The 57,235-nt window shown below is 69.7% G+C and carries 50 protein-coding genes and 1 pseudogene; 28 read left to right on the plus strand and 23 right to left on the minus strand.

Translation table 11 applies throughout. The features are described 5' to 3' along the window. Window positions 1-124: 124 nt before the first annotated feature. Entirely contained in the window at window positions 125-733 is a 609-nt protein-coding gene (locus ACWENQ_RS41705; RefSeq protein ID WP_449923156.1) for a helix-turn-helix domain-containing protein, read from the minus strand. Window positions 734-845: 112 nt separating this feature from the next. On the opposite strand from ACWENQ_RS41705, the gene ACWENQ_RS41710 reads away from it, so the two are divergent. From ACWENQ_RS41710 to ACWENQ_RS41725, 4 genes are all read left to right on the plus strand, one after another. Continuing rightward, the gene (locus tag ACWENQ_RS41710; protein ID WP_452419260.1) at window positions 846-1,664 is read left to right on the plus strand and encodes an MBL fold metallo-hydrolase; all 819 of its coding nucleotides are present in this window, start codon (window positions 846-848) and stop codon (window positions 1,662-1,664) included. A gap of 302 nt (window positions 1,665-1,966) precedes the next feature. Then, window positions 1,967-2,953: a tyrosine-type recombinase/integrase gene (locus ACWENQ_RS41715; RefSeq protein ID WP_452419261.1), complete on the plus strand. Its 987-nt coding sequence runs from the start codon at window positions 1,967-1,969 to the stop codon at window positions 2,951-2,953. A gap of 68 nt (window positions 2,954-3,021) precedes the next feature. Then, window positions 3,022-3,576, plus strand: a complete 555-nt coding sequence (locus ACWENQ_RS41720; protein ID WP_449923148.1) for a DinB family protein — start codon at window positions 3,022-3,024, stop codon at window positions 3,574-3,576. An 8-nt stretch (window positions 3,577-3,584) separates the two neighbouring features. Next, window positions 3,585-3,746: a hypothetical protein gene (locus tag ACWENQ_RS41725; RefSeq protein WP_449923146.1), complete on the plus strand. Its 162-nt coding sequence runs from the start codon at window positions 3,585-3,587 to the stop codon at window positions 3,744-3,746. A gap of 206 nt (window positions 3,747-3,952) precedes the next feature. On the opposite strand, the gene ACWENQ_RS41730 is transcribed toward ACWENQ_RS41725, so the two are convergent. Next, window positions 3,953-4,627 (minus strand): alpha/beta fold hydrolase, encoded by a 675-nt coding sequence (locus ACWENQ_RS41730; RefSeq protein WP_449923143.1) that lies wholly within the window; start codon window positions 4,625-4,627, stop codon window positions 3,953-3,955. Window positions 4,628-4,676: 49 nt separating this feature from the next. Further along, complete coding sequence (locus ACWENQ_RS41735; protein WP_449923140.1) at window positions 4,677-5,855, minus strand: YbfB/YjiJ family MFS transporter; 1,179 nt, start codon at window positions 5,853-5,855, stop codon at window positions 4,677-4,679. Between the two features lie 177 nt (window positions 5,856-6,032). Here ACWENQ_RS41735 and ACWENQ_RS41740 point away from each other — a divergent pair, with 177 nt between their 5' ends. Beyond that, window positions 6,033-6,632, plus strand: a complete 600-nt coding sequence (locus ACWENQ_RS41740; RefSeq protein ID WP_449923138.1) for a TetR/AcrR family transcriptional regulator — start codon at window positions 6,033-6,035, stop codon at window positions 6,630-6,632. Window positions 6,633-6,688: 56 nt separating this feature from the next. On the opposite strand, the gene ACWENQ_RS41745 is transcribed toward ACWENQ_RS41740, so the two are convergent. After that, window positions 6,689-7,168 carry a site-specific integrase gene (locus tag ACWENQ_RS41745; RefSeq protein WP_452419262.1) on the minus strand — a complete coding sequence of 160 codons (480 nt, stop codon included), beginning with the start codon at window positions 7,166-7,168 and terminating at the stop codon, window positions 6,689-6,691. Window positions 7,169-7,491: 323 nt separating this feature from the next. After that, complete coding sequence (locus ACWENQ_RS41750; RefSeq protein WP_452419263.1) at window positions 7,492-8,976, minus strand: UDP-N-acetylmuramoyl-L-alanyl-D-glutamate--2,6-diaminopimelate ligase; 1,485 nt, start codon at window positions 8,974-8,976, stop codon at window positions 7,492-7,494. Between the two features lie 758 nt (window positions 8,977-9,734). Between ACWENQ_RS41750 and ACWENQ_RS41755 the strand changes: the two genes are divergently transcribed. Beyond that, the gene (locus ACWENQ_RS41755) at window positions 9,735-10,778 is read left to right on the plus strand and encodes a PKD domain-containing protein (protein ID WP_452419264.1); all 1,044 of its coding nucleotides are present in this window, start codon (window positions 9,735-9,737) and stop codon (window positions 10,776-10,778) included. 519 nt (window positions 10,779-11,297) lie between these two features. Continuing rightward, entirely contained in the window at window positions 11,298-11,837 is a 540-nt protein-coding gene (locus ACWENQ_RS41760) for a hypothetical protein (protein ID WP_452419265.1), read from the plus strand. A 542-nt stretch (window positions 11,838-12,379) separates the two neighbouring features. Here the strand turns inward: ACWENQ_RS41760 and ACWENQ_RS41765 are convergent. After that, window positions 12,380-13,117: a VOC family protein gene (locus tag ACWENQ_RS41765; protein WP_449923907.1), complete on the minus strand. Its 738-nt coding sequence runs from the start codon at window positions 13,115-13,117 to the stop codon at window positions 12,380-12,382. A gap of 521 nt (window positions 13,118-13,638) precedes the next feature. Here ACWENQ_RS41765 and ACWENQ_RS41770 point away from each other — a divergent pair. Next, a complete protein-coding gene (locus ACWENQ_RS41770) occupies window positions 13,639-14,250 on the plus strand; it encodes a class I SAM-dependent methyltransferase (RefSeq protein WP_452419266.1) in 612 nt (203 codons plus the stop codon). Between the two features lie 812 nt (window positions 14,251-15,062). Beyond that, on the plus strand, window positions 15,063-16,025 hold the full coding sequence (locus tag ACWENQ_RS41775; protein WP_452419267.1) for a helix-turn-helix domain-containing protein: 963 nt from the start codon (window positions 15,063-15,065) through the stop codon (window positions 16,023-16,025). Between the two features lie 3 nt (window positions 16,026-16,028). Here the strand turns inward: ACWENQ_RS41775 and ACWENQ_RS41780 are convergent, their stop codons facing one another. Next, entirely contained in the window at window positions 16,029-19,535 is a 3,507-nt protein-coding gene (locus ACWENQ_RS41780) for a S8 family peptidase (RefSeq protein ID WP_452419268.1), read from the minus strand. A 690-nt stretch (window positions 19,536-20,225) separates the two neighbouring features. Between ACWENQ_RS41780 and ACWENQ_RS41785 the strand changes: the two genes are divergently transcribed. Further along, the gene (locus tag ACWENQ_RS41785) at window positions 20,226-20,678 is read left to right on the plus strand and encodes a VOC family protein (protein ID WP_449923116.1); all 453 of its coding nucleotides are present in this window, start codon (window positions 20,226-20,228) and stop codon (window positions 20,676-20,678) included. A gap of 101 nt (window positions 20,679-20,779) precedes the next feature. On the opposite strand, the gene ACWENQ_RS41790 is transcribed toward ACWENQ_RS41785, so the two are convergent. Continuing rightward, on the minus strand, window positions 20,780-20,926 hold the full coding sequence (locus tag ACWENQ_RS41790) for a hypothetical protein (RefSeq protein WP_449923113.1): 147 nt from the start codon (window positions 20,924-20,926) through the stop codon (window positions 20,780-20,782). A 428-nt stretch (window positions 20,927-21,354) separates the two neighbouring features. On the opposite strand from ACWENQ_RS41790, the gene ACWENQ_RS41795 reads away from it, so the two are divergent. Next, entirely contained in the window at window positions 21,355-22,920 is a 1,566-nt protein-coding gene (locus tag ACWENQ_RS41795; RefSeq protein WP_452419269.1) for an alpha/beta hydrolase, read from the plus strand. A gap of 470 nt (window positions 22,921-23,390) precedes the next feature. Here the strand turns inward: ACWENQ_RS41795 and ACWENQ_RS41800 are convergent. The 4 genes and pseudogenes from ACWENQ_RS41800 to ACWENQ_RS41815 form a co-directional block, all read right to left on the minus strand. Continuing rightward, window positions 23,391-23,584, minus strand: a pseudogene (locus tag ACWENQ_RS41800) (ISAzo13-like element transposase-related protein); the annotation flags it as partial. Window positions 23,585-23,616: 32 nt separating this feature from the next. Continuing rightward, window positions 23,617-24,432 (minus strand): CPBP family glutamic-type intramembrane protease, encoded by an 816-nt coding sequence (locus tag ACWENQ_RS41805; RefSeq protein ID WP_452419270.1) that lies wholly within the window; start codon window positions 24,430-24,432, stop codon window positions 23,617-23,619. 358 nt (window positions 24,433-24,790) lie between these two features. Beyond that, a complete protein-coding gene (locus tag ACWENQ_RS41810; protein ID WP_452419271.1) occupies window positions 24,791-26,353 on the minus strand; it encodes an FAD-dependent oxidoreductase in 1,563 nt (520 codons plus the stop codon). A 110-nt stretch (window positions 26,354-26,463) separates the two neighbouring features. Continuing rightward, window positions 26,464-27,480 carry a hypothetical protein gene (locus tag ACWENQ_RS41815; RefSeq protein ID WP_452419272.1) on the minus strand — a complete coding sequence of 339 codons (1,017 nt, stop codon included), beginning with the start codon at window positions 27,478-27,480 and terminating at the stop codon, window positions 26,464-26,466. A 119-nt stretch (window positions 27,481-27,599) separates the two neighbouring features. Here ACWENQ_RS41815 and ACWENQ_RS41820 point away from each other — a divergent pair, with 119 nt between their 5' ends. From ACWENQ_RS41820 to ACWENQ_RS41835, 4 genes are all read left to right on the plus strand, one after another. Then, window positions 27,600-28,232 (plus strand): TetR/AcrR family transcriptional regulator, encoded by a 633-nt coding sequence (locus ACWENQ_RS41820; protein ID WP_452419273.1) that lies wholly within the window; start codon window positions 27,600-27,602, stop codon window positions 28,230-28,232. Window positions 28,233-28,910: 678 nt separating this feature from the next. After that, on the plus strand, window positions 28,911-30,335 hold the full coding sequence (rox, locus tag ACWENQ_RS41825; RefSeq protein WP_452419311.1) for a rifampin monooxygenase: 1,425 nt from the start codon (window positions 28,911-28,913) through the stop codon (window positions 30,333-30,335). Between the two features lie 458 nt (window positions 30,336-30,793). Beyond that, a complete protein-coding gene (locus ACWENQ_RS41830) occupies window positions 30,794-32,878 on the plus strand; it encodes a prolyl oligopeptidase family serine peptidase (protein ID WP_452419274.1) in 2,085 nt (694 codons plus the stop codon). A gap of 174 nt (window positions 32,879-33,052) precedes the next feature. Then, complete coding sequence (locus ACWENQ_RS41835) at window positions 33,053-33,142, plus strand: hypothetical protein (RefSeq protein WP_452419312.1); 90 nt, start codon at window positions 33,053-33,055, stop codon at window positions 33,140-33,142. Window positions 33,143-33,321: 179 nt separating this feature from the next. Here ACWENQ_RS41835 and ACWENQ_RS41840 read toward each other — a convergent pair whose 3' ends face one another. Beyond that, a complete protein-coding gene (locus ACWENQ_RS41840; RefSeq protein WP_452419275.1) occupies window positions 33,322-33,513 on the minus strand; it encodes a Tn3 family transposase in 192 nt (63 codons plus the stop codon). A 566-nt stretch (window positions 33,514-34,079) separates the two neighbouring features. Here ACWENQ_RS41840 and ACWENQ_RS41845 point away from each other — a divergent pair. Further along, window positions 34,080-34,664 carry a dihydrofolate reductase family protein gene (locus ACWENQ_RS41845; protein WP_449923090.1) on the plus strand — a complete coding sequence of 195 codons (585 nt, stop codon included), beginning with the start codon at window positions 34,080-34,082 and terminating at the stop codon, window positions 34,662-34,664. A gap of 249 nt (window positions 34,665-34,913) precedes the next feature. On the opposite strand, the gene ACWENQ_RS41850 is transcribed toward ACWENQ_RS41845, so the two are convergent. After that, window positions 34,914-35,921 carry an RNA polymerase subunit sigma-70 gene (locus tag ACWENQ_RS41850; protein WP_452419276.1) on the minus strand — a complete coding sequence of 336 codons (1,008 nt, stop codon included), beginning with the start codon at window positions 35,919-35,921 and terminating at the stop codon, window positions 34,914-34,916. A gap of 20 nt (window positions 35,922-35,941) precedes the next feature. Between ACWENQ_RS41850 and ACWENQ_RS41855 the strand changes: the two genes are divergently transcribed. After that, window positions 35,942-36,937: a recombinase family protein gene (locus ACWENQ_RS41855; protein ID WP_452419277.1), complete on the plus strand. Its 996-nt coding sequence runs from the start codon at window positions 35,942-35,944 to the stop codon at window positions 36,935-36,937. Window positions 36,938-37,011: 74 nt separating this feature from the next. On the opposite strand, the gene ACWENQ_RS41860 is transcribed toward ACWENQ_RS41855, so the two are convergent. The 5 genes from ACWENQ_RS41860 to ACWENQ_RS41880 form a co-directional block, all read right to left on the minus strand. Further along, entirely contained in the window at window positions 37,012-37,803 is a 792-nt protein-coding gene (locus tag ACWENQ_RS41860; protein WP_452419278.1) for an MBL fold metallo-hydrolase, read from the minus strand. Between the two features lie 130 nt (window positions 37,804-37,933). Continuing rightward, window positions 37,934-38,227: a WhiB family transcriptional regulator gene (locus ACWENQ_RS41865; protein ID WP_449923081.1), complete on the minus strand. Its 294-nt coding sequence runs from the start codon at window positions 38,225-38,227 to the stop codon at window positions 37,934-37,936. Between the two features lie 76 nt (window positions 38,228-38,303). Continuing rightward, window positions 38,304-39,101, minus strand: coding sequence for an alpha/beta hydrolase (locus ACWENQ_RS41870; RefSeq protein WP_452419279.1), 798 nt, complete (start codon window positions 39,099-39,101; stop codon window positions 38,304-38,306). A 9-nt stretch (window positions 39,102-39,110) separates the two neighbouring features. Next, window positions 39,111-39,929, minus strand: a complete 819-nt coding sequence (locus tag ACWENQ_RS41875; RefSeq protein WP_452419280.1) for an alpha/beta fold hydrolase — start codon at window positions 39,927-39,929, stop codon at window positions 39,111-39,113. A gap of 10 nt (window positions 39,930-39,939) precedes the next feature. After that, window positions 39,940-40,764 (minus strand): alpha/beta fold hydrolase, encoded by an 825-nt coding sequence (locus ACWENQ_RS41880; protein WP_452419281.1) that lies wholly within the window; start codon window positions 40,762-40,764, stop codon window positions 39,940-39,942. A 163-nt stretch (window positions 40,765-40,927) separates the two neighbouring features. Between ACWENQ_RS41880 and ACWENQ_RS41885 the strand changes: the two genes are divergently transcribed. Further along, the gene (locus ACWENQ_RS41885) at window positions 40,928-43,183 is read left to right on the plus strand and encodes a helix-turn-helix domain-containing protein (RefSeq protein ID WP_452419282.1); all 2,256 of its coding nucleotides are present in this window, start codon (window positions 40,928-40,930) and stop codon (window positions 43,181-43,183) included. 65 nt (window positions 43,184-43,248) lie between these two features. Here the strand turns inward: ACWENQ_RS41885 and ACWENQ_RS41890 are convergent, their stop codons facing one another. Both ACWENQ_RS41890 and ACWENQ_RS41895 read right to left on the minus strand, forming a co-directional pair. After that, window positions 43,249-43,482 (minus strand): hypothetical protein, encoded by a 234-nt coding sequence (locus ACWENQ_RS41890; RefSeq protein ID WP_452419283.1) that lies wholly within the window; start codon window positions 43,480-43,482, stop codon window positions 43,249-43,251. After that, complete coding sequence (locus ACWENQ_RS41895) at window positions 43,479-43,982, minus strand: Tn3 family transposase (protein ID WP_452419284.1); 504 nt, start codon at window positions 43,980-43,982, stop codon at window positions 43,479-43,481. Before ACWENQ_RS41895 ends, ACWENQ_RS41890 begins: the two co-directional genes overlap by 4 nt. A 406-nt stretch (window positions 43,983-44,388) precedes the next feature. Here ACWENQ_RS41895 and ACWENQ_RS41900 point away from each other — a divergent pair, with 406 nt between their 5' ends. Together ACWENQ_RS41900 and ACWENQ_RS41905 are read left to right on the plus strand one after the other, a co-directional pair. Continuing rightward, a complete protein-coding gene (locus ACWENQ_RS41900; protein ID WP_452419285.1) occupies window positions 44,389-45,744 on the plus strand; it encodes a hypothetical protein in 1,356 nt (451 codons plus the stop codon). 198 nt (window positions 45,745-45,942) lie between these two features. Further along, window positions 45,943-46,143, plus strand: coding sequence for a hypothetical protein (locus ACWENQ_RS41905; protein WP_452419286.1), 201 nt, complete (start codon window positions 45,943-45,945; stop codon window positions 46,141-46,143). 67 nt (window positions 46,144-46,210) lie between these two features. Here the strand turns inward: ACWENQ_RS41905 and ACWENQ_RS41910 are convergent, their stop codons facing one another. After that, entirely contained in the window at window positions 46,211-46,333 is a 123-nt protein-coding gene (locus tag ACWENQ_RS41910; RefSeq protein ID WP_452419287.1) for a hypothetical protein, read from the minus strand. A gap of 535 nt (window positions 46,334-46,868) precedes the next feature. On the opposite strand from ACWENQ_RS41910, the gene lanL reads away from it, so the two are divergent. From lanL to ACWENQ_RS41935, 5 genes are all read left to right on the plus strand, one after another. After that, window positions 46,869-49,490 carry a class IV lanthionine synthetase LanL gene (gene lanL, locus ACWENQ_RS41915; RefSeq protein ID WP_452419288.1) on the plus strand — a complete coding sequence of 874 codons (2,622 nt, stop codon included), beginning with the start codon at window positions 46,869-46,871 and terminating at the stop codon, window positions 49,488-49,490. A 54-nt stretch (window positions 49,491-49,544) separates the two neighbouring features. Next, window positions 49,545-49,673 carry a hypothetical protein gene (locus ACWENQ_RS41920; protein WP_354908484.1) on the plus strand — a complete coding sequence of 43 codons (129 nt, stop codon included), beginning with the start codon at window positions 49,545-49,547 and terminating at the stop codon, window positions 49,671-49,673. Between the two features lie 22 nt (window positions 49,674-49,695). After that, window positions 49,696-49,821 carry a hypothetical protein gene (locus ACWENQ_RS41925; protein ID WP_354908481.1) on the plus strand — a complete coding sequence of 42 codons (126 nt, stop codon included), beginning with the start codon at window positions 49,696-49,698 and terminating at the stop codon, window positions 49,819-49,821. Window positions 49,822-49,897: 76 nt separating this feature from the next. Continuing rightward, complete coding sequence (locus ACWENQ_RS41930) at window positions 49,898-51,574, plus strand: ABC transporter ATP-binding protein (RefSeq protein ID WP_452419289.1); 1,677 nt, start codon at window positions 49,898-49,900, stop codon at window positions 51,572-51,574. Then, entirely contained in the window at window positions 51,571-53,256 is a 1,686-nt protein-coding gene (locus ACWENQ_RS41935; protein WP_452419290.1) for an ATP-binding cassette domain-containing protein, read from the plus strand. Before ACWENQ_RS41930 ends, ACWENQ_RS41935 begins: the two co-directional genes overlap by 4 nt. A 205-nt stretch (window positions 53,257-53,461) precedes the next feature. On the opposite strand, the gene ACWENQ_RS41940 is transcribed toward ACWENQ_RS41935, so the two are convergent. Further along, window positions 53,462-54,415: a LysR family transcriptional regulator gene (locus ACWENQ_RS41940; protein WP_449923016.1), complete on the minus strand. Its 954-nt coding sequence runs from the start codon at window positions 54,413-54,415 to the stop codon at window positions 53,462-53,464. 115 nt (window positions 54,416-54,530) lie between these two features. Here ACWENQ_RS41940 and ACWENQ_RS41945 point away from each other — a divergent pair, with 115 nt between their 5' ends. The 3 genes from ACWENQ_RS41945 to ACWENQ_RS41955 all read left to right on the plus strand — a co-directional run bounded on the left by ACWENQ_RS41945 (window position 54,531) and on the right by ACWENQ_RS41955 (window position 57,195). Further along, window positions 54,531-55,448 carry an NAD(P)H-binding protein gene (locus ACWENQ_RS41945; RefSeq protein WP_452419291.1) on the plus strand — a complete coding sequence of 306 codons (918 nt, stop codon included), beginning with the start codon at window positions 54,531-54,533 and terminating at the stop codon, window positions 55,446-55,448. Next, entirely contained in the window at window positions 55,438-55,803 is a 366-nt protein-coding gene (locus ACWENQ_RS41950) for a darcynin family protein (RefSeq protein WP_452419292.1), read from the plus strand. The genes ACWENQ_RS41945 and ACWENQ_RS41950 overlap by 11 nt, the downstream gene beginning before the upstream one ends. A gap of 255 nt (window positions 55,804-56,058) precedes the next feature. Then, complete coding sequence (locus ACWENQ_RS41955; RefSeq protein WP_452419293.1) at window positions 56,059-57,195, plus strand: MFS transporter; 1,137 nt, start codon at window positions 56,059-56,061, stop codon at window positions 57,193-57,195. Window positions 57,196-57,235: the final 40 nt, after the last annotated feature.

A 57,235-nucleotide genomic window follows, 5' to 3' on the forward strand; every position in this document is an offset into this window, starting at 1 on the left:
CCACTCGGCGTTCGTCAGATCACCACGACCCATATGCCAAGAGTGACAAGACCAGCGCTCACCGTCAGGAGATCTAAGAAACAGCTCCTAGCCGGCTTTGTCCAGCCCCGCAAGCTGCGGCCGATCAGGTTCTGCGCGAGATGACCATGATGTATTCGCAGGGAGCGTTCGTTCGGTTGGCGAAGCCGTGGTCCGCGTCGGCCTGGAAGAACAGGGAGTCGCCTGTGTTCAGGGTCTCGCTGATCCCGCCGATCGCGACGGTGAGGGTGCCTTCGAGCACCACGAGTTGCTTCTCCGTACCCGGCGGATACGCGGGCAGCAGTCCGGTAGAGACCTGCGCGGGGAGGTAGTGGACGACCATCTCGGCTCCTCCCGCGCCCGGGGCCGCTGACACCATGTGCCGCTCGAAGCCGGTTTCCGGGTCACGGAAAACGGGGCGATCGTTCTTGCGCATGACAATGGCCACACCAGATGCGGCAGCAGCCGGCGCACCGATCAGGTCCGAGAGCGACGCGTCGAGCGCGTGGGCGATCCTGGACGCGACGCCGATCGTCGGGCTCTTCTCACCGCGTTCGACCTTGGACAGCATCGCCCGGCTGACCGACGACTGTGTGGACAGCTGCTCCAGCGTCAGGCCCGCCTCCTCGCGGCGTCGCCGCACGTTACCGCCGAACGCGCCGGCCAGGTCGTCACCGTGCTGTGGTCCGGCCGCGTTTCCGTCTTGCTCGAGCACCGTGCTCCTCGATCGATGGGTACTTCGCTGCCCACAGTGTAGGGTTTCTTCTAAAGAAGATATGCTCTTCTATCGAAGACACAAGATGTGTGCCCAACACGACGGAGGTTCCATGCGTTTGATCTCGAGTGGCCAGCACCATGCCACGTTCGAATTCGGCGATCTGCAGGTGATCTCGTTGCGAGACGGGTACATCGACATGCCGCCGACACGGCTCCGCGACGAGGATGGGCGCACGCTCGACGAGCTGCCGGCCGCCGTCCCGCTGGCCGGCGACAACTTGCGGCTGTCGGTCAACGCCTTCTTCGTCACCGACGGCACGCGGTCGGTTCTCATCGACACCGGCGCGTCCAACGCCTGGCACGACCCCACCATGGGATTGATCTACGACGCGCTCGACGAAGCGGGAATCGACCGCGCGCATGTCACCGATGTGGCCATCACCCACAAGCACGAAGACCACGTGAGCGGCCTGATCGCGCCGGACGGTTCAGAGGCGTTCGCCAAACTCGAGCGCGTGTGGATCGGCGCGGGCGACACCTCGGTGTTCACGGGGCGGCTCGAGCCGATCCGCGACCGGGTCGTACCCGTGTCGGAGAAGGTCGCGATCAACGACTGGATCACCGCGATCCCGACACCGGGCCACACACCTGGTCACACCGTCTACGACGTCAGGAGCGGCACCGGCCACCTTCTCGCCTGGGGCGACACCGTTCACGTTCCCACGCTCCAATTCGATCAGCCGAAGGTGTCCTGGGAGCTTGACGGCAACCAGTCCCAGGCCCGCGCCGCGCGAGCGGCCCTCCTCGAACAACTGACCCGACCACACCACTTCGTAGCCGGCGCCCACCTCGACTCACCCGGCATCGCCCGCGTAACCGCCTCCGGCGACGGTTATGCGCTGGAGTACCTCGCACCACCGATCGGCTGATCGAGCCTGTCGGCTCCGGGCCGCGCTCGCGATGGCGGCCAAGGAGGGCAAGCTCGTCCGGCCCGGCTGACCGCCCACGAACTCGACTACCTGGACGGGGGTTGAGGAACATCGGAACGAAAACCGGCGCCAAGCCTTGATCGGCCCTGGTGGGCGGTCGGTGACGCCGGCGGCGTCGGGGGATGCTGAAGCCTTGCCGCAGATAACGCCCTATCATCTGGGGCATCGTTGATCGCGACCTGCGGCGACGGTTCCGGGCCGCTACGCGAAGCGGCCCTGTTATCTGTGGCGAGGGGGAAGCGGTGGCCACCGTGGCGCAGCTGCCCGCCGGGAAGACGCTCACCGTCCGCGGCGCCGCGGACGCCTTCCTCGACCCGCTCGGCAACCCGAACACGGTGCGGAACTACGCGATCGGGGTCGGCAAGACCGCCGAACGGGTCGGTGAGGGCCGGCCGCTCGGGCAGGTCGCGGACGACGAGATCGGCGAGGCCCTCGAAGCGCTGTGGGGCTCGACGGCGGTGAACACCTGGAACGCCCGCCGGGCGGCGGTGCTGTCCTGGCTCGCCTGGTGCGCCGAGCGCGGCTTCGACGGCCCGGAGGTGCCGGCCTGGGCCAAGCGCTTGACCCCGCCGGACTCCGAGACGCCGGCGCGCTCGAAGATGGCGATCGACCGACTGATCGCCCGCCGCGAGGTGCACCTGCGGGAGAAGTGCTTCTACCGGATGCTGTACGAGACCGTGGCGCGGGCGGAGGAGATCCTGCCGCTGAACATCGAGGACCTGGACTTCGCCGGCCGCCGCGCGCTGGTGAAGGCCAAAGGCGCGCAGTCCAAAACCCGCCGCCGCTGCCAGGCCCGCGAGGATTTCGTGCTGGAGCCCGTGTACTGGGAAGCCGGCACCGCCCGGCTGCTGCCGCGGCTGCTGAAGAACCGCACCCGCGGCCCGGTGTTCGTCACTCACCGCCGCCCTGGGCCGGGCAAGGTGGTCTCGTCGCGGGACGTGTGCCCGGATTCCGGGCCGGCCCGGCTGTCGTACGGCCAGGCCCGCGCCCTGCTGGACGAGCACACCGCGCTGCACGGGGCGGGCACAGGCTGGGATCTGCACGAGTTCCGGCACTCCGGGCTGACCCACCTCGGAGAGCAGGGGGCGAGCCTGCTGATGTTGATGGCCAAGTCGCGGCACAAGAAGGCGGAGAACGTCCGCCGCTACTTCAAGCCGTCGCCGGACGCCATCGCCGAACTCACCAGCCTGCTCGCACCCGGCGACACACGCCGAGGCGGCGGCACGTGACCGAGTCGGCCAACCCGTCGACCCTGATCATCCCGACCGACCCGAAACCACCGAGCCCTGGAGTTGACATGGCTGACATGATCGTGCCCGACCCCGTCACGCGGGACATTCTCGCGACCTTCGAAAACGTGCGCTACCAGCTGTTCGGCCGCCTGGAGGGCCTGACCGACGCCGAGTACCACTGGGAGCCGGTCGGCGACTGCATCGGCATCCGCCCCGGCGACGACGGCGTCTTCCGCGTCGCCACGCTCTTTCCGGAATCGAGTCCGGAGGCGCCGGACCCCGTCACGACGATCGCCTGGCGCATCTGGCACATCGGCAACCTCTGCCTGCGAGGCTACGTGATCTACCTCTTCGACGACGTTCCCGACTACGGCGACCGCGATGTGTGGCCGGGCACCGCCAAAGAGGGCATCCAGGCGCTCGCCGAGGACTGGGAGCACTTCATCTCCCGGATCGCAGCCCTCGGCGACAAGCGCCTGTTGGCGCCGATAGGCATGGGCCCCGGCGGTTGGGCCGATGAGACCTATCTGAAGCTCGCGCTGCACGCTCTGAAAGAGGTCACACATCACGGCGGCGAGATCGGCCTGCTGCGCGACCTGTACCTGCGCGAAGGCGTCTGATTTCGGCGGTGGGCGACCTTGTCGATCTCTCCGATCAGAAGGGCTGGCGCATCCAGGACGCCGCCTACGGGAGCCTGTCCCGGTTCGCCCGCGGGAAGATCGGCCTGGAAAAGATCAAGCGGCACTGGAGCGACATCCCTGCGTGTCGTGGTGTCGATCTACACCGGTGAGATCCGCGCCTACGGCGTGATGCGCATGATCCAGCGGGACGGCAACCCGACCCCGCGTGGGGAGGCCATCGCCCACTATGAGCGAACTCGGCCAGGTAGCCGAGGTACGAGACGTCGTCAGATGGTGGCGGGTGCCCCGCTCGGGGTTGACGAGGATGATGTAGAGGACTGGCCTGTAGTCCGGTCGGGTAGCCGAGATCGGTGGGTCAGCTGGTTTCGCCGGCTTCGAGCAGGATCTTCAGCAGGTCCTGTGGGGCGTCGCGCATGAGGTTGTGCCCGCTGTCGAGCGCGTGGGTGGTCCACGCGGGGTCCTGGCGTAGCCGCTGGTAGGTGGTGGTGAACGGTGATGGGGTCGGCCATCCTGCCGCATACACGTAGACGTCGCGGCGGCTGTGGGTGGGGCTGCTGGTGACGCGCAGTGGCTGGAGCAGGGAGGCAAGGGGGTGGGGTGTGGCTCGCGGGTCGAAGAACGGCATCGGACGGACCGCGTTGCCGGTCTCGGTGACCTCCAGGTACCACTGCCGTTCGTTGTCGGAGACCAGGTTCCACATGGATTCGCCGTCGCCTGGTACGACGGCGTCCAGGTAGACCAGTGATCTGACGCGCTCGGGCATGCGGTCGGCGACTCCGGTGATCACCATTCCGCCGTAGCTGTGGCCGACCAGCACCGCGTCCAGGAGTTGCTCGGCCGCCAGCACGCCGGTCACGTCCTGGATGTGGGTGTCCAGGTTCACGCCGCCGTGAAGGAGATGGCTGCGCTCGGACAGCCCGCTCAAGGTCAGGGGGTATGCGCGGTGCCCGCGGGAGCGCAACTGTTCGGTGAGCTCGTGGAAGCACCAGCCGCCGTGGCACATGCCGGGAATCAGCACGAAGGTGGTCACTGTCGTTCTCCTTGTCTGGTGGCCGGCGAAGGCCGGCGTGCGGGTGATCTCAGGTGCCGGTTTGGTGCGTTGCGGTGGTGGCCGTGGCGGGCGGCGCGGGCGACCGGTGGTGGCCTACGGTGGCGGCGATCGCTGCCGCGGCGGCGCACAGGATCGCGGTCCAGGCCAGCGTGGCGTTGGTCGAGGTGTGATCGGCCAGGATGCCGGCGATCCACGGACCGGCGGTCTGGCCCACCGCGAACACGGTGGTGAAGGCCGCCAGCGTGGCCGTCCAGTCGGCGGGTGGGGTTTCCGCCTTGACCAGCGCGGTGACGGCGGCGGGCACACTCATGAACGTCGCGCCATAGACGAGCGCGGACGGGAGAACGAGGGGCGGGGCAGGGGATGCCAGGGCGAGTGCCGCTCCGCCGGCGAGCAGGACCAACAGCGCGGCGAGCGCGCTGCCGCCGCGCCAGTGGGTGATGGGACGGCTCCACAGCGCCGGTGCCGCCACGACCGCCGTCCCCAGGGCCGTCCAGATGAGTGTCACCTGTGTGAGGGGGGCCTGGCGCTCGGCGAGGTAGGCGGACAGGAAAGTGATGTAGGTGATGTATCCGGTTGCGAACAGTAGGTAGGCCAGGAGCATGCGCCGCAGAGGGCGCAGTCGCGCTCGTCCGGCGGTGACGGCCCTCTCCTCCCCCCCAGGGCTCGCGGCCGTCCAGCTCACCAGGGTCGCCAGGCCGGCGGCGAGCCCCATGCCGACCCAGGCGATGCGCCAGTGGGTGCCCAGTGCCGGAATGGTCGCGCCGCTGAGGATGATGCCCAGCCCGGTGCCGGCGAAGTAGACGACGATGGGGGCACCGGAGGAGGCGCGAGTGGCGATCCGCGATGCGATCACACCGCCGGTGATGAACACCACCGCCCCCGTCACGCCCGCCGCGGCCCTGGCGGCCAGCAGCGCCGGATAGTGGCCGCTGACCGCGGTGACCACCAGCGCCACCGCGGTCAGCACCATGCTCCAGCGGAAAGCGGCCGCGCTGCCCATCCGCCGGACCAGGGCGGCGGTCACCAGCGCGCCGAACAGGTAGCCGAGCCCGTTGGCGGCGCTCATCACGCCGGCCTGGGTCAGACTCCAGCGAAGATCATCGCGCATGGCCGGCAGGAGCAAACCATAGGCGAAGCGGGCCAGGCCGAGAGCCGAGGCGGTACCCGCGGCCAGCCGCACCGCCTGCCACACCGGCGGCCTCACCGTCCCCACACCGACCCGGCCGCCAGGACCCGGCGATCGGGGGCCCTGCGCGGGGCGGCCCCACTGCGACGATCGCGCCGACGAACAATGATCATGTTGACACCACCCAAGAGATCGAACCGATCGGTTCGGCCTGTGGAGCCTAGCAGTAATCGAACCGAGCGGTACCATCTGTGTGTGCCAGTGACCAAGGGAACGACGATCGACCCGGTGCGCACCCGCGCCGCCATCCTCCAGGCGGCCACCCCGCTGCTGTACCAGCGCGGACTCGACGGCATCGGCGTCGCCGAGCTGTGCGCGCGCATCGGGGTGTCCAAGGAAACGCTCTACCGGCACTTCGGCACCAAGGACGGCCTCGTCGCGGCCATGCTGGAGAAACGCAGCCAGCGCGTGTCCGACTGGCTCGCCGCGGCCGTCGCGGCGGCCGGAGACAACCCCGCCGACCAGCTGGCTGCGATCTTCGACGCCCTGCAACAGTGGCATGACGAACCGACTTTCCGCGGCTGCGCCGTGGTGAACGCGGCCACCCAACACCACGACCAAACCGTGCGCGCCATCACCGCACGGCACCTGGACCGCTACCTCGACCTTCTCTCCGACATCGCCACCCGCGCCGGAGCCGCCGCCCCCGCCTCCCTCGCCCGCCAACTGCTCATCCTGGTCGAGGGCGCCACCGTCGTCGCCGCACACCACCGCACGGCCGGAACCGCCGACCAGGCCCGCGACGCCGCCCTCACCCTGCTCGCGACCGCCACCGCCGCCCCGCACGACTCCTGACGCCGCAAGGCCGCTCCACCGCCACGACCAGATCCTGACCCGCCTGATCGCCATCGTCACCGGTCGCTCCGGCGCGTACGGCGCACGCGGACCAGCCTGGCCGCGACCACGGGACGTCTGCTGGCCAGGTGCGCCAGCAGACCCCGCGCAGGAGCGCGGCGGGAGACGCCCTTGAGCAGGCGGTGCGTGACGGTCACCTGATGCACCGCCTCCTGCCAGCGGTAGAACGAGGTCACCGCGGCCAGCCGGGCCTCCAACGTGCTGACCGACAGCCCACCACCCGCCCCGGCTGCGACCATGGGCACGGCGGGCACAGTCTCACGGTGCCGGCCGTCGTGAAGCCAGCGCACGAAGGCTGCCATCGCCGGAACGCCAAGCCGATCCCAGCCCTCGGCTTCGTCGCGGTGCTGCAGGAACGTCCACCACTGCGACAGCGCGGTCGCGAAGCTGCGCACCGTGTTGGGCGACCAGCTCAGGCGATGGGCCTCCAGCCATTCCTCGACTGGCCCCACCGTGGCGAAGGTGGAATCGATCACCGTCCACGTTCGCGCGCCGCCAGGTGGTCGTACGGCGATGCAGTAGGCCATAGCCGTTGTTCCTCACGGTGCTGAAGAACCGACGACAAGCCTGATGCAACAGTCAGTAGTCGACGAGGAGGGCCGCTGCGGCTTCGCCACTGACGCCCAGCCCAATAACCAGGACGCGGGCATGGTCGAGGAGCATGACGACTCCAGGGGGAAGTGGGGGGGCGGCTGCACCGAGGGCAGCCGATGAAGACGACACGCGGCAGGATGAGGTGGCGGCGCGTGTTCGTCGCAGGGGCGCCCGCGGAGCGCAGGTCCGCGGGCGCCCTCGCGGGTCATCGGGCCGGCGAGGAGTCGCCGGTCAGCTCGCGGACGATGCTCATGTCGTCGAACGGCGCCTTGCGCTCGCCGATGATCTGGTACGGCTCGGCGCCCTTGCCCGCCAACAGCACGATGTCGCCGGGCTGGGCCTCCAGCAGGGCCCGGGCGACGGCCTCGCGCCGATCGGTGATCCGCACGGCCGAGGCATCGGTGGCCGCCACGCCGGGCATGATCTGGTCGATGATCGCTCCGGGGTCCTCGGTGCGCGGGTTGTCGCTGGTGACGATGACGATGTCGGACAGTTTGCCGGCGATCTCGCCCATCGGGGCGCGCTTGCTGGGATCCCGGTCGCCGCCGCAGCCGAACACCGTCATCACCCGACCGCCGGCGAAGCCTCGGATCGTGGTCAGCACCTCCTCCAGCGAGTCGCTGCTGTGGGCGTAGTCCACCACCACCGATACCCCATCCGGCGTCTGGTAGGTCTCGAACCGGCCCGGGATCGGCGGCAGCTCCGCCAGGGCGGCGACGAGGGCGTCCATGTCGTGGCCGAGCAGGTGGCAGACGGCGAGCATGGCCAGAGCGTTGGAGACGGCGAACCGGCCGGGCAGCGGCACCCGCGCCGGGCGCATCCGGCCGGCGTGGTGCAGCACGAACCGGGTGCCGGTCGCCTCGATGAGCAGGTCGGTCGCGCGGAAGTCCGCAGACGCGTCCTCCAGTCCATACGTCGTCGTGGCGCCCGGCATGAGGGCGGCGATGTCGGCGCTGACCGGGTCGTCGGCGTTGACCACCGCCCGCCGACACAGCCCCCGAAACAGCAGGAGTTTCGCCTCCTTGTACGCCTGCATGCTGCCGTGATTGTCCAGGTGATCCGGGGTCAAGTTGGTGAAAACGCCCACGTCGATGTCGGTGTGATCGACCCTATGCAGCTCCAGCGCCATTGAGGACGCCTCCATCACCACCGTGCCGGTACCTCGATCCCGCATGGTGCGCAGGAGCTGTTGCAGGTCCACCGCCTCCGGCGTGGTCGGCGTGGTCCGGTCCATTGCGATCGTCTCTGTGGCGATCCGGTACCCATCGGTGCCGATCACCCCCACCCGCGCGAGGCTGGCGATCCGCAGCACCGCCTCCACCATGTACGAGATGGAGGTCTTGCCGTTGGTGCCGGTGACGGCCACCACGTCCATCTCCCGGCTGGGCTCGCCGAAGTAGCGGGCGGCGACCCGCGGTACGGCGGCGCGGGTGTCGGCCACCCGCACCACACACACCGGCTCGGGCAGGGCCTCGATCGGCTGGTCCACGAGCACCGCGACCGCGCCCCGACGCACCGCGTCGGCCACATGCTGATACCCATCAGCGTGGCGGCCTCGCATCGCCACGTACATCGACCCGGCGGTCATCCGCCGCGAGTCGTAGGCGATGCCGGCTCGCACGTCGGTCTTGTCCGGCTCACCCTGCACGACCTCATGGGGGTAGCCGGCGAGTAGGTCACTCAGTTTCATCAGCTCTCCTTCGTGAGCCAGCCTGCCGGGCAGGCCGGCCGGCGTCCGAGCAACGCGCCGAAGCGGGGCCGGCCCCGGAAGGGTGTGGAGCGTGGGCGGCCACCGGAGCCGCTGGCGCCCCACACCCAGTTCCTCGAGGGCGGCGCATGCTATCGGGCGTCGAGGCAGTACCGCGTCCAGGCGCAGTCCGCCTCAGCCGCCAGCGCCCGGAACCTGCGCGCCTCGGGCGTCCGAACGTCGCCTTGTAGACGCGGAACAGCGTCCACATAGCGGCCAGCCCCCGCACCGCGGCGGCCGTCCAGCTCACCCACGCGCAGACCGAATGGGAGAACGCCGCACGCGAGCACGCGAGCACGCGACGGCGCGCCAGCAGGTGGAGAGCCTGCATGATGAACGGGCGGACTTGGCGCGGCTGCGGGCCGCGGAGGCGGGCCTGACCGCGCGGCCGCCCGAGCAGGACAGCACCAAGAAATCCCTGCTCGCCGCGAGCTCCGGCCAGCCCTGCCGATCATCGTCGTGGCACGGCGTTCGCCTTTCACCAAGCGGCTCGGAGAGCGGGTCGAATGCTGGACATGTCCAGGCATCTGCGTGGTGCTCGCAGTAAGTCCTGAGCCGTCCAGATGCGGAGTGCTTTCGAGCCGAGGTCGCTCGTGTCGTCTCACGACGTCTCGCTCCCAGCCGCTTCCAAACGTTCCAAGTGGAACCCAAGCGCTCCCCGCCACCATCCGTTCCCGTCATCTGATGTGAAAGGACGAGACATGCGCTTGTGGAGCGTTCTCTTTGCGGCGATCGTGCTGATGCTGGCCGGTACGGTCCCAGCCCTGGCCGCCGACGGAGTGGAGGTCTCGGTGACGCCGACGGGCGTCGCGCCTCCCTCCTACACCGGAATCTGCGCGCCGTCCATGCAGTTCACCGCCACCGTGCAGGTCACCGCCAACGGTCCTGGCACTGTTTCCTACCGCTGGTCGCACTGGCAATGGGGGCGGAGGCCTGAATCGGTCACCTTCACCGAGGCGGGCACCAAGACGGTGACCGAAGTCATGTCCCACTACGCGGGCAGCAGCGGCTCGCAGAGCCGGACCATCACCGTGACGGGCGCCAACCAGGCGCAGGCGACCGTCACCTACCAGCTGTCGTGCGCGGACGCCGTCCCGCAGACTGCCCAGATCCAGCCCGCGAACGACTACATCGGCCGCTGCGGCGCCGACGTGGTTCACACGATCAACGCGCGGATCGACTCCCCGGTCGCCCAGGCCGTCCGCTACCGCTGGGTCGATGGCTTCGGCCAGCCGCTTCCCGGCCTGGACGGCGATCGGGAGGTGGTGTTCACCGAGCCCGGCAGCAAGACCGTCAGCGCGCCGTTCCAGCGGGTCACCCTGCCCGACGCCCCGTACGGCGGCGCCGCATACATCCGGACCACCAGCCCGTCACAGGTGGAGAGCGGCCAGCTGTACTACCGGACGACCTGCGTGAGCGCGGAGTTCACCAAGCTGACCTGGCTGTCAGGCAACTGCCGCACCGGCGCGCCCTTCAGGTACTCATTCACGGGTTCCATCGAGAGCAACGGGCTGGGTGAGATCTCCTACGCGTGGTCCCGTCAGGTGCCCGACGAGGGCGACGAATGGATCCGCGACCCCTGGCAGACCCTCACCTTCACCACCTCCAACTCGCCCGGCCGTCAAACCGTCAGCAAGACCTGGACCGCGCCGATGGGTCAGAGCGGCGTGTGGCGTCTGGAGATCGCAGGCACCGATGGCATCGTCGCCTCCGAGAGCCGCCCGTACATCAACCGGTGTGGCTGACGCGCGGCCGGTCCCCGCCACCGCGTCCCTCCGGGAAGAGCGACGCCCGCGCCCGGCTGGACGGCGGCCGCGTCGAGCCGCTGTGAGCGTGCCCGGGACTGCGCAAACCAGCCCCGACACACCTCTTGATCATCACGCCGGCCTCCGGACCGTGTCCGGGTGGGCCGGGGGCCAGCGCCTGTATCCGTGCGCCCAGAGCGACATCCCGGACCGCCGCCACGACCATCTATCGCGGGGAGGGCCGGCCCGACAGGAGCTGTAAGTGCGCGATGAAGGCGGCCACCGGGTCCTCGCCCGACCCAAGGCGGTGTCCATGGCCGTGCTCGGCGACCGGCTCATCACGTTCGGACACTCGCCGATGCTCTCTTCTCTGCGCTGGTCAACGGCTGTCCACGCCCGGTGGGTGTCCGGTTGTCGTCCGCACCCGCTGTCCACTGGTGGTGGACACGGCATCGGCCTGTCGAAAGTGATCTCACGCCATCACGGCACACCATCTCGTCCCCGACAGGAGTTCCTCTCGTGAGATCTTTTCAGCGCATCGCGGTCCTGGCCGTCAGCACGGCCCTGGCAACGGCTGCCATCACCGCGCCCGTATCGGCGGAGCCTTCGCAGGTCTTCTACATCGCCCCTCACGTGACGGTAACGGAGGCGAACACCGACGGCTGCCGCGGCGCAACGCAGTACTTCAATGCGCGCGATTACCAGAACGTCGAGATCAACTGGACCAACGCCACGAACGAAGACCACCCGTGCCTGCGGGTGGACTACTACCCGGTGACCACCTCGCGCTTTTGCAACTTCTACTTCTACGTCCCCAGCAACTACGCGACCGCAAGAATGGAGTGGCAGCTAGAGAGCCAGACCGGCGAGCGCCTGGTGAACCTCGTCTTCGACGAAAACCCATACTCAGGATTCACCTGGCTCGCGTCCAGCGGACACGTGCCCGGCGACGCGCCCGTGTCCCACATCTGGTTCACCGACGGCACTGCATGGCCGTCAGGCCGAATCGGCTGGGGCGTGGACGCCGGCCATGGAATCATGCAGGTCTGTGACGCCTGATCAACGGCGCAGCCAGGAGTAGACCAGAGTCGATAGCTTGCCCTGCCCCGTCAGGAGCGCACCCCGCCCTGCCGGGCGTTCGGCCAGCGGCCGGCCCGGCTGCGGCGGGCGTCAAGTCAGGGCTGGCGCTCACCGGGTAGGGGCGGCGCAGTAATGCGCCGCCCCTACCCGGCCCGCCACTCGGGTTCATGCGATCAGGGGCGAAGTAACCGGAGAGCCCCCGGGCAGCGTCCTTGATCAGGATGGAAAGCTGTAGCGGCCCGGGGCCATCCGGAAACTCCTCTTTCTCCGCCCGGCGCTGCCTCACGCGGGACAGCGGTGGGGTGATTCCACGGGCGAGAAGTAACCCCACTTGTCGATCTTCAGTGCTCCATGGTCGTCAGTGAGATTTGGCCCACCTCGCTGCCGAGGATGGCCGCCGCTCGCCGCAGGTCACCGTCAGGACCGCGCTGACCGGACGGCGATGGCCTCGCTGCACGGGAAGATACCCGACCACGCCGCTGAGGAGCCGTTGTACGACCCGCAGGTGAAGAAGCTCTGCTTCAGCCCTTGCCGAGAACGCAGAACTCGTTGCCCTCCGGGTCGGCGAGGACCGTCCACGACACTTCGCCCTGGCCGACGTCGGCGCTGGTGGCGCCCAGAGCCCGCAGCCGGGCCACCTCCGCCTCCTTGTCGTCAACGGGGTACGGCAGCAGGTCGAGATGGACGCGATTCCACACGGTCGTCCCGTCGGAGGCGCGGCGAAGCTCCAGATACGGCCCGACGCCCTCGGCGGAGCGCAGCACCGCATGATCGTCGGTCATCTCGTGCAGGGTCCAGTTCACCGCCTCGCCCCAGAACCGGGCCATGGCCCGGGGGTCCGCGCAGTCGACCACCACCGCGGCGATCGGCCCGGTGTCCCGGTAGATCTCCCGAGGCTCCAGCACGCAGAACACGTTGCCCTCCGGGTCGGCCAGAACCGTCCACGGCACGTCGCCCTGACCCACATCGGCGGGCGTAGCGCCGAGATCCTGGAGGCGCGCGACCAACTCGGCCTGATGGGCCGCAGAGGTGGTGGCGAGTTCGATGTGTACGCGGTACTTCACCGTTTCGGGGTCCGGGACGGTCACGACATCGATGTAGAAGCCGGCGGGGTCCGGCCAGACCAAGCCCTCGGGCTCGAGGTTGGTCACGCCGGGCCCCTCGCTGGAAACACCCCAACCGAGCGCCTCCGCCCAGAACCGGCCGAGCGCCGAGTCGTCCCGAGCCTTGAAGTTCACCTGAACGAGTCTCAATGCCATGCCGCCGATCATATGGCCAGGTAGATGAGCCCTTGTCCGCATCCAGCCGCTCAACGCGGGTTCGTCGCCTGGATAGGGGAGAGGTGGCCAGTCCCAGACCCGAGCGGGTGGAGCCAGGTCTCACGCGAGCAGGAATGCGCTTCACCGGAATGGGGCCGGCGCCGGTTCCTGAAGTCAGCGGGGTGGTCAGCTGATTCCGATGACAAGAGCATCGCGGGCGGTGCGGGCTGGTGGTCCACTCGTAGCCGGGTGCGGTGGCGTACGCGGTGAGCACCAGCCGCCGGCCCGGGCCGAGATTCTGGTGGTCCTCGCCGACCGGGACAAGCCCGATCACACGTCGGCTCCGCAGCTCGCCATCGAGTACATCGGGTAGGACGGGCGGCCTACCGTAGGCGTGAGTGGGTCCTCCCGCAGGAGGACAGGTCCGGCCTGTCGGCCGCCGGGCCCCGGCTCGTGGGCGGAGACAAGAGATCGCCGCCAGGCAGGAGTCGGCCGGACCGCCGCGTCACTAGCGTCGAAGCATGCGATCTGATCTTGGCGTCTTCCTGAAGGCGGCTGTGAGCAGGCCCTTGGTGATCGGCGCGTTCGCCCCCACTTCGGAAACGCTGGCCGCGCAACTGGTCGAGGTGGTGCCGAAGCGGGGCGCGCCGACCGTGCTGGAGCTGGGTCCAGGGACCGGTGTGATCAGCGGGCTGATCAGATCGCGGCTACCGGCCCATGCGCGGTTCGTGGCGGTGGAGACCGACCCCGCGATGGTCGATCATCTGGCGGAGACCCGTCCGTGGTTGGAGGTGCTGCACATGGACGCCGCCGATCTGGGTTCACGCATCGGCGAGGGCGAGGTGGACGCCGTGGTGAGCGCGCTGCCGTGGACGCTCATCCCGGAACGGGCTCAGGGGCGCATCCTCGAGGCGGTCTCGCGCGTCCTGGCGCCCGGCGGCAGCTTCGCCACGATCGCCTATCTGACCGGCACCCGTTTCGGCCCAGGCAGGCGGTTCCGCGGGCGGCTGGGCGCGGCCTTCGACGAGGTGCTGACGACCAGAACCGTCTGGCGCAACCTGCCGCCCGCGCGCACGTACGTCTGCCGACGCCCGATCGTGGCCACGCCGCCCGAGCGGGAGGGCTGTTCGTAGCGAAAGAAGCGGCATCTGGCAGACCAGTGGAGCAGGCATGACAACGGTGGCTGCCGGGCCGGCGGATCGGGGCGGGCTGGTGACCGCGTCCCACAGCGCCACGGTGAGAAGCGGGCTGTCCGTTGCGGCGCAGCAGCACGGCGAGCGCAGGGACTGGCGCACCCACCGATCATCTCGCCCACCCGCGTGGACAGGGTGATGTGGTCGACGTGCGTGCGGGTGCCGCGGTGGGCGGCCACCTCCTCGCGCGTGGGGTGACCGTCTTCGCTCATCTCCCAGTCGATCTGCGTTGGTCGCCCGCATTCCACCAGTGCGGCCACACCTCCGCAGTGAACCTTTGGCCGAGCTGGCCGCAGAAGGCGCGGACCGCTTCGGCGCGGGCTGATGGGCGATCTGTCCTCCAGCCAGCCGGGCATCGTACGCGCGCCTGGACGGGCAGCGGTCTCCCTACAATGGCCGGATGACACGACGTGGCGGGGTGAAGTGGGCTGACGCGAGTCCTGGCGTGCTTCCCGCCTGGGCGCCCCGGCGAGCCGGTGGCCTCGCACGTCCCCCGCGCACCCGCTTCTCCTCGAGACGCGGGCCGGGGCCGACCGCTCGATCGTGTCCATCCCGATGCCGCCACGCGGCGACTCCTGGCGATTCGAGGAGCCCGATGTGACAGGATGCGGCATCCCGCTGCCGGCCAACCGGCGGAACCCGACCCGAAGGGTGTTCTCGCGCGAGGAGCTGACGGCGTTCGACCTGCGCGGCGTCAGGTGTGCGGTGGCTCATGTCGGCCTGGCGGGCGCGCGCCGGGTCTCCCGAGCGACGTGCTGAGCGCCGCGGGGCTGAGCGCCGAGGAGGAGGCCGCCTACCGGCTCCTGGTCAGGACCGCCGGGGTCGAGCCCACCGAGCTGGCGGAAGAGCTCGGCGTCGAGAGCGGAGCGGCGCGGCGGGTGCTCGGCTCCCTGCTCGCCAAGGGCCTGGCGCGCGCCGTACCTGGAGAGCACGACAGGTTCTGCGCCGTCGCGCCGGACGTGGCGCTCGCGGCCCGGCTGCACAGGCGGCAGGAGGAGGTGGACCGGGCCAGGCAGGCCGTGGAGCAGCTCACCGGGGAGTACCTGGCCCATGCGCGGCGCCGGGAGGCCGCCCAGCTGGTCGAGGTGATCACCAGCAGGACGGCGCTGCGCGAGCAGCTGCGGCTGCTGCAGGACAACGCCCGTCACGAGGTCGTCTGCCTCTGCCGGGCCGGGCACGTGGCGATGACCTCGCAGGAGAACACCGAGGAGCTGGCCGCGCTGCGACGTGGGGTGGGCTACCGCGTCGTGTACGAACGCGCCCTGCTCGAGGAGCCAGGCATGCTGGTCAACCTCGCCGAGGGGATCAAGCTGGGTGAGCAGGCGCGCGCCCTGCCCACCCTGCCGGTGCGGATGATCGTCGCGGACGGCGAGCTGGGCGTGCTCCCGCTGATCCAGCACACCGGCGGGCTGACCCAGCTCACCGCGGCGCTGATCAGGCCGAGCAGCCTGCTGGACGCGCTCAAGGCGCTGTTCGAGAGCCTCTGGGAGCGGGCCACCCCCGTCAGTCTCACCACGCCAGGCAGCCCGCTCGACTCCGATCACCTCTACCTGCTGTCGTTGCTGGTGGCGGGCGTGCCCGACAAGTCGATCGCCACGCAGCTGAAGGTGTCGCAGCGGACCGTCCAGCGCCGGATCACCCACCTGATGGAGCAGGCGGGCGCCCAGACCAGAATGCAGCTGGCCTGGCACGCCGCCCGTGAGAACTGGCTGTGAAGGTCAGTAGGCCCTGATCACCGTCTGCGTGACCTGGTTTCCGCCGGAGTCGGTGGCGGTGACGCGAAGCGACGGATGCGGGCGAAGGACGACCGCGCTGTAGCGACCATGGCCGAGGGTGAGAACGGGCTGCCTGCGCCAGGTCACGCCGTCGTCGTAGGACAGCTCCAGCCGCAGGTCCTTGGCGGTCAGCCCGCTCACGCCCTTCTGGTGCCGTACGGCGAAGCCGAGCAGGCCGGGCCGTACGTCGTAGTCGACCTGCAGCAGCGGCAGCACCTGCTGGCCCTGCTTCGACCTGAACGTCCAGGCCGTCTCGGTCGCGATCGCCCGCGTCCATTCCTCGGAGGTTCGCTTGGTGGACAGCTCCAGGCGGTACTCGGCCTCCTGCGGCACGGCGGGGAAGGCGCCCCACGCGGCGTCGCGTTCCTCCACGAGCTTGCCGTCTCTCAGGAACCTGGCCGAGGCGCTGTCGTTGTCGACCCCTGCGCGGGAGGCGTGGCCGGAGACGTCGACGAACTCGGGGACGCGGATCTCCAGGGTGTCGCCCGTGCGGGTGGAGGGGGCAAGCCAGTCCGGGATGGCGGGCCGTACGACGGGCGCGTGCCAGCTCTCGCTGACCTGCTGACCGGGCTGGTAGGTGCGGGGCGGCTCGGTCAGCCCGTCCCGCAACCGGTTCATGTCGTCCCAGGTGAACTGGTGGTTGACGATGTGCTGCCACAAGGAGCCGTCCGCGCTGATGTACTCTGCCCGCCGCAACGGCGTCCGCACGATCCGCTGCGTCTCCATCTGGTTGCCCAGGGAGTAGGCCTGCCAGGGCCGCCAGCCGAACCGCTGCTCCTTGGCCCACCCGAAACCGCCCGTGTCCTGATATTTCGTATCCACCCGTGCGGTGTTGCGGTTGCTCACCTCGTGCACGATCTCGTCCGGCACGTGCCCGCTGGAGACCTGCATGACGTCATAGAGGTACGGCGACGCCATCGTCCCGCTGATGTCCAGCAGGGCGTGACCCTTCCTGACCCGTTCGAGCAGCCGTTGGCCGTGATCGTTGGCGATCAGCATGACCGGGATGGGCAGCGAGACCTGGACCGGGTTCCAGCCACGCCCGAGCGCGTCATCGGGAGTCATCACGATGATCGCCGCGACCGCCCCGGCCTTCACCGCCGCCTGAGCGGCGTCTCCCCACGCCACTGACGGGTCGCCCATCACGGCGACCTTGCCCCGAGCGACGCCCGCCCCCTCCGCGAGCCGCCACAGGTGACGGCCCTCCACGCCGGGCGAGCCGCCGAGAAAGCCCATCGGGTACGCGGAGCCCGCCACCCGCGCGGAGATCTTCGGCGCGACCAACTGCCAGCGGGAGGCGAACTCGAACGTGCCCTCGCTGACCGGCTGGGTGGGCGAGACGTTGAGCCCCTCGACGACGTCGAAGTTCATGACGCCCTGGGAGATCTTGCGCGAGCCGAAGGCACGGTGGGTGAAGTAGGTGAAGATGCCCACCTGCTCCACCGGCTCGCTCACCTTGACGGTGACGGGGCTGGTCCTGCGGTAGTCGAGGACCACCTCCAGGTCACGGTCGACCTTGAGCTCCGGAATGACGACGAGCCCGTCGCGCGGGTGCATGCGGCCCCACCCGTTCGCGAGGTTGATCGCCTGCGTCATGTACGTGCCCTCGGAGACCTCCACGGTCAGACCCTGCTCGGGCACCCAGGTGAAGACGTCGTCCTGCTGCGACGCGCCGAACATCGACAGCGTGTCGGTGCCGGTGGGCTTGCCGGCCGCGTCCACGGCGGTGAAGCGGACCGTGTGCTGTGGTCCCTTCCAGGTGAGCGCCAGCGTCGTGTGCACGCTCTCGGTTCCCGCGGTCGCGGTGACGTGCCCGCCGTACCTGCCGAAGGGCAGCTTGGCCAGATCCACCCGGACCTGGACCTCGGCGGTGCCGCCGGCGGCGACGGTGACGTTCCGCGCGCTGAGCACGGCGCCCGTGAGGGTGCTGGAGAGCTCCAGCGTCACCGGCGCCGCCGTGCCGTTGGTGTAGGTGATCGTGCCCTCGGCCGTGCCTGTCCCCTCACCCTTCTCGTGCCTGCCGAGGTTGACCACGCCCGTGGCCGTCACGCCCTGCCGCAGGGCGCGCGCCACGTCGAGCCTGCCCCCGCCCGCGTCGTCGACCTGCTGGCCGTCCACCGTCCTGGCCGAGCCCACCAGGGCGTCCTTGATCTGCGCCGCCTTCCACTCGGGATGGCGCTGCTTGAGGATCGCGGCGGCCCCCGCCACGTGGGGGGTCGCCATGGAGGTGCCGGACGCGGCCGTGTACTGCTCGTCGACGGGCTGGCCCATCCCCGTCCCCGTCGCCCTGGCAGCGACGATGCCCACGCCAGGCGCCGTGAGGTCCGGCTTGGGCGCGTCGTCCAGTCGCGGACCCCTGCTGGAGAAGTCCGCGATGGCGTCCTTGCCGTCCACGGCCCCGACGGTCAGCGCGGAGGTGGCCGCTCCGGGGCTGCCCACGGAGTAGGCCGTGCCGTCGTTGCCGGCCGCGACCACGAAGAGCGCGCCGGTCCGCTCGGTGAGATTGTCGACGGCGACGCTGAGCGGATCGGTGCCGTCGGTGACGTCACCGCCGAGGCTCATGTTGATCACCGACGCTCCCTCGGCGGCGGCCCATTCCATGCCCTCGATGACGCCGGAAAGAGTGCCGGACCCGTCGTCTCCGAGCACCTTTCCGATGATCAGCTCCGCGCCCGGGGCGACGCCCTTCTTACCGACCCCGCCCGCGATGGTGGCGGCCACATGGGTGCCGTGCCCGTGGGCGTCGTTCACGTCCGGGTCGCCGGTGAACACCTTGGTCCGCGTCACCCGGCCCGCGAGATCCTGGTGGGCCGCGTCGACTCCGGTGTCGAGGACGGCGACCTTGACGCCCTTGCCGTCGAACCCGGCCTGCCACGCTTCGGGCGCGCCCACCTGCGGCACGCTGTGATCGAGCGAGACCTTGACCTTGGCGTCGAGCCAGATCTTCGCCACGCCCTGGGCCAGGCTCGCCCGCTCACCGTCCAGAGACTTCCACAGCCGGCCGATCGTGCGCTTGTCCGCCGACACGGCCCGCCCGTTGACGCTCTCCAGCGGAGCCGCGGTCCTGGTGGCCATGGCGTCGTAGACGAAGAGCAGCGGCAGCTTGTCCGTCGTCGCGTCGTCGTAGCCCTGCTCGATCAGGTCGGTCACGGAGAACAGGCTCGGGTCCAGCCGCTTGGCCGCCAGGTAGGGCACCATGTCGACCGGCAGAACCCGCAGCTCGCCGTCCTCCTCGGTGGTGTGGAAACCCATCCGCTCACGGCCGGGCCCCGGCTTCACCTCTACCGCGGTCCTGCCCTGTTCCGCCTGCCTGACGGTCACCACGTCACCGGTGATCAACGTGACGCGGTGGACGCCGGAGGCGGCAGGCTGTGCCGTCGCCGGTGATGGAGAGCTCAGCAGGGCGGCGGCGGATATTCCCACCGCCGCCACATGTGCGGACCAGTGCATGGGGGGTGAACCTCTCGTATCAACAACTAGTGATCACGAGAGTGGCGATGGCGGGTCCTGCCCGCCAGTGCGCAGACCTGCCGTTTGTCTGCCATGTCGTTAATGCGACAGGGGTGCCGCGTTACCTGGGCACATGACCGGCATCGCCCGGGCGCGTCAAAGGAGCACACCGACCACGGCACGCTGCCGTTCCAGGACGGCAACGGCGGTCTCCAGGTGCACACCGCGCAGCCGGATCGACGTTCATCTGCAACATCGGCGACCTGCTCGACACCGGATCGGCACCCATCACCCGCGACTCCGGGAAGAGCCTGGTGATTCACCACCGCTGGGAGAAGAACCAGCGCTCGGCCGCAGGCCGTACCAGCTCGACCGCCGGCTGATGGCGCTCTCGCACCTCACCGCCGCGAAGGCGCCGAGCGGGGCCGGTCGATATGTGACGTTCGCTGCCCGACTAACCCCCCGTCCGGCCGGGCATGACCCCCTTGCGTGAGAACGGCGCACGACCGATCGGCCGAGGGGGACGGCGATGGGACGGCAGGTCCGGCCGCGGCTGCGCGTGGCCAACTGGCACAAGATGCGCGCCACCTTGCAGCGAGGCCACCGCCGAACTCGCCCGCTGGGACCGGGACGCCCTGGAGACCGACCCCGCCCGCCGGGCGCACCAAGCGCACCACAGCCTGTGAGGGGATGAGCATGGTCGACCGCGAACAGCTGCCCGCGCCCGTCGAAGGGCTCGTGGTCACGCACTTCCTGACCGTCCGGGACGTGGCCCGCTCGCGCGCGTTCTACGCGGACGTCCTGGGCGGCGAGGTCGTGCTTGACGAGAACCCGGCGATCGTGAAGGTCGCCAACACGTGGATCATCATGAACCCCGGCGGCGGGCCTACCCCGGACAAACCGGACGTCACGCTGCGGGCGCCCGAGCCCGGCGACCCGGTGACCGCGTTCATGAACGTCCGCGTCGCCGACATCGCCGCCTTCCACACGCACGCGACGTCGCTCGGCGCCCGGTTCCTCACCGAGCCGATCGACCGCAAGGCCGAGATCCGCTGCTACATGCGCGACCCGGACGGGCACCTCATCGAGGTCGGCCAGGCCACCGGCATGCTGCACGGCGTCTACGCCGACCCGCCCGCCTGACCCCGTCCGGCCGGGGACGGGCGCGAGCGGAACCTCGACGTGCGCCCCGGAGGGCGAACCTGATCACGGGCTGCGGCCAAACCAGTCGAGGAGCCCTGGGCTCAGCTGGCCGGAAGCGCGGCGTACAGGCCGGCGCCGCCGCTGTCCGGGTCGGCCACCGTGGTGTGGCGCATCCCCCAGAACCCATCGAACGGCTCGGCGATCCCGCGATGGCCGGCCTCGACCAGCTCGGCGTACTTGGCGTCCACCCCGGTTGGGGTGTCGAACTCGCAGCACGGCAAGGTGCGTGGTCGCCGGACGGCGTCGTCCAGCCGGGCAGGAACGGCGTGCGGAAGTCTTCGGCGTCCAGCATCACGTGCGGCCCATCTCCGGACCGGCGCCTCACCATCCCGCCGTACCCGGACCGAAACCCCGCCTGCTCACGGAGCTGTGTGACCGTGCGTGACGCCCCGGCGTCGGGACGAGAAGGCCCGCATGAAGGGCGCTGTCAGGCAGCGTGAAGCAGCAGGACGCCATCACGTGTCCTCCGTTGAGAGCCCTTCGACGAACGCCTCCTGCCGGAGGCGACGAGGGAATGTCCGTATGGTCGATCCCGGTCGGCCATATGGCCGATCAAGATCAACCGCGCGGAACCCTAGCGTCGGGTGACGAGATCATCCGGACAAAGGAGCTTCCTGTGCGTGCACGAAAGATCGCCGCGGCCGTCGCCACGAGCGCGACTCTGCTGGCGGGGATGGCGGTCACCGGCCAAGCATCGGCAAGCGTCGCGGGTGACGCCGGGACCGAAGTACTGGCCCGGTTTCAGCACCAAATGATCAACTGGCACGGCTGTAAGACGGGACCGAACGACGAGACCGGCGAGGAGCTGGACGCGGCGGGCGCCCGGTGCGCCGAGATCACCGTCCCGCTGGACTACCGCAGGCCCCAGGGACGGACCATCTCGGTGGCGATCTCACGAATCAAGGCAACCGACCCCGCCAGGCGCCGGGGCGTCATGCTGATCAATCCCGGTGGTCCGGGCGGGCGCGGGCTGCAACGCGTGCTCCTCGGCACGTTCATGCCCGCCGTCGCGGCCCGCTACGACCTGATCGGGATGGATCCTCGCTTCGTCGGCCGTAGCACGCCGATCCATTGCCGGTGGACGACCGACACCCCCACCCGGTCGGCCGGCCCGACCCGCCGCACCTTCAACGAGAGCGTGGTCCTCATGAAGAAGCTGGCGGTCGGGTGCGTCCAAGGCAACCGTGGGCTGCTGCCGTACGCCAGCACCCGCAACACCGCCCGCGACATGGACGTCATCCGCGCCGCCCTCGGCGAGCCCAAGCTGTCCTACCTCGGCTATTCCTACGGCACCTACCTGGGCGCCGTCTACACGCAGATGTTCGGCGGCCGGGCCGACCGGGTCGTGCTGGACAGCGCGGTCGATCCGGACGTCTACGGTCCCGATCTACTGTCCGAGAACGGCCCGGCGATCACCGCCGCACTGAAGCACTGGGCCTCATGGGCCGCCGCTCACGACGCCGAGTACGGCCTGGGCGCCACCGAGGCCGAGGTCCTGGCCACTGTGGAGCGCGTCAACCAGGCCGCCACCCGGCGCCCGCTGCGGGTCGGCGGGTACCGGATCGACGCCCACCACGTCCCCTATCTGCTGTTCATCCGCCTCTACGACGACAGCGCAAGGGCGTACGCCGGCTTCGCCGCGGAGGTGCGGGTGCTGGCCGACGCCACCCGTGGAGAGGCGGTCACTGCCGTCCCGGCCTCGCTGAAGGAGACCCTCGACGGCCTGTTCACCGGCTCGGGGACGGCCGAGGACCGGGCGGGAACCTCGATCCTCTGCGCCGACCGGGCCGCCTCTCGCGACCTGGAGACCTATTTCCGCGCGATCCAGGCCCACCGTGCCGGCGAGCCGCTGTTCGGGCCGATGACCCGCAACATCAGCCCCTGCGCCTTCTGGCCGACCACACCGGTGGAGGCGCCTACCACGATCGGCAACGACACCCCGATGCTGATCGTCGGCGCCGACGGCGACCCCGTCACGCCCCACCCCGGCCAGCGGGCCATGCACCGAGCGCTGACCGGCTCCCGCATGGTCACCCTGCGCGGCGCCTTCCGCCACGGCGCCTACCTCGCGGCGGGCAACGCCTGCGTGGACGCCACCGTCAACCGGTATCTGGTGGACGGCATCCTCCCCGACGGCGCCACCACCTGCGACAAGGACAGCGCTCCGGCCGGACGACGGTGAGCCGTTCATGAGACGTGATCGGGCTCTACGGCCAGAGCGGGTAGTGGGGCCCCTCAGGCAAGGCCGAAAACGGCGGCCAGCACAAGGCGGCATCAAAGAGCGGCGAACAGGTGCTTGTCGTTCTTCGGGCGTGCTCGCCGTCGCAAGTCTCGGGGCCAGGAGCCTCCCCGACGTCCACGCGGACGCTCTCACCGCAGCGGTCCAGCAGGCCGAAGACCGCCTGTCGCGGGCGTGGTGGTTGTCCTCCTCGGCCAGGCGCTGTTTGCGGTAGGCGACAGCGCCGCCGACCACGGCACGGGCAATCTTGATGATCTCCAGCAGGTTGCCGGTGGTGAGTTCGTCGAGCCTGGGCGGCAGGCCGATCCAGGCCAGGGCGCCGACCAGCAGTCCGCCGGCGAGGAGGGTGACGGCGAGGGCGACGCCGATGTGAAGCAGCTTGGCCGGTCGCGGCCCGGCGAGGCCGTCGGCGCGGGCCTGCTGACCGGTTGCCCCTGGCAGGTCAACTCGGTGGCGAGCGTGTTCAAGACAACGCCGTCCAGCGCAGCGGCGACTCCGGATCGCCCCGAGTGGCCGGCTCCACCAGCGCATCCAGCACCGCGGGCAGCCGGGGGTCGACCTGCTCGGCGCGCTGGCGGCCCGTTCCGGATCGACGCATCCAGCCCTCCTGGCGGACGGCGCCCCTCGTTTCGGGCGGTCTTACATCGAGTAGGCGCCGGAGGCGAGGGCGATGACGCCGACCACGGTCATCAGCAGCGCCGAGCCGGGGTGCATGGCGATCGAGATGCGGATGTCCTGCTTCTTCCAGGCGAGCCAGACGCCCGGGTAGAGGAAGACGAGCTTCGACAGGACCGTCCAAGGGGCCCAGAAGTGGTACACCGAGAAGAAGAAGGTGTTGAAGAACGGGGCCCACTTGCCGAGCTGCGGGAGGCGGGGCAGCAGGAAGCCGCGGAAGTAGTACTCCTCGAGCAGGGGCAGGGTGAAGCCGGTGAACGGTGCGCAGATGAGCAGCGTGGTGAGCACGAGCTCCTGCGAGTAGCCCTGGAGGTAGGCGGTGCCGTCGGGGCCGGCGCCCTGGTAGTCCACCCAGGTGAAGAACCAGTCGTAGACGATGTTGTCCAGCGGGGTCAGCGAGAGCGAGACCACGGTCATCCACACGAGGCACGCGGCCCCGAGCCAGAAGACCTTGCCGCGCGAGACCGGCTTGTCGCGGTAGTGGACGACGCCCTTCATCGTGAAGCGGCCGGTCTGCTTCTTGCCCAGCCACAGCAGGAACAGCTGGAGCGGGAAGAGCACAACCGCGAGGGCGATGGCCCAGGCCAGGAAGATCGGGAAGCCTATCGCCCGGACCAGGGGAGCGGCGATGAACGCGTACACGGCGACGATGACCGCGCCGGGCACCAGATGCAGTGCGATGGAGAACGGGACGGAGTGACGGTCGGCGAGGAGCTTCGCGACGAAGCCTCTCGGCTGGGCGCCTTGGGTGTCGGCCGGGGGCTGCATTGCTGTATCCATGCCGAGAATGGTGGCCCCACGACCTAACACGGACCTGACATCGCGCTGACACGGCTTCGAGTCGCCGTGAAAGGCGCAGGTCGCGGCGGGTCTGTCCACGGGTGAGCAGGTCGGTGCGCCCCTGGCCGGCCGCTGCCACGTCAAGCTCGACACCAGCGGATGGCGGCCGCTGCGGCCGGCGCAACTGCGCGAGCTGGGGCTGACGCACTGACTGGCCCTGCGCCGCCAGGTGGAGGAGGCGTGGGCGTGGTGGCCCGCGCACGGCGCGGACCGCCACCGAGCTCACGGCTCGGTCTGTGTGAGCAGGAGAACGAACGTGGGACTGCCCACGTACGTGCCCGAGTCAGCGCGTACGACTTCAGGTGTGGGCGGGTGCGACGACTCCGAACCACCGCTGCAAGGCTGCCCGGAGTTTTTCGATCTCCATGGGATCGGGCCGGGGTGATGCAGATGCCCAGGCCACGTAGCAGTCCGGTCGAAGGAGCAGGGCGGTGGGCGCGGGGGTCTGGGAGCGCGCCGTGACGATTTCGACCTGGTCGTGCCGTGGGGCAAGTGTCTCCGCCAGGGATGCGTCTTCGGTCAGGTCGAGCAGTAGAGGGCGTGCGGTTCTGGTCAGCTCGGCCAGCCGGACCGGCCCGGTCGGGGTGTGCAGCTCCATGTTCGGGGCGAACCGGCCGGTCAAAGGGTGCGCCTCGCGTTCGCCCATGTCGTAGCGGACGTCGGCGCCCGCGGTGAGTTCGGCCAGGCGCTGCACGGTGTCCGGGTCGCGGAGCAGTTCGGTGAACACCTCGCGCAGTCCGGTGACATCGCCGCCTGGGGCGATCAGGGCCGCCTGTGCCTGCGCGTTCAGCACCATGCGCTGGGCGGCCGATCGCCGCTCTGTCTCGTAGCTGTTCAGCAGTCCGGAGGGGGCGCTTCCCCGGATCTCGGCGGCGAGTTTCCAGCCGAGATTGACCGCGTCCTGCAGGCCGAGGTTGAGCCCTGGACCACCTCCCGTGGCGGCGTACACGTGCGCGGCGTCACCGATCAGGAACACTCGGCCGTCGGCGAACCGTTCGGCGATTCGGGTGTTCCCGCCGGTCAGCCGGCGCAGCACGTGCGGCCCCGCGCCGTCGGGTGGACCGAGCGGCACGTCGACGCCGAGCACGCGGCGGATGCTCGCCCGCAACTCGTCGAGGCTCATTGGGGCGTCGGTCTCGGGCCGGTCCCACTCTGTGGTGCTGACCAGCGGTGGGTGGCCGGGCATCGGCGCGTAGGAGAACCCTCCGTGTTCGGTGCGGTGGGGCAGGAACGGCAGAACAGCGCCGTGGCCGGGCACGTTCAGCGCACCGGTCGCGGGATCGACCCAGTCCGCCGGGACCGTCGCGTGCGCTGAGCGGACGGTCATCCGGTCGTAGGTGATGCCGGGGAATGTGATGCCGGAGAGCTTGCGCGTGGTGCTGTGTGCTCCATCCGCGCCGACGAGGTACCGGGCCCGCAATTGGTAGGTCTCGCCCGGGCTCGCGACGTCGATGGTCACCGCGTCGTCGTCCTGCGACAGGCCGACGACCTCGTGTCCTCGCCGGATCTCCACGCCGAGTTCGATGGCGCGCTCCTGCAGGACCTGCACTATGCGTCGCTGCGGCACCGGCAGGGCATAGACAGGGCTGTCCTGCAGCAGGCTCAGGTCCAGGCCCATCGCGCCGAACATGAAGTAGCCGGAGTTCGGCTGCGGAGGTTGTGGGCTGCCACTGAGACGTTCATGCAGCCCCCGGTGGTCGAGCATTTTCACCACTTGGCCGAGCAATCCGTTCGCTTTCGGTTCCTCGCTGGGCTCGATCAGCCGCTCCAGCACGACCGGCCGGGCCCCTGCCAGGCTCAGTTCGCAGGCCAGCATCAGCCCGTTCGGGCCGCCGCCGGCGATGACGACATCTGTGATCACGTGTTCTCCTTGATTCGTACGGAAGGGGACGGGACGGATGGAGCGCTGAAGCGCAGGGCCGTGGGCGGTGCCGGTGCGGCTCGCTCCGGGTTGCGGTCTTTGGGACGTGGTCAGCCGCGGTAGTACTCAGCGAGGGTGGTGAAGGCGGCCTTGGGTTCCCAGGGCATGTCGGGGTAGGCGGTTCCGAGCCGGTCCTCGTAGACCTTGACGATGCCGTAACTGGCCAGGTCCAGGTCGTCGCGGGGAGCGCCGTCGGGGTGGTGCACATGGTCGTACAGCGCGAAGGTGAACACGAACGTGCTGTCGACGCCGCCGGCGTCGAATGCCTCCAGCAGCTCACGCACATGCCTGGCCTGCCCGTCCTCGTCCCGGGCGTACTCACCGTTCAACCGGACAGGGCCGGCTTCGTCGTACTCGACGATCTCCAGACCGAGAGCGCCCCTGTCACCGGCACCCTGGTAGCAGGCCGCGCCGAACTCGGTGATCGCGACCGGCTTGCCCTGCGCGACCAGGCCACTGACGCCTTCGGCGAAACGGTCGGCGATCTCGGCCGACCGATACAGATCCACGGACATGATGTCGAAGAGCGCCCAGTCGACGCGCTCAAGCGGCACGGAGGCGTAGGTCACCCTGCCGCCGAAGCGCTCGCGGACCAGTGCCACGGCTGTGCCGAGGAATTTGTTGACACGTGCGCTGACCTCGCCGATCTGCTCCCGCACGCGATCCGGCTGTCTCAGCGACGCGACCCGCTCGTCGGTGCTGTCTCCGGGCAGGAATCCCGGATTCATCAGGCTCAGCTCGGCACCGGTGACGAACACCACCTCGGCTCCCCGCCGCCTCAGCCGCTCCGCGCGTTCGGCACAGTCCGCGAACAGCGACAACATCTCATCGGCTGTCAGTTCGAGGGGATAGGGGGAGAACCAGACCTCAAGGCCCAGCTCGGCGGCGTGTGCCGCCGCCAGCTCGATCCGATCGGCGTCACCGCCCATGACACGGACCGCGGTGCAGTGCAGGTCGTCGCGGATGATGCGCAACTCGCGCTTGACCTCGTCCGGGTCGAAGTGCTTCCGGGAGATCGCTCCGTTCTTGACGAAGCCGGTGTCGTAGCTGATGCCCTTGGCCCTCATCGTTCTGGGTCCTTCCTGACGGAGTGAGGCCGCCAGGTTAGGCCTAAAAAGTGCGTGCACGCAAATTTGCGTGCACGCACCCACGTTATGCTGACACCGTGACGACACGACGAACGGGGTTGCGCGAGCAGAAGAAGCAGGCCACCCGAGAGGCATTGAGCGCGGCGGCACTGCGGCTGGCTCTTGAGCGTGGACCGGACAACGTGCGCGTCGATGACATCGCCGAGGCCGCCGGCGTCTCGCCGAGGACGTACAACAACTACTTCTCCAGCCGGGAACAGGCGATCGTCGCCGCCGTCACCAGCGAACGGGAAGCGCGGGTCGCGGCGGCAGTGGCCGACCGGCCCGATGGCGTCGGCCTCGCGGACGCCGTCGTCGAGGCGATCGTGGATCAGTACACCGCCCCAGGCGAGCCCGGCCGGGACGCGCTGCTGCTGATCACCACCCGCCCCGCGCTGCGCGACGCGTTCGTCGAAACCACCACCGCGATCGAACATCCCCTCACCGACGCGATCGCCGAACGCCTCGGCGACACCGACCCGCACACCGCCCGTGTGCTCGCCGCGAGCGTGGCCGCCGCCGTTCGCGTGGCGCTCGAGCAATGGCTGCAGACGACTGCCGCGTCCTCCACAACCAGCGGACTCGTCGTGCCGTCCAGTTCGCTCCCGGATCTCCTTCGCACCACGCTCGCACCCCTCACACCCGCACTCGACGCCGCCGAGCAACGAGCACTCCGCCACCGGCATCCGTGAACTCCCCGCCTCAAAGGCCCTCCGCTCCCGAACCCCAGCTGTCAGGTAGCCGAGTGAGAGATCGCGCTTGCGGGTCGTGACCGTTGGGGAGATCATCGCCCAGCAGTACGACCAGATGGTCGCCGCTGTTCTGGTCCAAGGCCAACCTCTACGGCACCATCGACATCGACATGGGCCGCCGCCTCGACCTCGCAGCCTGACCATCAGGGCCAGGCCGCCGTCGTCCTGTTCGCTCGATCATCGCGTCCGGGGGGCGGGATGGGGGCAGCCAGGATCAGACCGTCTACCGTGACCGGGACCAGCCGGGCCGCCACGCCGGATTCGCCCTGCAGGCGCACGAGCCCGTTTGGAGTCGTGATCACGTGGCTGGGAAAGGATTGGACGGGATGATGCTCGGGCTTGTAGCTTGCAGTTGATCGTGACGCCGCCCGAGGAGGTGAGACCCATGAACGCTGTATCGATGTGGGTGCTCCCCCTTCCCGTCACGGTCGGGCGATTGAGGTAGGTGTCGCCGGGAGCGCCTCGCCACCAAGGCACTCCCGAAAGGCAACACCTATGCACTCTTCGCAATTCACCGCCGAGCTGTCGTCGAACGACAGGGTCGAGCGTGACTCCACGGTGGGCGACGTCCCCGGAGTCCTCTGGTCGCCGGCCTCCGGCGCCGATCGCGCGCCCCTCATGTTCGATGTGATCATTGCCGGGTGCGGGCCGACCGGTGCGATGCTGGCCGCCGAACTGCGGCTGCACGATGTGCGGGTACTCGTTCTGGAGAAGGAAACCGAACCTGCGTCGTTCGTCCGCATAGTCGGTCTGCATATCCGCAGTCTCGAGCTGATGGCGATGCGCGGACTGCTGGAGCGCATTCTCCAGCATGGAAGACAGCGTCCGGCCGGTGGCTTCTTCGCCGCCATCAACAAACCCGCGCCCGAGAGCCTGGATTCCGCGTACGCCTATCTGCTGGGTATCCCGCAGCCGGTCATCGAACGTCTGCTTGAAGAACACGCGATCGAACTGGGTACGCAGGTCCGGCGCGGTTGTGCGGTGGCCGGTTTCGAGCAGGACGACGAGGGTGTGACCGTCGAACTGGCCGACGGGGAACAGCTGCGTTCACGCTTTCTCGTCGGCTGTGACGGCGCGCGCAGTACGGTGCGCAAACTGCTCGGTGTCGGCTTCCCCGGCGAGCCCTCGCGGACCGACACGCTGATGGGCGAGATGGAAGTGGATGTGCCGCACGAGGAGATCGCCGCCAAGGTGACCGAAATCCGCGAGACCCATCAGCGATTGTGGCTTCGGCCCTTCGGCGAAGGGGTCTACAGCGTCGTAGTCCCCGCCGCGGGAGTCGGCGATCGCGCGGAACCGCCCACCCTCGAGGATTTCAAACAACAGTTGCGCACCATCGCCGGAACCGATTTCGGCGTGCACTCCCCGCGCTGGATGTCCCGCTTCGGGGATGCCACCCGGCTGGCCGAACGTTATCGGGTCGGGCGGGTGCTACTGGCCGGCGATGCGGCACACATCCATCCACCCATCGGCGGACAGGGCCTCAATCTGGGCGTTCAGGACGCATTCAACCTCGGCTGGAAACTGGCCGCACAGATCCGCGGCTGGGCCCCGGAAACACTGCTGGACACCTACCAGGCCGAACGTCATCCGGTCGCCGAGGACGTGCTGGACAACACCCGCGCCCAGATGGAACTGCTGTCCACCGAACCGGGCCCGCAGGCCGTACGCAGGCTGCTCACCGAACTGATGGACTTCGACGAGGTGAACCGCCATCTGATCGAGAAGATCACCGCGATCGGCATCCGCTACGACTTCGGCGAAGGCCCCGACCTGCTCGGCCGCCGCCTGCCCGACATCGACGTGAAACAGGGCCACCTCTACGGTCTGCTGCACCGCGGCCGCGGCCTGCTGCTGGACCGCACCGAACGTCTGACCGTCGGCGGCTGGTCAGACCGGGTCGATTACCTCGCGGATCACACTGCGGAACTGGATGTCCCGTGCGTCCTGCTACGCCCTGACGGCCACGTCGCCTGGATCGGCGACGATCAGCAGGACCTGGACGACCATCTCTCCCGCTGGTTCGGCAAGCCCGCCAACTGATGTCGCCTGAGCAACCGAAAAGGTCCGTGAGAAAGATCGGAACGGCCAGCAGCGACTGACCATCGGAAGGCTGGAGGCAGCATCTACCGCGGTGCTCTGGCGCCAGGGTCGGCCTGCGAGGAGGGTTAGCCTCCGAGTGGCGACCGGGAGACGGCGGAAGAGCACCGCGGGGTGCATCGGCGCAGGCATCCGCGCGTTTCATACAAAAGGGCCCAGTGCTCCCGAAGCTACGGCGAGGGCAAAGTAACTCGCAGCGTTTTTTGTAGATCATGAAATCGACCTCGGAAGCGGCGCTGGGGCCGTCAAAAACCCCTTCAATAACCGTCGACGGCCGTTTGTTGAGAGGTTGGCGAGTGCGACATCCCCTCCGCAGCCAGGCAGTCAGGCGAGCCCGGCGGAGGGGCGCGCGATCCAATGTCCGATAAGTCACTGGATCTCCGGCATATGATCATGCGCATATGAGCGACATCACCGAACCCCCGATCGCCCGGGTGGACGTCGTGCGCGAGACCCTCCACGGCAGCACACTCGAGGACCCCTACCGGTGGATGGAAACCGAAGGCGAGGAGATCCAGCACTGGCTGGACGGCCAGGCCAGGCACGCCCGCGAGCACCTGGACGCCCTGCCGCACCGCGCCGGCCTGCTGACCCGGATGCGCGAACTGGGCAGCGCGCTCACGCAGTACTTCGGCCTCGCGATGGCAGCCGACAAGGTCTTCGCCCTGGTGCGCGAGCCGGACGCCCGCGTGCCGGTGCTGACGGTGACCGAGGCCGACGGAGCGAGCAGGGTCCTGTTCGACCCCGGCACGGTGCCCGGCGACGGGCACCACGCCATCGACTGGTACGTGCCCTCCCCCGACGGCCGCCACGTCGCCTGCGCCGTCTCCGACTCCGGGTCGGAGGACAGCTCCATCCACGTGATCGACGCCGACTCCGGAGTCCTCCGGGAGACGATCCCGCCCACGACGCGTTTCGCCTTCCTGAGCTGGCTGGAGGGCAGCCGGTCGTTCGTCTATCACCGCTACGTGGAGCAGAACCGCTTGGACAGCCGCTCCTTCCTGCATCAGCTGGGCGCCGACCCGGCGCAGGACACGGTGGTGCTGGCCCGCGGACTCAATCCCCACATCGAGCTGACCCCGCAGGACCGGCCCTTCCTGGTGGTGCCGCCGCACGGCGAGTGGATGCTGGCGATCATCTCCCACGGCGCGCTCAGTCCCTGGCCCTGGACCAGCGAGCAGCTGAGCGACTGCACGATATACGTGGCGCCGCGCGCCGGGCTGGCCGACCCGGACGCCTGCCCGTGGCGGACGGTCGCGGGCGCAGCGGACGGCGTGACCGCCTTCGCCACCAGCCACGACACCCTCTACCTGGTCTCCCACCGGGACGCGCCGCGCTCCCGCGTGCTGGCCGTTCCGCTTGCCGCACCCGATCTGTCCCGAGCCCGGGTGGTCGTGCCCGCGGGTGAGCGGGCGGTGGAGACGGTGCGGGTGGTGGGCGACCGGCTGCTGGTGCGCGATCTCGACGGCGGCGTCAGCCGGATACGGCACGCGCCCCTGTCCGGCGGCGAGCCCGCCGACCTCCCGATGCCAGTGGACGGCGCCATCCTGGAGTGGACCACCCACCCGGCGCGGCCCGAAGCCCTGCTGCTGGTGGCCGGCTGGACCGACGCGCCACGGCTCTACCGCTACGACGGCCAGTCCCTCCAGGACACCGGGCTGGCGCCCCGCTCACCGGTGGACTTCGGCGACGTGCACGCCCGCACCCTGTACGCGCCCGCGCAGGACGGGACGCCGATCCCGCTCACCGTCATCCACCACAAGGACCTGGAGCTGGACGGCGACAACCCGACCGTGCTCACCGGCTACGGCTCCCACGGGTTCATCGACCTGCCGGAGTTCCGTCCCGAGATGCTCGCCTGGTACGAGCGCGGCGGCGTCTACGCCGTCGCGCACCTGCGCGGCGGCGGCACCTACGGCCGCGAATGGCACGAGGCCGGGCGCGGCGAGCGCAAGGAGGCCACCATCACGGACTTCATCGACTGCGCCGAACATCTTATCGCCCTCGGCTACACCCGCCCGGGACGGCTGGCCGCCGAGGGCGCCAGCAGCGGCGGCATCCCCACCGGCGGCGCGCTGGTGCGCCGCCCCGATCTGTGGGCGGCCATGGCGATGCACGTGCCGACGGTGAACGCCACGCGCAACGAGTTCACCGAGAGCGGGCCGATTAACGTGCCCGAGTTCGGCAGCATCACCACCGAGGAGGGCCTGCGTGCCCTTCTGATCATCGACGCCTACCTGCGGGTTCACGACGGCGTGCCGTACCCGGCGGTGCTGCTGACCGCCGGCCTGCGCGACGCGCGGGTGCCGCCGTGGCAGCCGGCGAAGCTGGCTGCTCGCCTGCAGGCAGCCACGGCCTCCGGCCGGCCGGTGCTGATGCGCGTCGAGGAGCACGGCTGGCATGGCGCCGGCTCGACCAGAGACCAGGAGCAGGCACTGCTCGCCGATGTGCTGGCCTTCATCCTGCACGCGTCCGACGGGTCATGATCACGACAGACATGTCGGGTACGGCACACGCACGCGCCCTCAGCCACGTGACGGCCCGGTCGATCCCGGCCTGCGTGTGACGCTCAACCCTGGTGGCGAGCTGGCGGTCCTCGACAGGCTGCCAAGGACGGCGGCTACCTGTCCCAGTTCGTCACCGGGACCGGCAACGGGGGCCTGACCGCCCATCCCGGCGGGGACAGATGGCTCTGGGAGAGCCGCAGCTTCGGCGGTGCCTACGACGAGGCGCCCGCGCGACAAGGTTGAGCAGGCCGTCACCGCGTGGGTGGCGGCGCGCCGTCACGACGTCGTCTACCGCGGCAAAGCCGTCAAAGGGTCGTGGTGGCGGGCGCTCGGGCGGTGACGGGGGACAGGAGGACCAGAAGCTGCTTTCAGGCGACGCCGGACAGGTCCAGACGCTTGGCCATGTCGAGGTGGAAGCAGCCCTAGGAGTTGATGTGCGACCAGAACAGCGGCGATAGGCCGCGCCGGTCCTCTGCCGTGAGCCGCTCGGCCCAGGCCGGGTCGGCCAGCACCGCCTGCAGCAGCAGGGTGTTGACGTAGACCAGGCAGGACTGCAGCAGGTGCAGCGCCAGCATGGAGACCTCGGCGTGTTCGCGGTCGGGGCCGGTGAGCACGCCTTTCCTTGCCGTAGAAGATCTTGTCGTTGGCGCCGTTCCAGTTCTCCTTCTGGCCAGCGCGGCGTAGTGCACGTCGCGGTTGTCCGCCGGGCAGGTCCTCATCTAGGTTGCGCCAGCGGCCCGCGCCCTCAACGTAGACCTCCCGGCGGCGCAAAGCCTCACGCAACACGATCAGCACGCACAACTCGTGCGGGATGCGCTCGATCCGGCCGCTGGCGGCATCGGTGATCGCCTCGGTCCAGGCCTTGGGCACATGCGTCGGCGCTGGTAGAGAGGTAGGTACTCGCGGATCTTGCGGCCGCTGGTCGCCGAGCGAGATGCCCAGCTCGGGAACTGCTTGGCGATCTCCAGCGCGGTGAGAGGCCCCGGCGCTGTGAGCTGTGTGACCAGGCGTTCGCGAGGGTGAAATCGAGATCCGGTCGGTGGTTGCTCGAGCCCGCCGAGTACGCCGGGTGCTGAGTCAGGAACGCGAGTACTACCCGCGGACGCAGATCGCGCACCGATTAGGTTTCCGCGCCGCGCCCGTCTGTACGTGTGAGATCGACTCACAGGAGGCTGGCAGGATGCGGAAACTGATCTTCGGCATGAACGTGACCCTGGACGGCTACATCGCCGCGACCGGCGACGACATCGGCTGGGGTGGGGGAGAGGGGCCGGACTCATCGCCGAGCGCCGAGCTGTTCCAGTGGTGGTATGACCAGATGCGGGCGAGCGATCTGTCGCTGTACGGGCGCAAGCTGTGGGAGGCGATGAGCTCCCACTGGCCGACCGGCGACCAGCGGCCCAACGCCACCCCGGCGGAGATCGAGTTCGCGCGCCTCTGGCGGGACATGCCGAAGGTGGTGTTCTCATCGACGATCGACAAGGTCGACTGGAACACCCGCCTGGTCACCGGCGACGCGGTCGCCGAGATCGCCCGGCTCAAGGCCGAGGACGGCGGCCCGATGGACATCGGCGGCGCGACGCTCGCCGGGGCGGCCATGCGGGCCGGGCTGATCGACGAGTACGCGCTGGTCACCGTGCCGGTCCTGGTGGGCGGCGGCACGCCGTTCTTCACCGCGCTGGACAGCTGGGTGAACCTGAACCTGGTCGAGACGCGGACATTTCCCGGCGGCGTGATGCTGACCCGATACGAGACGCGGCGATGAGGGAACCTTCTCCCGGCGCTTCCTTGCGTTCCGAGTGAGTTGTTGACCGACTCGCTGAAGATGAGGACGACGGCGCCGTTGATCGTGACGATGTTCTTCGGGCATGAAGATGCCCCGCCGGCAACGCCGGCGGGGCGGTGGTGTTCGCGTTGCCGCGTTGGTGTTCAGCTGGTCGGGGTGCTCATTCCGCGGTGACTTCGGTAAGGCCGGCCCGTGCGCAGGACTCGTCGACGATGGGGACTTGCCTGATCACAGCGTCGCGGGCAGGCCCAGCCATGGTTTGTCGGTGGCGTCGAATCCGGTGAGCTCGGCGATCTTCCCGTCGACGATGTGCAGGACCGCGATGGTGAACAAACGGTATTCCGGGTCGTCGGGGGTGCGGAGGTACAGCGCGGCGGCAGGCATGCGGTTGACCGTCGTGGCGATGCAGCGCCAGTCGTCGTAGCCGTACTGGAAGAGCCCACTGGAGACCCAGCCGTCCACCGCGTCCTTGGCCGTGACGATCAAGGTGCCCGGGTCGGGCAGCATCGCGAAGCGCAGGTCGTCGCGCAGCAGGGCCATCAGCCCGTCGAGGTCGTTGCGCTCATGGGCGTCGATGTACGACTTCACCACGTCGCGCTCGTCATCCGACAGCTCGTGCGTGGCTGGGCGCCGCCAGTCGAGGCGGCGGTCGGGCAGCTGCTCGCGCATCGTCACGCGCGCCCGCTGCAATGCGCTGGTCACCGATGCGACGGTCAGCTCGAGGGCGTCGGCGGCCTTCGACGCCGGCCAGCCGAGGACGTCGCGCACGATGAACACCGCCCGCTGCCGCGGCGGCAGGTGCTGGACGGCGACGATGAACGCCAGCTCGATCGTCTCCCGCGCCACCACCGATTCCTGCGGGTCCTCCGGGAGCATCCGGTCCGGGTAGGGCTGCAGGTAGTGCACTTCCGAGCCCGCTCCCGGCAGCTCGGCAGGCACGGGTGTGCGGTCGTTGCGCTTGTCCAGGAAGTCGAGGCAGGCGTTCGTCGCAATCCGGTACAGCCAGGTCCGCAGCGCAGCGTGGCCCTTGAACGACTCCCGCTTGTTCCACGCCCGCAGGAACGTCTCCTGCGTCATGTCCTGGGCGTCCTCGTAGTTCGCGAGCATCCGGTAGCAGTGCACCTGCAGCTCACGCCGGTAGCGCTCCGTGATGAGCGCGAACTGTGCTGCGTCATGTGAGCGGGCCGCCGCGATGAACGCGGCTTCGTCGTCGCCTAGCAGTCTGGCGTCGGTCATGGTCGTCAATCCTTCCGCAGGTGGCGAGGGGACACCAGAACAGACGACGTGGCGGAGGATTTCTGAGCGGTGAAGCCGCTGACACCGGGCCGTTCGTCAGGCCGGATGGGTCGGGTCGCACACACCCTCGATGTCGAGGGCCCCTTCTCGGGTCGGCGGCCGCCGCCGTCGAAGCCTTCGCCTGCCCGATGTGCGCCGCTGCGGCGGGCAGCCCCTGCCGGACCCGGGGCGGCAAGGTCGCCCCGAAGCACCACACCTCGCGCTTCACCCTGGCGCCCCAGCTACGCGCCGAACTCGAGGTACGCACTCCGGCCGATCGCGGCCCCGGCCGCAGCTGGGCGGCAGGCCCGGCGATCCACGCCCCGGCGCCGCAAGCCGCCACGAAGCCGGCCCGCGTCGGCTACGCCCGCTGCAGCACCGCCCAGCAGGAACTCCAGAGTCAGCTAGACGCCCTGGCCGACGCCGGATGCGACCCGGTCTTCTCCGAGAAGATCAGCACCCGGATCAAGGTACGGCCCGAATTCGCCAAGGCGCAGCAGTACGCCCGCACCATCAAGCAAGCCGTCCCGCACCAGCGCGTGATCCTCACCGTGCACGAGATGAAACGCCTCGGACACGGCGCCGCCGAACTGCTCACCATCGCCGAAGACCTACGCCACCACGACATCGAACTGGAGCTGCTCACCGGCCCGCTGCAAGGCATCTACAACCCGTCCGGGCACGGCGCCGCACTGTTCGCCTTCTTCGCCGGCATGGCCGAGTCCGAGCGCGAGTACGTGCGCGAGAAATCGCTGGAGGGCCAGGCCTCGGCCCGCGAGCGCGGCCGCCACGGAGGCCGCCCCAAGGTCTTCGACGACGACATGATCGCCTACGCGCGAACGCTACGCGAACGCGGTGTGGCGGTGCCCGACATCGCGTCCAAGCTGATCATCCCCACTGGCAAGAACAAAGGCAGCAACCCCTCCGTAGCCAGCGTCTACCGCATCCTCGCAGACAACGAGGGCACGCCGACCTGACACCCCCAGTTCGTCGGCTCACGCCAACGGCTTCGGGTTGAGCAGGAGCCCGACGCCCGCTCAACCCGAAGAGGTCAGATCTGGAACTGTGCCGCCGCACCTCGCGGGAGCCACCGGAACAGGCCCCTGATCTGTTCCGGAGCTCGTGCCAGGTCGCGCTCGACGCCGTCGCGGCCCTGCCGGAAGTGCGCCCAGCCCTCGTAATGGACCGGCAGCACCGTGCGCGGGGTAAAGGTCCGGCACAGCCGTACGGCCTGGCGCCCGGTCATGCTGTACCGCAACGGCCCGGTCAGCGGGAAGCCGACGCCGCCCAGATGGAGCAGCACCGTGCTGGGCCGGATCGCGGCGGCGGCCCGGCGCAGCGCCCGATGGTCGACGGTGTCGCCGGTGATCCAGAGCGGGCCGTGGGCCTGGCCTGGCCAGGTCAGGGCGAATCCGATCACCTCGCCGGTGATCGGGCGGCTCAGCGGCGGCCCGTGCCGGCAGGGTGTGGCCAGGATGTCGATGGGCGGGCGGCCGGGCGCTTCCAGGCGGGTCGATTCGCCGGCGAGCAGGCCGCGAGCCTTCACTGGGAGCGACCGCGCTCCCGACGGGGTGGTCACGACGGTTCCCGCGCCCGGCAGCAGGGCTCGACCGCCGTGGTCGAGGTTGTCGCCGTGGTGGACGTGGGTGAGCAGGATGGCGTCGATGGGTGGCAGATCGGCGGCGCTCACGGCTGGTCCGGTGAGTTTGCGTGAGGAGGTGCCCCACCCGAAGGAGTAGGTCTGCCCGGGAGCGTCGAAGGTGGGATCGGTGAGCAGGTGCCAGCCGCCGAACTCGATGAGCACGGTCGGCCCGCCGATATGGGTGAAGTGGACGTTCGTCACGTGACCGCTTCCTTGTGTGGTGTGGTGCCGGTCAGGGCCCGCAAGCCGTTGGCGGCGGCGATGGTGGGGGGAGGAGGGTGCCGCCTGGAACGAGGTTCATCGCCTCCTCTGCAGAGCGGTTCCCGTGAGGTCAGCTCTGTGAACGGGCCCGTGTGGGTGGGTGCGCTGAGGGAGATGCCGGCCTTTGGGCGGCCCGCATGCGGCGGCGGTCGGCCGGGGTGGTTGCGGCCCACATGCCGTCCGGTTCGCCTGTGGTCACCGCCCATTCCAGGCACGGGAGCCTGACGGGGCAGGAGGTGCAGATCCGGCGGATTTCTGCGGTCTGTGCCGCCGGGACGGTCTTCCAGTCCAGCGGGAAGAACACGTCCGGATCCTGGGCGCCGCACGCCGCCGACTCGGCCCAGTGCAGGTTCAGCTGTGTCATGTCCGTGCCTTGTCGTGGGCTTTCACCGGGGAGTGAGGTCCGGCGTGGCTGTGCCGTCACGCCGGACCTGCTCGCCTTAGCCGGCGTGCCTGAGCGCCCAGTTCAGGGCGTGGTCGGCGACCTCGTCCCAGCCCTGCTGGGCGGGGATCAGGTGGGAGCGGCCGGGGAACTCGACCACTTCGGTGATCGTGTCCGGCGCCTTGTAGTGCTTGGCGTTGGAGCGCTGGATCTTCGGCGGCATGAGGTTGTCGTGCTCACCGGAGATGAACAGCAGCGGCTTGCGGTCGTTGTTGTGGTAGTCGACGTAGGTGTCGTCCTTGCCGGGGTGGATGTTGGCCAGCGCGCTCCCCCAGAAGATGTGCCCGGAGGCCGGGATGTGGTAGCGCTCGTAGGCGGCCCGCGCCTCGCCCTCGGGGAAGGTGTTGGTGAAGGCGTAGCGCCAGTGCTCGTAGTCCAGGCCGACCGCCTTGTGCCGGTTGGCCGGGTTCCTGAGCATCGGGAAGGTGGCCTTGACCTGCGAGAGCGGGATGACCTTCACCCCCTCGGTCGGGGCGGAGTTGATCGCCACGCCGGCCGTGCCGTACCCGTGGTCGAGCAGGATCTGGGTGAACACGCCGCCGGCGGAGTGTCCCATGAGGATCGGCGGCCGCTCCAGGCCGCTGACGAGCTTCTCCAGGGAGGCGATGATCTGCGGGACGGTGACCCGCTCGATGGGCGTGGGGTCGGCGTTGAGGGCTTCGACCTCGACCTCGAAGCCGGGGTAGGCGGGGGCGAGCACCCGGAACCCTTTGGCCTCGTAGTGGGCGATCCAGTTCTCCCAGCTGCGCGGGGTGACCCAGAAGCCGTGGATCAGGACGATCGTGTCGGGTTTCATCGGCTGCTCCTAGCGGGTGGCGGCGTAGGCGGCGAGGATGACGGCCGCAGCGGCGGCGGGGTGCGACATCATGACGACGTGCGAGGAGTTGATCTCGGTGACCTTGCTACCGGCGCGCTTGGCCATGAAGCGCTGGGCGGCGGCCGGGATGACCTTGTCCTGGGCCGGGATGAGGTACCAGGACGGGATGGTCTTCCAGGCGGGCACACCGCTGGGTCCTGAGAGTCCTTCGACGCTGCCGGGCCGCTGGGTGGCGGCCATCAGCCGGGTGGTGGACTCGGGCAGGTCGGCGGCGAACACCGCCCTGAACTTGGCGGGGTCGATGTAGCCGTCGGTCCCGAGTTCGGTACGGCCCGGCACCGGGTACTTCCGCGTGATCAGGGCTGTGCCGAGTTCGCTGCCGGGGAATTGCTGGGCCAGTTGCAGCGCGCTCTCGCCCTCGTCGGGTGCGAAGGCGCCGAGGTAGACCAGGGCTTTGACATTGTCGTGCCCGCGGGCGGCGTTGGTGATGACGATGCCGCCGTAGGAGTGGGCGGCGAGGATGACCGGCCCGGTGATGGTGTCGAGGACGCTGGAGATGTAGGCGGCGTCACCGGCGGTGTCCCTGAGCGGGTTGGCCGGGGCGATGACGGGGAATCCAGCCCGCTGCAGCAGGCCGATGACCTGGTTGAAGCCCGAGGCGTCGGCGAACGCCCCGTGCACCAGGACCACGGTCGGCTTGGCGGGGGCCGCGGAGGCGGAGACGGTCGCTCCGCCCAGTCCGAGGATCAGGGCACAGCTCGTGACGAGGGCGCCCAGCAGGCGGCCGGCCCGGCGTAGGAGGGTCACGCAATGCTCCTCAGGAGTTCACGAAGGCGAGCAGGTCGGCGTGCAGGCGGTCGCGGTCGGTGTCGGGCAGGGCGTGCCCGCTGCCCTCGTACACCTTCAGGACAGCGCCGTTGATCATTTCGGCCGATCGCTTGCCCCCGACCTCGAACGGCACGATCTGGTCGTCGTCACCGTGAATGACCAGGGTGGGAACGTCGATCTTGGCCAGGTCCGGCCGGAAGTCGGTGGCGGAGAAGGCCGCGATGCACTCGTACGCGCCCCGGTGCCCGCACGCCATGCTCTGCAGCCAGAACGCGTCCCGGAAGCCCTGAGGGACGTCCTGCCTGCGGTTGTGCCCGAAGAACGGGCCGTCGGCCAGGTCACGGTAGAGCTGCGACCGGTTCGCGACCTCGCCCGCGCGGATCGCGTCGAAGACCTCGATCGGCAGGCCCTCGGGGTTGTCCTCGCTGCGCAGCATCAGCGGCGGCACGGCCGACACCAGCACCAGCTTCGAGACGCGGTCGCTGCCGTGCCGGCCGAGGTAGTGGGCTACCTCCCCGCCCCCGGTCGAGTGCCCGACCAAGGTGAGGTCGCGCAGGTCGAGCTGCTCGATCAGGCAGGCCAGGTCGTCGGCGTAGGTGTCCATCTCGTTGCCGTGCCAGGTCTGCGCCGAGCGGCCGTGCCCGCGCCGGTCGTGGGCGATGGCGCGGTGCCCGTGCTCGGCGAGGAAAAGGGCGGCCGCTTCCCAGGCGTCGGAGTTGAGCGGCCAGCCGTGGCTGAGCAGGACCGGCGAGCCGCCGGTTCCCCAGTCCTTGTAGAAGATCGAGGCTCCGTCGCTGGTGGTCACGTAAGGCATGTCGGATTCCTTGGTTGACGTGGGCTTTGTGGTCTTCATCCAAGTCGCGTGGCCGTGGGGCGACCATGCAGAACCGCATGCAGAAGTAGCGCGGATCCACGATCCGGACACGTTGATCCACAACTGGCGCAAGCCGTAGATTCATCGTCAGTGGGGAGGATGCATGGTCAGTGAGTTCGGTCTGCTCTTACGGCGGCTGCGGCAAGAGGCAGAGCTGACGCTCGAAGAGCTTTCCGCTGTGTCGGGCGTGAGCGCGCGGGCGATCAGCGACATGGAGCGCGGCCACAGCCGCGGCCCGCAACGGCGCACGGTGGATGCTCTGGCCGACGCGCTCAAGCTCGACGGCGAGCGGCGGACGGCGCTGACCGACGCCGCGAAGGCGGGCCGTCCGAGGCCGACGGGTCCCGCGCCGGGTTCGTGCGAGCTGCCGCGCGGCGTGGGCGACTTCACTGGACGAGCCGCCGAACTGCTCCAGTTGCGCCGGCTGGCCGAGCAGGCCGGCGCCCCGGCCGCGAGCATCGCCACCGTCTCCGGCACCGGCGGCATCGGCAAGACTGCCCTGGCCGTGCACGCCGCCGGGCAGCTGGCCGGCCTGTTCCCCGACGGCCGCTACTACCTCGACCTGCGCGGCATGGACGCCACGCCCCTGCCTCCCGCGGTGGCGTTGTCGCGGCTGCTCAAGGCTCTCGGCGTCCCGGAGAACGCGATCCCGGGCGAGGAGGAGGAGCGGGCGGGGCACTACCGGGTGCTGCTGCGCGAGCGCAGCTGCCTGATCGTCCTCGACAACGTCGCCCACGAGAGCCAGGTCCGCCCGCTGCTGCCGCCGGACGGCGCCGCGATGGCCATCGTCACCAGCCGCAGGACCCTCGCCGGGCTGGAGGGCGTGCGGCAGATCCCGCTGGCTCCGCTGTCCGGCGAGGAGACGGTCGGCCTGCTGCGCGCGATCGTGGGCGAGGAACGTTCCGGGTCGGACGCGACCGGCCTGGCCAGGCTGGCCGAGCTCTCCGGCCGTCTGCCGCTGGCCGTGCGCATCGTCGGCAACCGCCTGCAGAGCCGGCCCGGGTGGACGCCCAGCCAGCTGGCCGGACGGCTGGACGACGAGGAACGACGGCTGGAGTCCCTGGCGGCCGGCGACCTGGCCGTCGCCGCGGCGTTCGCGCTCTCCTACGAGCAGCTGTCCGGTACGGCCCGCCTGGTCTTCCGTCGCCTGGCGCTCGCCGCGGCGCCGGACTTCGGGGTGGCGCTGACCGCGATCTTGAGCGAGACGGAGCCGGAGGAGGCCGAGGACGCGCTGGAAGAGCTGGTCGAGCTGGGCCTGCTGCAGTCGCCGTACATCGCCCGCTACCGCTTCCACGACCTGGTCCGCCTGTACGCCCGCGCACAGCTGGCCAAGGAGGAGTCGATCGAGGCGCAGCACGGCGCGCGACGGCGCATGGAGAGCTGGCTGCTGGACATGGCGGTCGTGGCGGGACGCTGGTTCGAGCCGGGGTACGGCGCGCCCCCTCCCGGCTGGCGTTCCCTCATCGAGCTCGGCAGCCGGGAGGAGGCTGGCAACTGGCTGCGGGAGGAAGGGACGGCCTGGCTGGAGGCGTTGCGCTCGGCGGCCCATCAGGGCGAGCACGCGACGGTCGTCGCAGTGGCCGAATCCATGCACTGGTTCTCCGACCAGTGGATGTCCTGGGGCCACTGGCGCGAGATCTTCGAATTGTCCTCCGACGCAGCGCGGGCCATGGGCGACCAGCTCCAGGAATCGGTGCACCTCGGCTACCTGTCGTGGGCGCTGATCTTCTGCGAAGCCCGCGAAGCGGAGGGGCGGACGGCCGCGTTGCGGGCAGTGGAGCTGGCGCGGGCCGCGGGCGACGAACGCCAGCAGGGCTGGGCCCTGCTCTACGCCGCGTGGGCCGAGCAGCTGGAGCCGACCAGGCAGGAAAGCGCGCTGGAATACGCCCGCCAGAGCGCAGACCTTCTGCGCCGGGCTGGAGACCCGGAGGGCTACCCACAGGCCGCGACCACCGTCATGGTGTCGCTGGGCCGGCTGGGGCGGATGGAAGAGGTGCTGGAGCAGGGCCGGGCTTGCCTGGCCACCCTACGGGAGCCCGGCTACGGCGGCGATCCGTCGATCGTGGCCTACAGCATCGGCGTGACGCTGCACGACATGGGAAGGGCCTACGCCGAGACGGAACGATGGGACGAGGCGATCGACGCCTTCCAGCAAGCGCTGCCTGAGCTGAGCGCGCACCCCATCGCCGTGGTCCTGGGGCGTGCGCACCGCAACCTGGGAGTCGCGTTGACCAAGACTGGCCGCTTCGAGGAAGCACGCCAGGCTTTGGAAGAGGCGCGGCGGATCCTCGAAACGACCAGCGAGACCGCAACCGTGGCCAAGGTGATCCAGGAGCTGGCCGATCTACCCGAGCGGTGAACGCGTCCAGCGACGCAGACGGCCCGGCTGCAGCCCTCTTCTCAGTGGCGGCTCCGCTCGCGTGGTCAGGCGCCCTGGCCCGCCTCCAACTCCGGACCCGGCTCTCGGGCCGGGCTGGCGGGGTCTGGGGTGTCCAGGTCGGGACCGAGGTCAAGCCGTTTGCTCATGTCGAGCTCGAACTTGCCGTACAGGTTCAGATGGGTCCAGAACAGGGCCGAAAGGCCGCGCCGGTCGGCATCGGTGAGCTTCTTGGCCCACGCCGGTTCGGCCAGGACGATCTGCACCATGCGGGTGTTCAAGTAGACGATCGCGGTGCCTGGACCAGGTGGAGTGCGAGGGCGGACACTTCGACGCTTTCGCGGTCGTCGCCGGTCAGGTCGCCGGCCTTTCCGTAGAAGAGGTCCTTGTTGGCGGAGTTCCAGTTCTCCACCACGTTCAGGCCTTCGTGGATCTCGCGGCGCAGTTCTTCGGCGGCGAGGTAGTCGCAGATGAAGATGGTGCGGATCACCCGGCCGAGTTCCTCGACCGCCCGGTAGGTGGGGTGCTTGGGGCCACCGCGGGTGAAGCGGCGCAGCATCTGGTGGGCCTGCGCGTCGACCTTCACCTGCCCCGCCATGAACTCCACCGCCGGGCGAGGCACGTCCTCCCGGCGAGGGAACCTCGCTTCCAGCTCGAAGAACTTCAGCATCAGACCGAAGCCGAGCCGCGTCGCCCCGGACTTGTTCGCCAGTGGCGCGAACTCCTCCTCATCCAGCGTCCAGCACTCGATCAGGTCCTCTAACTCCCAGTCACGTCGCATGCCCGCCCGCACCCTTTCTCCCGATCTCCAACGGAGGGGCAGGAGAAGCATGGTTTGTAACCGCCCGACTACCGATCGGCATGCCCGAGCCGTGATCGCGACGTAGCGGACCTGAGACGCAACGCTCAGTTACATTGCCCCCGTCTCAAACTGGCTTTCCATACTGCGAGCCATTCGAACCACGATTGCACAGAGCTACTTTGCCCCTGGTGACGGCGACCCGAGCGCCGGGCCTCGAGGTGGGGGCCCTCGCATGTCGACGAGGTCGCGGCCCAACGCGTCGAGTAGGCCGCCCCTTCCCTGCGGGAACTGCACTTCTCGCAAGTTTCGTCGCGACCATGGAACACAACAGATCTTATTTTCTGATTCATATTTTCTAGAAAATCAATAATGCTAAGCTGTTTCCGTGACAGCGGAGACAACAGTCGTGACGCCTTGTGTGCACTGTGGGGCGCCGATCGAGCAGCGCAAGGGGAGAGGCCGTCCCCGGGCGTACTGTGCGGGCACCGACTGCCAGACGGCGGCCAAGCGTGAACGCGAGCTCCGCCGAGCCACCCCCGGTCTTGAAGGCGCGCTGGCCAGGGCCGAACAGCTGTACGAACGCATGGAGACGGGGCTGGCGGCCGCTATCGAGCCGCTGGCACGGGCGCTGGCCGAGGAGCTGAGCCCGGCGGGTGTGGAGGCGAAGCTGAGCGCCGTGCAGGCCGAGGCGCACACCAGGGTGGCCATCGCGCGGACCGAGCGCGAGCAGGCCTTCGAGCAGGTACGGCTGGCAAGGGAAGCGGCCGAGCACGCACGCAAGCAGACCGCGGAGATGCGTCAGGTGGCCGAGGAAGCGCAGGCCGAGCGCGACACGGCGCTGGCCGACGCGGAGACCGCGCGTGAGCAGGCGCTGGCCGCGTTGCGGGAGGCGGCGACGACCGAACGTGTGGCCAGGCAGGCGGCGGCCGCGGCGGAACAGCGGGCGGAGCAGGCCGAGCAGGCGCGCGACCAGGCGGCCAGAGAACTGGCCGAGCGCGTAGAAGCGGCTGAGGCGATGGTGCACGAGGAGCAGACGCGGGCCACGGAGGCCCAGGAGGAAGCGCGGACACAGGTCGAGACGGCCCGCGCTGAGGCGAAGGCCCAGGTCAAGAAGGCTCGGGAGGAAGCGAAGGCACAGGTCAGCGCGTCTCAGCAGGACGTGGAGCGGGCCGAGCTCGCCGTACGGCACGCCCAAGAAGAGGCGGAACGAGCGGTCACGGCCGCACGGGCGGAACGTGACGCCGCCAGAGCAGACGCTGTCCAGGCCGCGAAGGCGCGGGAGCGAGCCGAGCGGGACGTCGCGGCAGCGCAGGCACGGGCCGCGGCGGCGGAGGCCGAACGTGATCGCATCGCCGAGCGTGTGGAGGCCGAGCGGCGGCGGGCGGTCGAGCGTGCCGAGGCCGCCGAGGCGCGCGCGGCTCAGGCGGGAGAGGCGAACGCCAGGCTGGCGGCCGAGGCCGAGGCGCGGATCCAGGCGGTGGAAAGGGAGCGCGGCCTGACGATCGCGGCAGTCCGGAAGGAGCGGGACGCGGCGGTCAAGGCGGCCGAGCGCGACCGGGACCTCGCGGTGGCGGCTGCGCAGCAGGGCGGCGCGCTGGCGGAGGAGCGGGATCAGCTACGTCTGGAACTGCGGCTCGAGCAGGCGCGGATCATGGACCTCCGTGCCGAGTTGGAGGCGGTGCGAGCGGAGGCAGCCCAACTGCGTGAACGAGCAGTGACGGCCGAGCTCAGGCTTCGTTGACGGCCTCGAGGAACAGCGGTACAGCCGTTGGCACCAACAATGGCTGTGGGACTCGAAGTGAATGGGAACGGGACCTGGCGTTAGCGGCATCCATCGTGTCAAGTACGGACGGCCGGAACTCTTACGGCGAAAGGCAGAGTAGAGCGTTAGCCCAGGCGATCGCGGCCCGCTTGCGTTTGCGGGTGGCGGCCGGACCCTGTGCGCTTCCTGCGCGCCTACGGCGCGGAGGGACTCGACCTCACCCACCTCGAGTACGCCCGGCTCGCCCGCTCGCTGCGCGACCTTGCAGTTCGCATCTACGACGAGGTCGACCTGGAGGGCGTCAACACCTGGGGTTTCGACGGGTTGCGCCGAGTGGACGCCGATCTCGTGCTCTCCCGACCTTTTTGCGATCGCTGAGGTCACCCGATGCGTCCATCGACGAGATTGCGGCGCGATCGACGCCGGATCACCGTCCTGGGTCGGCTCATTCCGCCGGCGGGTGTTCGAGTTCGTCGCTGAGCAGGTGGGCCCGCCAGGTCAGCGCCATCCGCGCGGTCGGCGTCCCGACACGGCAGATCAGGTTCACCACCGATCGCGCCCAGGCCATCCCATCGCTCCGGCACCGGCTCCCGCGAGCCGCTCTTCGGTAGTAACGATCGGCCCCTGCTGACCGGCGCTCCTGAGACCGACTGAGGCCTCGTTGCGGACACCGTCTCCAACGAGGCCGCCCAGGTCAGAGGCTCCGCAACGATCAGCGGCTCAAGATAACGGTCGCTTATGAAACAGCTCTGCCGGTTCACGGACGAATGTTGATCTCCCGGGCGGCTTCGCACAGGCTTGGCCGCCCGCGAGCGTCGTTCAGCCGACGGGCGGCCGCAATGATGGCCTGGGTCAGATAGTCGGCATACTTCGCGGGCACGAAGCCGGCCGGCGCCCCCGGCGGGCACCTTACGCCCGCCGAGCCGGTTCATCTCCCGTGTGCGCCCAGCGCCTGGATGGTCTCGACTGCCTTACCGAGACCGAGGTCGCGCACGGCTCGTGTAAGCATTTACTTTCCATCGCCGGATCGTCCATCACACGTCAATTGACGGTCCCTAGCTTCGTCGACGTGCCGCTGATCAGCGGGCGCGAAGGTGGAGGCGATGAGGGAATTGCAGTCCTCGGAGTACGGGCGGATTGTCGAAAAGGCTCTGGTCGGAGCGGGACGTCGTGATTGGGAGGTGATAGGGGGCGATTACTGGTGCCAGGTCGAGCCCTCCGGTCACCTGAATCGGCTGCAGGGCTGGAAAATCCACGTGTCCGCGCGGGCCGACAACGCGGCGGCAGTGCTGGAGGCCGCGGCCGGAGTGCTGGTCGGAGAATCGTGCCCGTTCAAGTTCGTGGTCTCTCCTGACCGGCTCGCCCGGTCGTTGTCGAGGGAGAACGATCGCGCGTTCAGCGGGAAGTTCATCACGGCGTACCCGGACGACGACGAGCAGTTCGTCCGTCTTCTTGAGGTCCTTCATCAGGCGACCAGAGGGCTGCCCGGGCCGCAGATCCTTTCCGATCGCCGGTACCGCGATGGCATCGTGCAGTACCGCTACGGCTCGTTCGCCAGCGTGCGCATGCTCGGCGACAACGGCGTCCATCGCGACATGCTCGTCGCTCCGGACGGGTCGCTGGTTCCGGACCTCCGGGTGGCGTGGTTCGCGCCTCCGCCGTGGGCGCGGGATCCGGTGGTGGCGCGGGAGGAGGTCGTGGCCGACATCGAGCCGTTGATCGGTCGCTATCGCGTCACCGGGGCCATCCGGCATTCCAACAAAGGTGGCGTCTTCCGGGCGGTCGCCGAGGACACCGGTCAGCGAGTGATCATCAAGCAGGGCCGTCCGCACATCGATGTCAACGTTCACGGCGACGTGCGCGACCTGCTTCGCAACGAAGCCGAGATGCTCACCAGGCTGACTCCGTCGGGACTCGTCCCACGGTTCGTGGAGATGTTCGAGCTGGAGGATCACCTTTTCCTCGTCGAGGAAGAGATCCCCTGGCGATCACTCCAGGACTGGGTGGCGGGGGCCAAGGGCGGGCGGCTGCCGGACGAACGTGTGGTCGAGGTGGCTCGCGCCGCTGTCGAGCTGGTGGCCGAGATCCACCGTGCGGGTGTGGTGATCCGCGATCTGACTCCCGCCAACGTGCTGCTCAGTGACGCGGGGGAGCTGCGTCTCATCGATCTGGAGGCGGCGACCGTAGCAGGCAGTGAGGCGGTGCGGCTCGGCACGCCCGGTTACGCCGCTCCGGAGACCGCGGGTGAGGTTCCACCTCCCGCTGACCAGGCCGGGGACCTGTTCGGCCTGGGCGCGGTGCTGGCGTTCGCCGCGTTGGGGCAAGATCCCCTCCTGGTCGCCGATGACCGTCCGACAGACGGCCGGATGGCGGCTTGGCTGAAGCAGGCGGCGTCGTGGCATCCCTCCGCGGGCCTTCTCGCTCCGTTGATCTGCGGGCTCATGAAGGACGATCCCGCAGCGCGCTGGTCCTTGAACCGTGCACGCCGCTTCCTGAACGCGTCCGCGGCGCGGGATGCTCCGGCGTCGGCCATTTCGACTCCCGATGCCGACGCGATGATTCGCTCCTCGCTGGAGCATCTGCTGGACACGATGGCCCCGCGCGAGTCGTGGCTGTGGCCGGCCGAACCCGGGCTGGACCACGCCGACCCCGCTCTCGTGCAGTGGGGAGCCGGCGGCGGCCTGTCCGCTCTCGCCGCCGCCTGGGCTGTGCGCGATCAGGTGGAAGTGGACCATGGGCGGCTGCTGGAGGCGATGCGCCACGGCTGTCGCTGGCTCGATCGCTACCTGGACACGGTCTCGCGCGTCATCCCCGGCCTGTACGTGGGTCACGCGGGCGTCGCCTGGACCGCGTGGGAGGTGGCCACCGTCGTCGGTGACCAGCGGGTCGCCGACAGAGCGCTACGGCTCGCGCGCCGCCTGCCCATGCGCTGGCCCATTCCCGATGTGGTGCACGGCCTGGCCGGCGGCGGACTGGCGTTGGTCCACCTGTGGCGAAGAACGGGTCAGGCCGAGCTCTCGCACCGTGGCCAGATCCTCGCCGACGGCCTGGTCGAGTCGGCCCAGCCGATCAAGGATGCGGTCTGCTGGCCGCTCACGGTCGATGTCGCCTCGGAACTGGAGAAGGGCTCCTATCTGGGGTTCGCGCACGGCAACGCGGGAGTCGGGGCCTTTCTCGTCGCGGCCGCGGCGGCCTGGAACCGGCCCGACTATCTGGAGACCGCGGTCGCCGCGGCCGACCTGCTCGTGACCACCGCCCAGATCGACGGCGAGGCGGCCTGGTGGAGCGACCGGCTGGACCGCCAAGATCGGCGCCTGCCCAACTGGTGCCACGGTTCCTCCGGCATCGGAACCTTTCTCCTGCGCCTGTGGCGTGCCACCGGCCGGGACGTCTATCTCGATCTCGCGCGAAAAGCCGCCGTCGCCGTGCGAGAAGACACCGCGCGTTCCTGTCCGGGGGCCTGCCACGGGCTGGCGGCGGAGGGACACTTCCTCCTTGATCTCGCCGACGTCCTGGAGGAGGAGAAGTACCGCGCGTGGGCCGGTGAACACGCCACCGGGCTGGCCGTACGCTCCGTCGAACGAGATGGACGCCACCTGATCGGGGACGCCTCCGGCCGTCAGGTGAGCGCCGGCTACGCCGGCGGGCTCGCCGGATCCCTGAGCTTCCTTCTTCGCCTGCGACACGGGGGAGCGCGCCCGTTCATGCCGGACGGGCCTCACTGACCCACGGCGACAGCCGTGCCGATCCTTCTCCCACCGGAAGGAGGTGGAACCACTATGACCGCTCCCCAGACTCTGACCGCTCCGCAGCGGATGCGAGACGAGCAGGGGCCTTCGACCGACGCCCGGGAGGCGTGCATCAACTGGGCCTGCGTGTCCGACAGCAGCCGCCCGCACACCATCTAACAGCTGCTTCATAGGAGAAACGATGAGCAACGACATCAAGCTGGAAGCCCTGCAGCGTCTCCCGCAGGAGCAGGGGTCGTCCGCGCACGGACAGCGTCCCTGCGTCACCGCTACCCTCATCAACGGTAGCCGCCCGTGGACCATCTGATCCCTGTGTGATCCAGCGGAGGCGCGGGCCCAGGCCCGCGCCTTCGCGCATAACCAGCGCTCGATTCGGAAAATCAATGATCGGTTCAACAGGAACCCGGCGCCTGCTTTGGGGATCGGCACGGGCCGCCCGCCGCGACACGGCCGTCTTCGCGATCGCGGCGGCAACAGGGATCATCGTCGCCCTGGCGCTGCCCGCCACGCTCAGCTCCATCGTCGATGCGATAGCGCGAGGGGGCAGCCCCGCGCCTGCGATCGTGCAACTGGCCTGCCTGGCCGCCCTCGACCTGTGTGCCACCGTCGTGACGAGTTCCACCAAGAACGCCTCGGTCGCCAGATCAGGGGCCTGGCTGCGGCGCAGCATGGTCGATCACATACTCGCCGTAGGCCTGCCCGTCACCCGGCGCTGGGCCGCGGGAGATCTGGCGGCCAGGATGGTGGGCGGGGCGTCGGCCGCCGCCGACGGCTCCTTCACCGCGGTCACGGTAGCTCTCACCGCCGTCACCGCGGCCGGCGCGGCCACCGCGTTGTGGCTGGTGGTCCCCTTCGGCGCGCTTGTCTTCCTTACCGCCGCAGCCGGTGCGATCTATGTCCTGCGCCGGGGGACGAAGGCGGTCGGCAGGACCTCGGCCGACTACCAGAGCGCGCAGGGGCGCATCTCGGCCAGACTCAGCGAGACGCTCACCGGCGCACGGACGATCGAGGCCAGCGGCACCCAGGCCAGAGAGGTCGACCGCATCCTCGCCTCACTGCCTGAGCTGACCGCGGCAGGCCGCGCGAACTGGCGCACACAGGGGAGCGTCGGCCAGGCTCTGAGCCTGCTGACCGCGGCCGCCCAAGTCGCCATGCTGGCGCTGACCGGTCTCGGGATCGCCGCCGGATGGCTGCGGCCCGGCGACATGGTCGCGGCCGTCGCCTACGTCACGCTGGGCATCAACGCGGTGCATCAGCTCTCCGCGGTGACCTACCTCAGCCATGTCCGCAGCGCCGCAGACCGTATCTCACAGGTGCTCGACACTGCCCGGCCGCGGTCCCGCACGCCGCTCACCACCGCACCACAGGCACTCCTCCTCAGCGGGATCATCGTGCTGGACGAGGGCCGCCGGGTGCTCGACGGCCTCGATCTCGCCGTGCCCGTGGGCAGCACGGTCGCGATCGTGGGCCGGTCCGGGTCGGGCAAGTCGGCGCTCGCCCAAGTCGCCGGAGGGCTGCTCGTACCGGATGAGGGAAGTGTCACCTTTCGCGGACAGCCCGTCCTGCCCGGTGACGCCGCCTACGCCTTCGAGCAGCCGGAGCTGGTCGGCGACACCATCGGCCAGGCCTTGGCGCTGGGACGACCGCACGCAAGCCCCGCCCAGATCGCGCGTGCGGCCGAGGCCGCCTGCGCGGCGGGATTCATCCGGCGCCTACCGGACGGCTACGCCACGCCGCTGACAGGGCTGGTGCTTTCCGCAGGCGAAACCCAACGCCTCGGCGTCGCCCGCGCCATTGTTCACGACAGCCCCATCGTCATCCTCGACGAGGCCACTTCCAGCCTCGACACCGCGACAGAAGCCGCGGTGTCGGACGCGCTGCGAACCGCCTTCGCCGGCAAGACCCGCCTGGTCATCGCCCACCGCCCCGCTGCCGCGGCCGCGGCCGACCTGGTCGTCTGGCTGCAGGACGGTACGGTCCACGCCGTCGGCACGCACCGTGATCTGTGGGCCGAGGCCCACTACCGGCAGCTGTTCAGGACGCCGGAGGACAGAGCATGATCGGCCCGTTTCTGCGCAACCGGAACACCGCTGCCCTCTTGGCCTGGTCCGCGCTCGACAGCCTGCCCGTCCTGCTGTCGGGAATCTGCGTCACCATGGCGCTGGATCGCGGCTTCCTGGCCGGACGCCGGGACGTCGGGCTGGTGTGGATCGCCGCCCTCGGCGCGGCTCTCGGCGTGCGCGCCATCACGGCCCGGCGGATCAACGAACGGCTTGCCGATCTTGTCGAGCCGATCCGGGTAGACCTGGTCCGCCGCGTCGTCCGCGCGACCGTGAGCAAGGCGGTGCGTGAACCGGGCAAGACCCGGCACTCGGCGATCGCCCAGATCACCTCGCAGGTGGATGCGGTGTGCGCCTTGACCGGGGCAGCCGTTCTCGCGGTCAGGGACACGGTCCTCATCACGGGCGCGGTCCTGATCGGCCTGACCGCGCTCAAGCCCGTGCTGGCCCTGGCCACGGCGGTCCCGGTGACCGCCGCCTTGTTACTGCTCATCGCCTCGCTGCGGACTTTGGCGGTCCGGCAGGCGGCGACGATCACGGCCAACGAGGAGGTCGCCCAGGAGTCCGCCGCGCTCCTGCTAGGGCTGCGCGACATCCTCGCCTGCGGGGCGCAGCCGCTCGCGGCCGAACGGATGTACGCGGCCGTCGAACGGCTGGCCGGCGCCACTCGGGGCCTGTCCAGGAGCGGCACGGTGCGCGCCGCCGTTCTCGCCATCGGCGGCTACCTGCCCCTGCTGGCCCTGGTGGGGTTGGCGGCCTGGCAGCACGCCACCGGCGGGATGCAGACGGGCGTGCTGCTGGGCGTGGCGACCTACATCTTCGCCCATCTGCTGCCCATGCTGCGCGCCACGGTCCAGAACGCCAACTCCGTCGGCCTGCCCCTGCTCATCACCGTGCGCCGCCTGCGCGAGGCGACCCGCGTCGACGAGGTCACCTCATGCCGTGGCGTCGCCGTACCAGCTGAACCGGATCTGCGGCTGGAGCGGATCGCCTTCACCTACGGTCGTGTCGCCGAGCCCATCGTCTGTGATCTGAGCGTCACGGTGCCCTTCGGCCGTCACGTCGCCATCGTCGGGCCGAGCGGTGTCGGAAAGTCGACCCTGGCCCGGCTCATGTGCGGTCTGTCGCGGCCCAGCGCCGGCGCGGTTCTGCTCGGCGAGCAGCCCATACAACGCCTCCATGGCGCCGAGCTCTCCCAGGCGATCACCCTGGTGCCGCAGGACGCCTACATCTTCACCGGAACGGTCCGGGAGAACCTGGCCTATCTGGCGCCGCAGGCGAGCACCACCACGCTGACGCGGTCGGCCGAGGCTGTGGGCGCCGCCGCGCTCATCGAACGGCTTGGCGGTCTGGACGCAGCCCTTGAGCCGAGCCGGCTGTCGGAGGGGGAGCGGCAGCTCATCGCGCTGACCCGAGCCCATGCGAGCGCCGCCCGCATGGTCATCCTCGACGAGGCCACCAACCATCTCGACTCAGCGGCCGAGGAGCAAGCCGAAGACGCCTTCGCCAAGCGCGGGGGAACGCTCATCGTCATAGCCCATCGCCTCAGCTCGGCACTGCGCGCCGACATGGTCATCGTCATTGACGACGCGCAGGTGCAGTGGGGCACCCACGAAGAGCTGCGCACAGCCTCCCCCTGCTACGCCCGGCTGCTGCGCTACTGGAACACATCCGTTAATTGACACTCACAAACGGAACAGGCACTGCCGCTGCTGATTCCCGACGACACCTTCTTCGCCACCACATGGCAGCGGGGAATGCCGCTGCCCCGATGACGCTGGACGACGTCGCCGGGGCACTGTCCACCGGGCTCATGCGCCTCCCTCCATCGAACTGGACACCGAGGAGGGCGGCCTCCCCCTTGACGCCTCTTGCCCGCCCCGCCGGCTACGCCACGACACCCTGTTCCTCCCGGGCCGGACGGAGTACCCGGCGCACGGCGCCACGCAGCCACTGGTGGGCCCCGTCGGCGGTGTGGCGCGGGTGCCAGGCCATGCCGATCGTCAGTGGCGGCAGCGGCAGCGGGATTTCCAGCAGGCGCAGTCCCAGCGCGTGTGCCGCGTCGCCGAGTGGTGAAGGGGGCTCGCCCGGGAGCGCGGTCGGCACCAGGCAGACCACGTCGCCGACTGCGGCCAGCGCCATCGCCGCCAGATGTCCGGGCAGGACGGCGCTGACCCGCCGGCTGAGCCCTTGCTCGGCCAAGGCCGCGTCAAGCGGGCCGGTGAAGCGTCCCCGGCGGCTGACCGCCACGTGCTCGGCCGCGGCCAGCCTGGCGGGCGTCAGGGTTCCTTCGGCGAGCGGGTGCCCGGCCCTGACGCCGGCCGCCATCCGCAGCGTGACCAGCTCCTCGACCCGGGTCTCCGGGTCGACGTGGTCGATGGCCCCGATCTCCAGATCGACTCGGCCCTCGCGCAGCGCGGGGCCCGCCTCCCACTCCTCGGCCAGCACCCGCAGCGAGACGCCCGGCGCCCGGCGCCGGGCCAGCCCGAGCAGACCCGGCGCCAGCGCCGCGCCGACCAGGTCCGAGGTCTGGACGGTGAAGGTGCGCCGAAGTGCGGCGGGGTCGATCCCGCCGCTCGGGGTGAGCAATGACTCCAGCCGGCGCACCACCGCGGCGGCCTCGTCCCGCAGCGCCTCGGCGCGGGGTGTAGGCACCATGGCCTGTCCTGCCCGCACCAGTAGCGGGTCCTGGAGCACCCGGCGCAGCCGGGCCAGGGTGCGGCTCATCGCCGCGGGGGAGGTCTGCAGCCGCGCGGCGGCACGGGTGACGCTCTGCTCGGTCAGCAGGGCGTCGAGGGCGACGGCGAGGTTGGCGTCGAGGTTCGGGGCTGGGCTGCTCACCTGCATGATTCCGTTTCGGGCAATGATTGGATGCTGAAGTTCCCATTGTGGCAATGCGGTTCGGGTCTGCACGATCAAGAGGCTGTATCGACCCGACACACACCGCGAGGTTTTCATGATCGTCATTACCGCCCCCACCGGGAACATCGGCCGGCGGCTGCTGTCGCTGCTGGTCGAGGCCGCGCCCGCACGCGGAGAGGAGTTGCGCGTCGTGGTCCGCGATCCTGCCCGGCTCCCCGAGGCCGTGCGCGGACGGGTCGAGGTGGTCACCGGCTCGCACGGCGACGCCGCGACCGTCGAGCGCGCCTTCACCGGGGCCGACGCCGTTTTCTGGCTGGTACCGCCGGACGCCTCGGCCGCGCCAGACGAGGCGTTCAGCGGCTTCACCCGCCCGGCCGCGCGGGCGTTCGCCGCCCACGGCGTCGGCCATGTCGTCGGCGTCTCGGCGCTCGGCCGCGGCACCCCGCAGGCCGCCCAGGCCGGGCTGGTCACCGCCTCCCTGGCCATGGACGACCTGATCGCCGGCTCCGGCGTCGCCTACCGCGCCCTGGCCAGCCCGTCCTTCTTCGAGAACCTGCTGGAGGAGGCCGACTCGATCCGCGAGAACGGCGTCTTCACCGACACCGTCGCCGCGGACCGTCCGGCCCCGCTGGTGGCCGTCGCCGACATCGCCGCGGCGGCGGCCGGGCTGCTGCTGGACCGCTCCTGGACCGGCGTCGGCAGTGTTCCGGTGCTCGGCCCGCAGGACCTGTCGCCCAACGACCTGGCCCGCATCATGACCGAGGAGCTGGGCCGTCCGGTCCGCTACCAGCGCCAGCCGCTCGACGAGCTCCGGTCCACCCTGCTCGGCTACGGCCTCAACGAGGCATTCGTCGAGGGCATCGTCGACATGAAGCGCGCCAAGGATCAGGGCCTGGACTCGGGCGTCGACCGCTCGCCGCAGGCGGGCCCGGCCACCGGATTCGCGCAGTGGTGCGCGCAGACTCTCAAGCCCGCCGTCCTCGCCACGCCGGAGGCAGTCGATGCCCATTGACCGAACCGAGCCGCCGGTCACAGCGTTCATGCTGGTCAAGACAATGCCCGAGTGGCTGGCGATGACCGTGGCCGAACGCGTCCAGGCCTTCACCACCCACGTCGTCCCGGTGATCGAGGCCCGCACCCGCGGCGTCCGCTCCCGCTTCTACGACACGGAGTTCTACTCGGCGCGGGTCACCGACATCTGGGTCTGGGAGGCGGACGACCACGACGCCTACCGGCTGCTGATCGACGCGCTGCGCGAGACCCCCTTCTGGGACCGCTACTTCGACGTGGTGGACCTGCTCGTGGGCACCGAGAACGGCTACGCCCGCACCTACGACCTGGAGCCGGTGGCCACCCTCGCCACCTGACGCTCCTCCCTGACCGGCCGGTGCCGCCACCGCCCTGCGGAAGCACCGGCCGGCAGTTCAGCTGAGCAGATGCCCCTCAAACACTTGTCGCGAGAATTCCGAGGGTGAATCCAGTTGCGGCGGGACTGGTGCGCCTGGTGAGGTCCCTGCATGGACGGTGCCACTGAGCAAGTACAACGCGCGAGGACAGCAACAGACACGACGATCACGCGGCAACCGGCTCCATGGCACAGGCTGGCGGTACTCGGGGCCCTGATGCTGGCCGCCCTTACCTTCAACACCGCGGAGAACCTGCCGGTCGGCCTCCTGGAGCTCATCTCCGAGGACCTACGGGTGTCCCTGTCGGCGGTCGGTCTCCTGGTCACCGGTTACGGCGTGACGGTGGCCGTCGCATCTGTGCCGATTGCCCTCGTCGTGCGGGCCGTGCCCCGACGCCATGTGCTCACGGGACTGCTGGCCGCGCTCGTGGTGTCCAGTCTCATTGCGGCGCTGGCCACCTCGTACTGGTTGCTCCTCGGCGCGCGGCTGCTGACCGCGCTCGCCCAGGCGCTGTTCTGGGCCGTGATGGGGCCGGTCGCGGTGGGCCTGTTCGCGCCCAAGGTCCGGGGGCGTGTGGTCGGGGCGCTGTCCGTGGCCGGTTCGCTGGCCCTCGTGCTTGGCGTTCCCGCTGGGACCTGGCTGGGCCAGCAGAGCAACTGGCAGGTACCCATCGCCACGCTGGCGGCTCTGGGGCTCGTCTGTCTGGTGACGATCGCCGTTCTGCTGCCGACTTCGCGTCCGGAAGAAGAGCCCGCCGCCTACGCGAGCAGTCCCGACGTGCGGCGGTTCAGGACGGTGCTGGCGGCCGGGACCTTGTCCGCCACCGGGGCGTTCACGGGATACACCTACATCGTCACGTTCCTTGGCGACGTGAGCGGGTTCTCCCCCCGCGCGGTGAGTGCCCTGTTCGTGGTTTTCGGCGTCGCGTGCCTGGCCGGGGTGAGCATCACCGGGGCGTTCCTGGACCGCTTTCCGCAGACCGCGCTGGCCACCGCCGTGGCCACGCAGGCGGTGGGCATGCTCGGCCTGTACGCGTTCGGCGCTCATCCGGTGGCGGCGGTGGTGTTCCTGGTATTGATGGGCGGTGCGCTCGGGCCGGTGTTCATGACCACGCAGAACGCGATGCTGCACTGCGCGCCGGGCCGTACGGACATCGCCCTGGCGGCGAACTCCGGCGCCTACAACGCCGGGATAGCGGCGGGTGCCGCGCTTGGGGGACTGGTCCTGCCGCTCGCCGATGTACGGGGCACCTTCCTCGCCGGCGGGCTGCTGACCGTCGGGTCCTGCGTGGCCCTACTCAGCGGCGAGCTGCTGCGTGGGCGCCGTCATCCAGAACGCTCAACCCGCCGATGAGGGACGCCGACTCGTATCCGCCGGTAGCTCAGACGACCGC

Source organism: Nonomuraea sp. NPDC004354 (assembly GCF_053602555.1).

Excerpts from the sequence above, each read along its gene's own strand:
- ACWENQ_RS41710 (WP_452419260.1), top strand. The coding sequence starts at position 846 with ATGCGTTTGATCTCGAGTGGCCAGCACCATGCCACGTTCGAATTCGGC.
- ACWENQ_RS41720 (WP_449923148.1), top strand. The coding sequence starts at position 3,022 with ATGGCTGACATGATCGTGCCCGACCCCGTCACGCGGGACATTCTCGCG.
- ACWENQ_RS41750 (WP_452419263.1), bottom strand. The coding sequence starts at position 8,976 with ATGAAACTGAGTGACCTACTCGCCGGCTACCCCCATGAGGTCGTGCAG.
- ACWENQ_RS41755 (WP_452419264.1), top strand. The coding sequence starts at position 9,735 with ATGCGCTTGTGGAGCGTTCTCTTTGCGGCGATCGTGCTGATGCTGGCC.
- ACWENQ_RS41765 (WP_449923907.1), bottom strand. The coding sequence starts at position 13,117 with ATGGCATTGAGACTCGTTCAGGTGAACTTCAAGGCTCGGGACGACTCG.
- ACWENQ_RS41770 (WP_452419266.1), top strand. The coding sequence starts at position 13,639 with ATGCGATCTGATCTTGGCGTCTTCCTGAAGGCGGCTGTGAGCAGGCCC.
- ACWENQ_RS41780 (WP_452419268.1), bottom strand. The coding sequence starts at position 19,535 with ATGCACTGGTCCGCACATGTGGCGGCGGTGGGAATATCCGCCGCCGCC.
- ACWENQ_RS41785 (WP_449923116.1), top strand. The coding sequence starts at position 20,226 with ATGAGCATGGTCGACCGCGAACAGCTGCCCGCGCCCGTCGAAGGGCTC.
- ACWENQ_RS41805 (WP_452419270.1), bottom strand. The coding sequence starts at position 24,432 with ATGGATACAGCAATGCAGCCCCCGGCCGACACCCAAGGCGCCCAGCCG.
- ACWENQ_RS41815 (WP_452419272.1), bottom strand. The coding sequence starts at position 27,480 with ATGAGGGCCAAGGGCATCAGCTACGACACCGGCTTCGTCAAGAACGGA.
- rox (WP_452419311.1), top strand. The coding sequence starts at position 28,911 with ATGTTCGATGTGATCATTGCCGGGTGCGGGCCGACCGGTGCGATGCTG.
- ACWENQ_RS41830 (WP_452419274.1), top strand. The coding sequence starts at position 30,794 with ATGAGCGACATCACCGAACCCCCGATCGCCCGGGTGGACGTCGTGCGC.
- ACWENQ_RS41845 (WP_449923090.1), top strand. The coding sequence starts at position 34,080 with ATGCGGAAACTGATCTTCGGCATGAACGTGACCCTGGACGGCTACATC.
- ACWENQ_RS41850 (WP_452419276.1), bottom strand. The coding sequence starts at position 35,921 with ATGACCGACGCCAGACTGCTAGGCGACGACGAAGCCGCGTTCATCGCG.
- ACWENQ_RS41865 (WP_449923081.1), bottom strand. The coding sequence starts at position 38,227 with ATGACACAGCTGAACCTGCACTGGGCCGAGTCGGCGGCGTGCGGCGCC.
- ACWENQ_RS41870 (WP_452419279.1), bottom strand. The coding sequence starts at position 39,101 with ATGAAACCCGACACGATCGTCCTGATCCACGGCTTCTGGGTCACCCCG.
- ACWENQ_RS41880 (WP_452419281.1), bottom strand. The coding sequence starts at position 40,764 with ATGCCTTACGTGACCACCAGCGACGGAGCCTCGATCTTCTACAAGGAC.
- ACWENQ_RS41885 (WP_452419282.1), top strand. The coding sequence starts at position 40,928 with ATGGTCAGTGAGTTCGGTCTGCTCTTACGGCGGCTGCGGCAAGAGGCA.
- ACWENQ_RS41895 (WP_452419284.1), bottom strand. The coding sequence starts at position 43,982 with ATGCGACGTGACTGGGAGTTAGAGGACCTGATCGAGTGCTGGACGCTG.
- ACWENQ_RS41910 (WP_452419287.1), bottom strand. The coding sequence starts at position 46,333 with ATGGCCTGGGCGCGATCGGTGGTGAACCTGATCTGCCGTGTCGGGACG.
- lanL (WP_452419288.1), top strand. The coding sequence starts at position 46,869 with ATGAGGGAATTGCAGTCCTCGGAGTACGGGCGGATTGTCGAAAAGGCT.
- ACWENQ_RS41920 (WP_354908484.1), top strand. The coding sequence starts at position 49,545 with ATGACCGCTCCCCAGACTCTGACCGCTCCGCAGCGGATGCGAGACGAG.
- ACWENQ_RS41925 (WP_354908481.1), top strand. The coding sequence starts at position 49,696 with ATGAGCAACGACATCAAGCTGGAAGCCCTGCAGCGTCTCCCGCAGGAG.
- ACWENQ_RS41930 (WP_452419289.1), top strand. The coding sequence starts at position 49,898 with ATGATCGGTTCAACAGGAACCCGGCGCCTGCTTTGGGGATCGGCACGG.
- ACWENQ_RS41935 (WP_452419290.1), top strand. The coding sequence starts at position 51,571 with ATGATCGGCCCGTTTCTGCGCAACCGGAACACCGCTGCCCTCTTGGCC.
- ACWENQ_RS41945 (WP_452419291.1), top strand. The coding sequence starts at position 54,531 with ATGATCGTCATTACCGCCCCCACCGGGAACATCGGCCGGCGGCTGCTG.
- ACWENQ_RS41950 (WP_452419292.1), top strand. The coding sequence starts at position 55,438 with ATGCCCATTGACCGAACCGAGCCGCCGGTCACAGCGTTCATGCTGGTC.
- ACWENQ_RS41955 (WP_452419293.1), top strand. The coding sequence starts at position 56,059 with ATGCTGGCCGCCCTTACCTTCAACACCGCGGAGAACCTGCCGGTCGGC.